Below are 57,239 nucleotides of genomic sequence, written 5' to 3'. Positions count from 1 at the left end.
ACGAACGTGACGTCCGCGCGCTCAGGGGCGCGGTACTCGTGGTGGGTGAAGACGAAGCTGGGCGTGCCGGCGTACGGCCACCTGCCCGGCTCATGCTCCATCAGCCAGGCGTACGTCTCCCCGCCCATGACGATGCAGCCAACACCTGCCATGAAGCCGTTGTAGCTGTCCGCTCCACCTTCGAAGCCGTCGAACTGCAGCAGCCAGTCCAGGTTGTCGGTGGTCGTGGCGATGAAGCCGTCCAGGGATGCGGCCACAAAGTACTGGATACGCGGCATGGCCCCAGCCTAACCAGGAGCAATGGGCTGGCCAACAGCCGGGCGGCGCCGGCCGGGTGCCCTACTTGGAGAAGTAGGGGATGATCAGGTAGAGCCCGGCCAGGACCGCCAGGCCGCAGAGGCCGAAGCAGAGGTAGGCGAAGGAACGCTTGACGCCGGGCGAGGTCTGCTGTGCGTCCGCGGCGATGGCGGTCAGCCGGACGCCGAGCGAGTAAAGGGTCACCACTGTTGCGGCGGCCACCAGCGTTGCAACCGCAACGTTCAGCAGTTCCAACCACTTCATCGCCGATTCTCCTTGGTGTTGTTGGCCCTGGCGTCAGCCCTGGCTTGCGCTTCTGCCCTGGCTTTGGCTTTTGCTTCGGCCCGGGCCTTCTTCTTTGCGAACCGGACAGCCTGGCCGGCTTCCTCGACCTCCACGGCGTTCTGGTGGCTCACGGACGACTTGCGTGAGTAGAAGAACATGAAGAGCACCGCGGCGCTTCCGGCGACGGCGGCGATGAGCACGCCCACGGCACCGGTCTTCACCAACAGGGCGGTGAGGGCTCCGACGACGCCTGCCGCCGGGAGGGTGAAGAGCCAGCCCAGCGCGATCTTGCCCACCAGGTTCCAACGGACGGTGGTGCCGCGGCGGCCCATTCCGGAGCCGATGACGGAGCCGGAGGCAACCTGGGTGGTGGAGAGGGCAAAGCCCAAATGTGAGGATGCAAGGATGGCGGATGCCGTGCTGGTCTCGGCTGCGAAGCCCTGGGCGGGCTTCACCTCGGTCAGGCCCGATCCCATGGTGCGGATGATGCGCCACCCGCCCGCGTAGGTTCCGACGGCAATGGCCAGTGCGCAGGCGGTGATCACCCAGAGCTGGGGACCGGAGCCCGGTGCCTGGCTTCCGGCGGCGATCAGGACCAGCGTGATGATGCCCATGGTTTTCTGGGCGTCGTTGGTTCCGTGGGCCAGGGCAACCAGGCTGGAGGTGAAGACCTGGCCGGTGCGGAAGCCCCCGCGCTTCTGGGTGAGCTTGGTGCCCGTTTCCGGATCGTGGCGTGCCGTGAGGGCATAGGCCAGACGGGTGCAGACATAGGCGGCAAGGCCGGCAATCACGGGGGCGAAGACGGCTGGAAGGATGACCTTCTGGACCAGGCTCTCGAAATTGACGGAGCTGAATCCTGCCCCGACCACTGCCGCGCCGATGAGGCCGCCGAAGAGGGCGTGGGAGGAGCTGGAAGGCAGGCCCTTCAACCACGTGATCATGTTCCACAGAACGGCGCCCATCAGCCCGGCGAAGATGATTTCGGGGGTGATCTGGACGCCGCCGGAGCCCTCGCGGATGATGCCGCCGGATACTGTCTTGGCCACCTCGGTGGAAAGGAAGGCGCCCACCAGGTTGAGGACGGCAGCCAGGGCCACCGCTGTCTTGGGCTTGATGGCACCCGTCGCGATGGGCGTTGCCATGGCGTTCGCGGTGTCGTGGAAGCCGTTCGTGAAGTCGAAAAATAGTGCCAGTGCGATCACCAGCGCCACCATGAAGGTGATATCCACCTGTTGCCCAATCTGCAGAGTCGACGGTCAGCAGTTTCTCTTACCAGGCTGCCTTGCACAGCATAGTTCACCGGCTGTTTGCGTGGAATGACTTGCGGCGAGGGCACAACCGGCGGGAAACCTTATCGATCGTACGCGTACCCTGCATGAGGTCAAAACACGGATTGGGCAAGGAAAGACCGGAGGATGCCGAGTTCGGCGGGCGTGATTCCGTGCCGCGGGTGCGGCGAGACGGTGAGGATGCGCCGGCCCAGGATGCGCGCCCACCGTTGCGCTTCGGCTTCGAAAACCAGCTGGTCGTCCACCCAGGCCACGGCATCGGGGCCGGTTTTTTCGACATCTTCCTGTATGGCACGGAGCTTCCACCAGCCTGTCCCGCCGGCAGCCCCGTCCGCAGCCAGGTACGGCCACGAGGTACCGGCCAGACCGAGGGCGGGACACAAGTACCGGGGTGCCAGCTCCTCCCAACTGGTCAGCCAGACGCAGCGCAGCCCTGGCGTCACGGCCAAGGCATTGAGTTCGGCCACAAGTTCCGCCGCGTAGGCGACAGGCAACAGGCCGGCGTCGGCATACTGCCAGGCCGACCCCCACCCTGTGACTCCTTGCGGGCCGAACGGGCAGACCACCCCGTCAACGTCCAGGTAAAGCGTCCGCTCCACGCTGCCGCCTGCGGGAGCTCAGCCCTGGTGGAACTGCGGCGGCCGCGGTCCCGGGTCCAGCTGGGGCGCGATCTTCTCCTCGATGGCCGCCATGGTGGCGTCCGGCAGGACGATGAGGCCGTCCAGCTCACGCCGCGCCCGTTTGTACGCAGCCTGTCGTTCAGCCGGGGTGGCCGCGTGGTTTTCCGCGATCATCAGCAGTTTCCGGGCCGTGGCCAGCCGTGCACGCTCCGGACCGGTGAACCTGCTGTCCCTGATGCGCCGGGCTTCCCGCTCGGCCACATCAAGGGCCACGGCGAAGCTGTTGACCGCCTGCCGGTAGGCGGCAAGGCCGGACTCGGACCTAAGCTCTTCGGCGGAGGCCGGACGCTGGCCGTCGGCTTGGCGCTTGGCGCGAAGGAAGGCAACGGTGAGCGGCTCCCGGACGTCGGTCATGAGGGGAAAGTCGATAAGCTTGCCCACATCGAGCTCGTATTCAAGCCACCGCCGGTTGGTGGCTTGATGGGTGTCCATCAGTGCCTGCACCTCGGCGACGGAGGCCCGTTCAGCCTCCAGCGCGTGGTTCCTGAGTGTGCCAGGCCCCACCCTACGCCGGTACCGGCCCTCGCCGGCCTGCCGCCAGCCCCGTGCCCAGCGTCCGGCGAACGCCATCAGCGGAAACACCATCCACCATTTGTCGGACAGGAACTCCATGAGGGACCTCACGCATTAATCCTCGCAGTCCGGAGGTCCGGCCTCAAGGGAGCCTTGTGTCAGGAGGTGGGGGTGGCCTGCGGTGTGTTCACGTTGACCAGCCAGGAAACGCCAAACCGGTCCGTGCACATGCCGAAAACGTCACCCCACGGCGCCTTTTCCATCGGAACAGTCACTTTTCCCCCGTCGCCGCTCAGCTTCTGGTAGCACCCGCGAAGCTCCACTTCGTCGTCGCCGCTGAGGGAGATGGAGATGGCCGAACCCGGCTGGTACTCCATGCTGTTCGGTGTGTCGGCTCCCATGAGCACCATGCCCTGCGTGGTGGTCAGCATGCCGTGCATGATCTTCTCCGCTTCGGCAGGGTCCTCGCTGGCCTGGAAGTCGGCAAAAGTGCTGAGCGTCAGTTGACCGCCGAAGACGGACTGGTAAAAGTTCAGTGCCTCGCGGGCATTGTCGCGGAAGCTGAGGTAAGGATTGAGGATCATTGGCATGGAAGGATCTCCTCTGACAGAAGCGGAACCGGGCAGACAACATCCTGCCGCATTGCACTGCGGCCCGGTAGGTCACGCTTCCCGTGTTGGCCCCGTTCCATGGGTGCGGTACGGACCGCTGGAACGTAGGCTCGGGTCATGGCCCGATTCTTTGACGTTCATCCCCATGACCCGCAGCCCCGCGCCATCGCGCAGGCAGTAAAAATCATCCGCGACGGCGGCCTGATCGCCTACCCCACGGACTCCTGCTACGCCCTGGGAGCGCAGATGGGCAACCGGGAGGCCCTGGACCGCATCAGGAGCATCCGGCACCTGGACGATAAGCACCACTTCACCCTGGTCTGCCGTGACTTCGCGCAGCTGGGACAGTTCGTGAACATCGGCAATGACGTCTTCCGCAGCATTAAAGCCGTCACGCCCGGAAGCTACACCTTCATCCTCCCTGCCACGAAGGAAGTGCCCAAGCGCCTGCTGCATCCCAAGAAGAAGACCGTGGGGGTGCGCATCCCGGACAACCGCGTGGTCCAGGCGCTGCTGGCCGAACTGGGAGAGCCGCTGCTGTCCAGCACGCTGCTGCTGCCGGACGAAGAGGAACCACTGACCGTGGGCTGGGAAATCAAGGAGCGGCTGGACCACCAGGTGGACGCCGTGATCGATGCCGGTGACTGCGGCGCCGAGCCCACCACTGTGGTCGATTTTTCCAGCGGGGTTGCCGAGATCGTCCGGCGGGGCATGGGCGACCCGTCCCGCTTCGAGTAGCCGTCGCGGGGCACTTTGGCGGGTGCCGCCGTCGTAATGTCCGACGGCGGGCGGCGGCTCCCTGCCCAAGGTGCCCCAGGACGGGGGGTTCAGTCCTGCTTCTTCGCCCGGCTCGGCTGGACCCTCGGCGGTTCGCCAGGCATCTTTGGATAGTCCGGTGGGAAGGGCATCTCCCCCAGCCCGTCCTTGCAGTCGCGGTCCCACCATTCGAGCAGGACGTCGATGGTTCCGGGGGTGGCGCCGAAGTCAGCCCAGGGGTCGCCTACGGTCTTCAAGCGGTCGGGCACCGTGACGATGGTGAAGTTCTTCGGATCCGCCTGCTCCAGCTCGTCCCACGTAATGGGGCATGACACCGGGGCGTGCGGAAGGGCACGCGGGCTGTAGGCACCGGCGATGGTGCGGTCGCGGTTGGCCTGGTTGAAGTCCAGGAACACACGCCGGCCGCGTTCTTCCTTCCACCACGCCGTGGTCACCTGGTCTGGAATCCGGCGCTCCACCTCCCTTGCCGCCGCGATCACCGCGTGCCGGACGTCCAGGAACTCGCGGGTGGCTTCGATGGGGGCGTAGACATGCAGTCCCCGGTTCCCGGACGTCTTGATGAACGCCTCCAGTCCCGCCTCGGCCAGGACGTCCTTGAGCACCAGGGCCGCGGGGACGGCGTCGTCGAAGTCCGTGCCGGGTTGCGGGTCCAGGTCGATCCGCAGCTGGTCGGGGTTGTCCGTGTTTTCGGCCCGGGACGGCCAGGGGTGGAAGACGACGGTGTTCATTTGTACTGCCCAGACGGCGGCAGCAGGTTCGTCGAGCACCAGCTGGGGATGGGACCGTGCACTGGGGTACACCACCTTGACGGACCTGACGAAGTCCGGCGTGCCTTTCGGCGGGTTCTTGGAGAAGAACATCTCGCCTTCGATGTTGTCCGGGTACCGCTGCAGTGAGACGGGCCGGTCGCCGTTGGCGGCGATGAAGGCCTCCCCCACGTCGCAGATGTACTGTGCGAGGTCGAGCTTGGTCAGCCCCAGGTCAGGCCACAGGACGCGGCTGGGACTGGAAATGCGCATCTCACGCCCGCCGTTGGGACCCGGGACGATAATGGTGGTCTGTTCACTCGCCATGGGGACAACGTACACCCCGTCACCGGCGCGGACCGGCACATCCGGCTGCCCTCCGGCATGATGGAGCCATGCCCGCATCCGATCAGCAGCTCACCCTCGCCGCCGGTGACGCCACCTTTTCCGCCGTCTATGCGCGCCCCGGGGCCCCCACCGCCACCGTGGTGGTGGCGCACGGCGCCGGCGCCGGCATGGAGCATCCCTTCCTCCGCGGGTTTTGTGATGCCCTGAATGGCCTGGGCCTGGCCACGCTGCGCTTCAATTTCCCGTACATGGAGGCAGGGCGCAAGTTCCCCGACCGTCCCCCGGCTGCCATCGCCGTGTGGCGCGCAGCGATGGGCGCCGCCCAAGCACAGGCCGACGCCAACGGCGACCGCGGGCCGGTCTGGGCTGCAGGCAAGTCGTTCGGCGGACGGATGGCCTCCATGGCCGTCGCCGACGGCATGGCCGCTGCGGGCCTGGTGTACCTCGGCTACCCGTTGCATGCTCCCGGCAAGCCCGAAAAGCTCCGCGACGAACACCTCTACGGACTGACCACGCCCATGCTGTTCCTGCAGGGCACCCGCGACCCCTTTGCCACGCCCCGCATCCTGGCTGACGTTGTATCCCGCATAGGCCCCAACGCCGTACTGCAGTGGGTGGAGGGCGGCGACCATTCCTTCGCGGTGGCGGGAAAGAAACGGGCGCCCGACGAGGTGGGCGCGTCGCTCGCCGCACCCGTGGCCGGCTTCATCGCGGCCCGCGAAGGACAGGCGGCCTGACGGTTGAAGGGCAGCCCCTTACACGATGGGGGCCATAGGCGTAGCGTCTGATGTGTGGGGTTGCGGCGGCGCCTCCCTCTGTCCTGACCCGTCGGCCCCGGCAACATCTATCGATGGAGGACCGGCGATGGCTGGTTGGAATGCTGACACTGCTGCCGGACCGGTCGGAGCCGGAAACATCACCCTCGTGGAAGGGTCCTGTTTCTGCATCTCGCTCCCCAACGGGGACATTCACCCCGAGCATCCGCACGGCGTCTTCCATGAAGATACGCGCATCCTTTCCCGCTGGGACCTGACGGTGAACGGCAAGCCGCTGGAGCCGCTGGCGGCCGACGTGAAGGAGCCCTACCGCGCCTTGTTCATCGGCCGGGTACCCCGCTCGGACGGATATGCGGACAGTCCACTGGTTGTGGAACGCCTGCGCGAGGTCGCGGCCGGGGTCTCGGAACGGATCACCATCCGGAATTATTCGTCCGAGCCCGCCGAATGCACCGTCTCGGTCAGGGCCGAATCCGACTTCGCCGACCTGTTCGAAGTGAAAGATGCGCGCAAACAAAGGACGTGGGAGGAATCCCGCAGCCATGAGGGTGACTCCCTGACCATCAGCGCGGTATGGCACGACGTCCTCAAACGGGTCTTCGTGCACGGAGAGGGCGCCGTCTCCACCCCCGACGTCCTGACCTACGAGGCAGTGGTGCCGCCGCACGGGCACTGGAGCAGGCAGCTCAGCGTGGTCCCGGTCAGCGGCGATGAACCGGTCCCGGCGTCGTCGCACCGGCATCCCACGGCACCTGACATGTCCCCCAGCGACCGCCGGCGGAGGGAATGGGTGGACAAGATCCCCAAGCTCCACATGGGTAACCGGTCCATCGAAAGGACGCTGCGGCGAAGTTACGACGATCTCGGCGCACTCCGGATCCAGGACCCCGCCCATCCTGAGCGGATCGTGGTGGCGGCAGGCGCGCCCTGGTTCATGACGCTGTTCGGCCGTGACTCGCTCTGGGCGTCCGAAATGGCGCTGCCCGTGGACCCTTCCCTGGCGTTGGGCACACTGCAGACTTTGGCCGACCGGCAAGGCAAAGTAGTGGATCCCATGAGCGAGGAAGAACCGGGTAAGATCCTGCACGAAGTGCGGCTGGGGGTCTCCAGCGGCCTCGCCCTGGGCGGAAAGTCGGTTTATTACGGAAGCGTCGATGCCACTCCGCAATTCGTCATGGCCCTTGGCTCGGTAAGCCGCTGGGGTTTCGCCAGGGACACCATTGCCGCCCTTCTCCCCCATGCAGACCGGGCCCTCGACTGGGTCCGGGAGTTCGGGGACAAGGACAGCGACGGGTTTGTCGAATATTCCCGCCTTAACGACCAAGGCCTGATCAACCAGGGCTGGAAGGACTCCTGGGACGGCATCAACTTCGCCGACGGCAGGGTGGCCAACCCTCCCATCGCGCTCTGTGAGGTCCAGGCCTTGGTCTACAGCGCGCTGCTGTCCCGGGCATGGATGGCTTATGACGCTGGAGACGCGCCGCTGGCGGCGAAGCTCACCAGCGAGGCCGCGCGGTTGAAGAAGAAGTTCAATGAGGAATTTTGGCTGCCAGAGCGCGGCTACTTCGCTGTTGCCCTGGACCGCGACAAAAGACAGGTGGATGCCTGCGCTTCCAATATGGGTCAATGCCTGTGGCACGGCATCGTTGATGACGACAAGGTGCCCGCAGTGGTGGAGCGGCTGATGTCGCCCGAAATGTTCAGCGGCTGGGGTGTCCGGACCCTGGGTACCGACATGGGTGCCTACAACCCGGCGAGCTACCATAATGGTTCCGTGTGGCCCCACGATAACGCCATCATCGCGGCAGGGTTGCTCCGCTACGGATTCGTGGAAGAGGCACAACGAATTTCCACCGCCCTGCTGGAGGCTGCCGATTTTTCCAACGGCCGGCTACCTGAGCTTTTTTGCGGCTTCAGCCGGGAACAGGTCAGTGAGCCCGTGCCCTATCCCACGGCCTGTTCTCCGCAGGCCTGGGCGGCGGCCACACCTATCATGCTGATCACCAGCCTGATGCGTTACGACGCGCACGTGTCCCGCGGCGGTTTTTGGATGGACCCCGTACTGCCCGAGTCTTATGGGGACCTGCACCTGACCAACGCACCGATTGCCGGAAGCCGGATGAGGATCGATGTTGTTGGCTCGGAGGCCTCTGTGCAGGGGCTTCCCGAGGGCATCACATTCCATCGCGAACATCGGCCATGGCTGACCGAGCTCATGGCGGAAACGGGACTGCTGGGGTAACACCAGGACTACCGGCCGCTACGCTGCCTCGTCGTGCCACCAACCTTCCCAGGCGGCCGAGGTGAGGCGGCCGGCCGGGAAAGCCTCCGGGGAATCGTCTTCCCGGGCGCGCCTGTCCTCGTCACGGCGGCCGTCCAGCAGCAGGTTCAGGGTATTTACGGGAAACATGTTCAGTCCTTCCTGAGGTGCGGGGTGGACAACACCGTCCACGTGGGAAGGAGCCTATCCAGCACATGTTTCATCAGGGGCACGTGAGGTTTCGGCCGTGTATCGGTTTACTCACGTGCCGGCCCAACACCTGACAGGACCGCCGGAATACGGCTATTTGCGTTGCTTGGTGCGTGCTGTTGCCGGAGCCGACCAAGGGTCCTCCGGCCAGGGGTGCCTGGGGTACCGGCCCCGCATTTCCGCCCGTACCTGGCCGTACGGGCCGGACCAGAACGAGGTCAGGTCATCCGTCACGGCGAGTGGACGCCGGGCCGGGGAAAGCAGGTGGAACAGGACCGGGACCCGGCCATCCACCAGCCTCGGGGACTCGGCCAGCCCGAAGCACTCCTGCAGTTTCACCGCCGCCACGGGCGCGGCACCGTCGTCATCCAGGTCCGGGTAGTCGATCCGGACGCTTGAACCGCTGGGCACCTTAAGCATTTCAGGGACGAGCTCGTCCAGCCGGGCCGCTTCGGGCCAGGGCAGCAGCCGGCGCATGGGCCGGGCCAGGTCAATCGAGCTGGCCGGTTTGCCGCCGGCGAGCTCTTCCAGCTCAGGTTCCAGCCACTCTTCCAGCCGGGACAGCAGCGCGCTGTCAGAAACCTCGGGCCAGGGCGCACCCAGCTCGCGGTGGAGGAAGGCAAGGCGCCGCCGGAAGGAGGCCGCCGCCGTCGACCATGACAGTATGGACAGCCCTTCGGACCGCAGCGCGTGCGCCACCGCTTTCCTTCCTTGTTCGGCAGTGGGGCGCACGGGCGACGTGGACAGCACTATGGCACCCAGCCGCCTGGTCCGCCGGGCGCTTACCCGGCCCCCGCTGAAGCCTGCCTCCACGGTGTCGGAGAGCAGATGCGAGGCCGCCCTTTCGGCGGTCGCTGCCGACAGCGGCGCGGCGACGCGGATCACCGCCCCGGTGCCTGCCGCGTCCCGGCCTTCCGTGCGGGACACCTCGGCGACGGCCAGCCATTCATGGCCCGTCAGCGTGCTGCCCGCCGGGAGGCCTGCCCTGGTGCCGGATGTCAGCAGGTATTGTCCGGCTTCCCCGCTGCCGGGCACGAGCCGGGCCACGCGGTCGGGAAAGGCGAGGGCGACGACGGCCCCGACAGCTTCGTCATTATTCGCGGCACTGGAGGCCGGATCCGGGGCGCCGGCCTTTTGCCGCCGCGCCAGGGAGGCCAGCCGCTTTGACTCCTCCGCCCAGCGCCTTCCCGCCGGGCCAGCGTCCGCCCTGAGCTGTGACAGCAGGCGGGGCAGGTCTGCTCCCGGCGCGCGGTGGTCGCCGGAAAGGGCAGCCACCACACCGGCGGCCAGTTGATCACCCGTGGCGGCACCGCCGCCGAGTAATGCCCGGGCCAGGCGCGGGTCAGCGGGTATTCCGGCAAGGACCCTTCCCTCCGCCGTCACCTGGCCGCCGTCGGACACGGCACCCAGTTCCCGCAGCACCTCCATTGCGTCATCCATGGCAGGCGGCGGAGGAGCGTCCGGCAGGGCAAGGCCGTTGCCGCGCGGTGCGCCCCAGCAGGCGAGAATGAGGGCGGCGCCGGTCAGGTCCGCCACGTTGATCTCGGGCGTCACATGGGCCGGGGCCGCGCCGTAAGCCTGCTGTGAATAGCAGCGCACCACCTTACCCGGGCCCTGGCGGGCGGCGCGGCCGGCTCTTTGGCCGGCGGAGGCCCGGGAGCAGGAGACGGTGACCAGCCCGCCCATCCCCCTGCCTGAGTCCCGCCGCGGCTCCCGCGACAGGCCCGAATCGATGACCAGCCGGACCCCGGGCACGGTCAGGGAGGATTCGGCAAGATCCGTGGAGACGATGATCCGCGGCCGGTCCCCGGGCCGGCGGCCAGACACGGCCCTGTCCTGCTCCGCTGCGCCCACCTGGCCGTGGAGCTCCAGCACGTCAACCTGTCTGCCCACCCGGCCCCGCAGCGCTGCGGCGACGTGGGAGACTTCCCGGGCACCCGGCAGGAAGACAAGCGCGTCCACGGGGCTGCCTGTATCCGCGTCAAGGGCGTAGGCGTTGGCAGCCGCGGCGGCGACATGGTCCAGGAACGAACGGCTCACTCCCCCGATATCCAGGCGGGCTGCGGGAGCCGGGAGCCATTCCACCTCCAGCGGGTGGTTCGCAGAGGGACAGTCGACGACGGGGGCCGGCGCGCCGCCGTCGGGATCGCCCAGCAAGGCGGCGAACCTGGGGGCGTCCAGGGTTGCGGACATGGCGACGACGGCCAGATCACCGCGCAGCGCGCGGACCTCCGCCAGCATGCCGACCAGGAGGTCCGTTTCCAGCCCGCGTTCGTGCACCTCATCGAGGACGACGGCGGCGGTCCCGTCGAGCCCCGGGTCGGCCAGCAGGCGGCGCAACAGGATGCCCGGGGTGACGAACTCGACGAGGGTTTCCGGGCCTGCGCGGCGCTCCCCGCGAACGGTGTAGCCCACACGGCCGTCCCCAGGGCCGGCGTCGAGGGCTGAAAGACGGCGGGCGGCCGCCCGTGCGGCAACGCGCCGGGGTTGGGTGACGACGACGCGGCCGTAGGCGCCATACATGTTTGCCAGCAGCGGCGGGACGAGGGTGGTCTTGCCTGTTCCCGGCGGTGCCTGCACAACGGCGGCTCCCGGGGACGCTCCATTACCAAGCGCCTCCTGCAGGGCGGGAAGGGAACCTTCGAAGGCAAGCCCCGCACCGATGGCCACGAGGTCGAAGGCAGCGAAGGCAGCGAAGGCGGGCTCGCCGCCAGGAGGGATCATCAGTCCATTCTGCCCTGACGGGGAGGCTGCCCTCCGATCCCATCAGGGCTTGCCTGGGCCCTTGCCCTTGCCCTTGGCTTCCTTGGCCGTGTCCTGGCCCTGCGGACCCGGTGCCTGCACATCGGGAGCAGGTGGCGGAACGGCGCCTGGAACCACGGGTTCCACAGGCGCGGGAGCAGGGTTATTTTGGGTGGCGGTGTCGGCCAGTGCCGTGGGCGGAGTGCCGGCCTGGACTTCCGCGGCCGCAGGCGCCGCCGGAGCCGCGGCAGCAACCTGCCTGGTGAGGTCTGCCCTGACGGCGGAAAGCGCAGTCTCGATGCCGCGGTAACGCGCGGCGGAGAGCCGGCCGGCGGCTGCAGCGTCACCCAGGTCTCTTTCGAGTGCCTGCAGGGCTGCCAGCGCCCCGTCCATCCTGTTCTCCGCCGCCGCCTGGCTGATACTCAGCACGCGGATCTGGAAACCCCGGAGGACGTTGCCGTCGGTGTCCGTGGACCGGATACCGGACGCACCGGCCACCGCCCCGGCGGCAACAAGGACGCAGAACAGCAGCATCAGGGCGCGGGTACCTCGGCGCCGGGATACGGGAACTCTTCCGGCTGCGGGGGCCGTCACCACAGCCAGCTGCGCCGGTTCCGCCTCAAGCAGCATGCCTGCCCCGCAATGCGACGGCCTGCGCGGATCGAACGGGCAGCACAGTTACGGCTGCAGATTCACCCGCAACGGGCTGCACGAGGAGGCGCCGTACCCGGGAAGCCGGCCTAGCCAGAACCAACCGGAGGGCGACGCGCAGAGCGGTGGCGATCAATAAGCCGATGCCAACCCCAAGAAGTACATGCCCCGCCAAGTAGTGCCGCGCGGCTCCGGGGCCACCCTCTGCGGCCACTGCCGCGCCACCAACCGTCAGCATCAGTGACAGGGCCGTACCGAAAATTGCGCTCATGGCTCCTGCTCCCATCCCATTTAATCAGTAAGCTTACTACCAATGCTCAGTAAGCTTACTACCGGATGGGCCGGAAGCAAGGGCCAGTGCGTCCGGGAGCCGGGCGCCGCGCTCCCGGCGTGGACCTCAGACGGCGGCTTCAAGCAGGAGTTCCGCCGGGGTCAGCGCGGCATAGCGGCCCCTGAAGAACACAAGGGGTTGGCCGTCGTGCCGAGCGTCGAGATGCCGCACTGCGGCCACGACGATAGTGTGGTCGCCCCCGTCGTACTCGGCATGCAGTTCGCAGTCGAGCCAGGCGAGCGCGTCGTCCAGCACGGGGTTTCCCAGCGGCGACGACGTGTGGCTGACGCCGGCGAATTTGTCTGACCCGGACCGGGCGAACTGCCCCGCAAGGTGCCGGTGTTCGGACGGAAGAATGTTGACGGTGAACGAGCCGGCTTTGCGCAGCGCCGGCCAGGTGGTGGAGCTGCGTGCCGGGCTGAAAGTCACCAGCGCCGGGTCCAGGGACAGGGATGCGAAGGACTGGCACGTAAAACCGGCCGGCCCGTCCGGCGTGGAGCTGGTGATCACGGTCAGGCCGCTGGCGAAGGTTCCGAAAATATCCCGGAGCCGACGGTGTGCAAGATCTGATGTGACTGTCATGGAATGGCCTCTCGTGTGGATCGTCACCCCACCAAACCATCAGGAAAAAGGCCGGTTCAAGCCGTCCGAAACCCGCGGACGCGCACCGCAACGGACCGTCACGGCCGTACATCCGGGGTCATCGGCTCCGGTCCCCGGCGCGCTGCGCGTGACGTTGCGTGACGCAGCACCGTGGCTTGTCGGCCCCTCCCGGTCCTCTTGCCCCCGCTGCGGCGGCGTGCCTCTACCCCTTGTGGTCCAGGGCAGCAAGCAGCCGGCGCACCGATCCGCCCAGGTTCCAGTCGTTGGCCAGCGTTTCCAGCTCCGCGCGCCGGCCACCGGTGACGGGCTGCAGCAGGGCGCCTGCCTCGTCAAGGGTAGGCAGCTCCAGGGTGCGCACAAGGCGGACGACGGCGGGGGCTGCTGCCAGGTACCCGGCAGCGGCTGACAGTTTGGCCCGGACGGGTGCCGAGACACCGGGGCCGGACTGGTCCGCGGCGGCCAGCAGGTTTTCAAGGGTCCCGAACTTCAGCAGCAGGGACGCCGCCGTCTTCTCGCCGATCCCGGCCACGCCGGGCAGTCCGTCGGAGGCGTCCCCCCGCAGGGTGGCGTAGTCGGCGTATTGCTGCGGAAGGACCTTGTACTTGGCCACCACGGTCTCTTCCGTCATGACCTCCAGGTTCTTCATGCCCCGGGCCGTGTAGATCACCCGGACGGCGCGTTCGTCATCACACACCTGGAAGAGGTCGCGGTCGCCTGTGACTACGTCCACGGGGAACCGGGCCTGGCTCGCATAGGTGCCCACGACGTCGTCGGCCTCGTGTTCGGCTGCGCCCACTATGGCGATGCCGGCCAGGTCCAGCACCCGGCGGATCATGGGCAGCTGCGCTTCGAGGCCTTCGGGCACCATTTCGACGTCGGTTCCGCCCGCAACCGCCTCGGCCACCCTATGGGCTTTGTACGTGGGGACGAGGTCCACCCGCCATTGCGGCCGCCAGTCATCGTCCCAGCAAGCCACGAGGTGCGTGGGGTTGTAATCCAGGCTCAGCCGGGCGATCATGTCCAGCAGCCCGCGGACGGCGTTGACCGGCGTTCCGTCGGGGCGCCGGATGGTGTCCGGGAGTCCGTAGAAGGCGCGGAAGTACAGGGACGCGGTGTCGAGCAGCATCAGGCGCTGGGGCATACCTTGATCCTGACACGGATCCGGCCGCCGCGGCACAAGCCGGTTCGTCCTAGAAGGACCGGACCGTGAAGCCGAGGTCCAGCAGGCCCCGGCCGGCCTGTTCCAGGATAGGGTCGATGCCCAGGGTGGGGTGGCCCAGAAGGACGCTGACGTCCCGCTGGATGCGTTGCAGCGGATTGGCCAGCCGGTGGACGCTGCCGCCGGAGCCGGCAACCGCCAGGCGGACCGCTTCCTGCGCCGACTCCGCGCTGAGAGCGAGCGAGAGGCGAAGCGAGGCGCGCTGCTGGTCAGGCAGTCCGGCCACCGGGTCTTCGTCCGGGGACACGATGGCCAGCGCGGCCTGCCAGTGCAGCTGGGCGGTGGTCACCGCGCCTGACGCCCGCGCGTAGCGGGCCTGGGCCAGGGCCGACTCGCCTTGCCGGGTCTGCACGCCGTTCCTGTCCCTCGGCGCCAGCAACTGGGTGCGGAACAATTCAAGTGCGTATTCCGCCGAACCCAGCGCGACGGCCGGGGCAACGAGGTTCAGCAGGGTGGCCATGGGCGAGTGGATCAGCGGGTCGTTGTGGAACAGGCTTCCGGGGTTGCCGGGCCCACTGAGCTCGGCCCAGTCAAGGACGCGGTACCCGGGCACGAAGAGTCCGTCCGCCCGGAGGTCGTTGCTGCCCGTCCCCCTCAAGCCATCGGTATGCCAGGCATCCAGGAGTTCCAGGTCCGCCACGGGAACGAGCGCCTGCAACCGGACCCCTCGATGCTGCACGGCCAGCAGCGCCCAGCGGGAATGCATGACACCCGACGCGAAACTCCAGTGGCCGGAAATGGAGTAGCCGCCGTCAACCTTCGTCGCCGAGCCCACCGGCGCACTTGTGGCGGCCGCCAGCGGCATGCCTCCCGCGCCAAACACCTCGTCCTGGACGTCGCGGGGCCAGCGCGCCAGCATCCAGGCGTGTTCGGCCAGATGGCCGGCGGTCCAGGCGGTGGATGCGCACCCCCTGGCAAGGGCCCTGACGGCTTCGCCGTACGTCCGGGCACCCAGCGCATATCCGCCCACGGCCGCTGGCGGCAGGATCCGGAACACTCCTGCATCCTGCAGTTCCTGCACTGTCAGTTCCGGCAGGCGGCGCAGCCGCTCGGTTTCCTCCGCCCTGGCCCGCAAGCCAGGGATCATGGTTTCCACGCGGGCAAGCAGGCCATGGTGGCCCGGATTGCTTCCGGCAGCGGACTGCACAGGGTGCCCGACGGCGGCCTGGCCGAGGTCCAGCGTATGTCCGGTACGGTCCCGCTTGGCGGCGAGGTACCGGGCGTTGGCGGCTGAAAGGTGGACGCCGGTGGGGATCTGTTGTTCGATGCCGATTCCCAGCGCCGCCAACTGTCCGGCCTTATCCGGATTGTTGGTCAGCAACCGGATGCTGCCCGCACCGAGGGCGTGGAGCATCTGCGCTGCCGCCGTGTAGTCGCGGTCATCGTCCCGGTGTCCCAGCGCCACGTTTGCGTCGTACGTGTCCAGGCCCTGGTCCTGCAGCGCGTAGGCATCCAGCTTTGGATAGAGACCGATTCCCCGGCCTTCCTGGCGGAGGTAAAGAAGGAAGCCTCCGGCTGACGCGATCCGTTCCACGGCTTCCCGCAACTGTGGGCCGCAGTCGCAGCGTCCGCTGCCGAAGACATCGCCTGTCATGCACTCACTGTGCAGCCGGACAAGCGGCGCCGTGGTTCCTTCCAGCAGCGCCTGTTCCCACCCGCCCAGGGCCAGCAGCAGGTGTTCCCGCCCATCGGACAGTCCATGGAAGGTCATCACATCAGCGGAAGTGGCATACCCGTCCGGGAAGAGCAGGGGGATATTCACCCGGGTGCGGATTGTTGCCGCGGGCAAACCGGCCGGAAGCGGCACTGAATGGATAACGGCGGTCACGTGTCCTCGCTTGCAGATTTACTTGAAGATTAAAGCAACCCTAGCCCTTATTAGTTAAAGCTTCAAGTATTACCCGGACGCTGGACCCTTGCTGCAATCACGTGCGGGATGTACTTCGGCAGCTGGGGGCCGCGGGTCAGAGCCAGTCGCCGTCGGCGTAGGCGCTGCGAACGTGGGCACGGAGGTACTCCCCGACCACGGCGGCGCCCAGGTCGCCTGCCTCGGGTGCCACCACCCGGCCGTCCACGCGATGCGCCATCCGCTGGATGAAGCGCTCCAGGCCGGGGTCATTGCCAAGCCGGAAGAAGGTGGTCTGCGCCCCCATGCGGCCAAGGCGGTCCAATTCGCCGACGGTGGCGCGTATGGTTTCCGCATCCGGCGGCCAGTTGAACCAGGAGTCCCCGTCCGGGAGCAGATGCGCTGTGGGTTCGCCATCAGTGACAACCAGCAGGACCGGCTGCATTGACGGGTGGCGGCGGAAGAAGCGGCCGGCCAGCAGCAGACCGTGGTGCAGGTTTGTCCCCTGTTCGCGCAACGCAGGCAGCGAAGTAAGTTCGCCGATGTCCATGGACTGTGCATAACGGCCAAAAGTGATGAGTTCCAGGCGGTCGCCGCGGAAACGGGTGGACACCAGGTGGTGCAGCGCGAGGGCGGTGCGCTTCATGGGCACCCAGCGCCCCTCCGCAGCCATGGAGAAGGACACATCCACCAGCAGCGCCACCGCGGCCTGCGTCCGGGCCTCCGTTTCGGCGACTTCGATGTCCTCCACGGCGAGGCGCAGTCCTCGGGCCGGGTCGCCGCCGTCGGCCATCGTGCGCTGGATGGCGTTGGTCATGGTGCGGGTGACATCCCAGGGCTCCGCGTCCCCGAACTCCCACTGGCGGCTGGAGCCCGTCAGTTCACCGGCAGCGCCTGCCATCCTGGTGTCCCTGCTGCCCTGCCGCCCGGACAATTGCCGGGCGGCGTCACGGAGCAGCGACTTCCCCAGCCGCCGCATGGCCTGCGGGGAAAGCCTGAGATCGCCGTCGGCGCCGCGCCGCAGGTAGCCGCCGTCCTGCATGGCCCGCTCGATCTCAGCCAGGGTGCGCGCGCTCACGGCGGCCTTCTCGCCGAGCTGGCGGGCCAGCGCATCCAGGTCCAGGTCGTCGAGCCGGGAGCCGTTGTTGTTCTGCGAGAGCTGGTCGGACAGTTCGTCGAGTTCGGCAATGTCCTGGAGCACGCCGGTCCCGTCGCCGAGTCCCAGGCCTTCCTGCCCTTCGAAGCGTTCCGAACCCGTCCAGTCCTCTCCCGGCCGCAGGGCCTGGAGGGCCGCATCAAGTTCGCTGAGCTGGGCCATCAGTTCGGGTGAGCCGAATGCCTGGGCGGACAGCTGCATCAGCTCATTGCGCTGTTCGGGGGACATGGACTGCAGGAGCCGCTGGGCTGCGGCGGCACGCTGGGCCAGGGCGTCCACCAGTTCCTCCACGGACTGCGGGTTCTCGGGGAAGAACTGGCCGTGTTTGGCCATGAAATCCTGGAAGTCGGCATCGCTGTCCTCGCCGCGCCGGTGCTTGCCCAGCAGTTCATTGAGGTCCCGGAGCATGGCGCTGACGGCTTCCCGGTCCTCGTCGGTGGCGCTTTCCAGCGCCTGCTTCATGCCGGCGAACCGCTGTTCGAGGACCTCCCGCCCCAGCAGGTCCTTGATCCTGTCGTACGCTTCACGGGCGGTGCTTGACTGCCAGTCGTAGGAGGCCAGTTCGTTAACAGCCGCTGCCGTGGAGGGCGGCAGGTTCTGCAGCTGCATCTCCCGGAAGGCCCGGTCGGTGTTGTCCATCATGGCGTCGCGGGCCAGCTGCTTCCGCTCCTCCAGCACGGCCGTGTCCAGGAGTTTCTTCACCTCATCCAGGGTGCCGTCCAGCCGGTGGCGGCTGAGCAGGTCGCGCCGACGCTGCTGCACGCGCCGGGCAAGGTCATCCAGCCCGTCACGGTTTCGGCCACCGCGCCGCAGGAATTCCTGGAGGGCGTGCCGCGGCGAGTAGCCTGCCATCACATCTTCCGCGACGGCGTCCAGGGCCTCCCCGAGGTCTACCGGCGGGGCCAGTGGGTCCGGACCGCCGGTGTAGCGGCCATATCTGGCGGACCGTTTGTGGATGGCCATGCTGCGTCCTGTCCCTAGCCGTAGATGGTTTCCTCGTCGTCTGATTCCTTGGAGATCCTTCGGCCGAGGTACAGGCCTTCCAGTGCGAGTTCGACGGCGGCGGCCCGCTGTCCGTCGTTTGCCGCACCCAGGCGCCGCCCGATTTCGTCGTAGAGGCCAGAGCCGTTCAGCGACGGAAGGTTGCCGAGGAACTCCTTTGCGGTGACCTGCTCGCCGGTGGTGACGGTGCGGTGCCCGTCAAGTGCTGCCACCAGCGGACCCATATCCAGGCCCTGGAAGTGGGCTCTTACAGACTCGGCGGTGGCAGTTCTGAGGAGGTGGTCCAGGATGCCCTGTTCACGCCCTTCCTCGCCGGATTCGAACTCGATCTTGCCTGTCAGTACTTCCACGGCAGGTTCCAGGTCGATGATCCGGGCCACGGCGTGGTCCTCGCCCCTGAGGCTTGCCCGCCGCAATGCAGCCGCAGCCACCGTTTCCGCGCCCGCAATGGCGAAGCGGGCGGAAACGCCGGACGTCTGGTTGATGGCCGGGGACTGCCGCAGGGCCCGGGTATAGCGGGCCAGGATCTCCAGGATGAAGGGTGGGACGTCCGCCACCAGTTGGCCCTCCTGACGGATCACCGAGACCTCGTCCTCGAGTTCGATCGGGTAGTGCGTCCGGATCTCCGCCCCGAACCGGTCCTTCAGCGGCGTGATGATCCGCCCCCTGTTGGTGTAGTCCTCCGGGTTGGCGGAGGCAACCACCAGCACGTCCAGCGGCAGCCGCAGCACGTAGCCGCGGATCTGGATATCGCGCTCCTCCATGACGTTGAGCATGGCCACCTGGATCCGTTCGGCCAGGTCCGGGAGTTCGTTGATGGCGATGATGCCGCGGTTGGAACGTGGAATGAGGCCGTAGTGGATGGTTTCAGGATCGCCGAGCCGGCGTCCCTCGGCCACGCGCATCGGGTCAACGTCGCCAACAAGGTCGGCTACCGACGTGTCCGGCGTGGCCAGCTTCTCTACGTAGCGTTCGGACCGGTGCCGCCAAGCGACCCGCAGCCGGTCGCCCTCGGTCAGGGCGCGGGCCCGGGACTGCTCGGTGATGGGATCGAATGGGTGCTCATTCAGTTCCGAATCCTCGATCACCGGAGACCACTCATCCAGCAGTCCGGCCAGGGTACGGAGCAGCCGGGTCTTGCCCTGGCCCCGCTCCCCCAGCAGGACAATGTCATGGCCGGCAATCAGGGCCCGTTCGAGCTGGGGTATGACGGTCCTGCTGAACCCGAACAGACCGGGCCAGGGGTCCCGCCCGGAAGCCAGGGCGGCGAGGAGATTGTCGCGGATCTCATGGCGAAGGTCCTTCTGGACATAGCCTGCCGCACGCAGTTCACCAACGGTGTAGATATCGGGGCGATCAGTCACTCCTCTACGGTAGCCCCCGGCCTGCGGCTAATCGAGAGATTCCTCCAGATTCCTGCGCGGCTACCGCTTGCCGCTCCCCGCGCCTCGCAAGCTCGGCACGGGGTCCCCTGCGCGGCTACCGCTTGCCGCTCCCCGCGCCTCGCAAGCTCGGCACGGGGTCCCCTCGCGGCTACGCTTAGACCTGATGACACAGAGCACATTGATCCTCCTGGTGCGCCATGGCGAAACGCCCACCACCGGTACAGTCCTGCCCGGCCGCGCCCCGGGCCTGCATCTCTCCGAACGTGGACGCGCCCAGGCGGAGGCGGTTGCGGACCGGCTGTCCGGGCTGCCGGTGGAGGCGATCTATTCATCGCCCCTGGAACGGGCGCGGGAAACATCCGAACCAACGGCAGCCCGCACCGGCACAGCGGTGGCCGAAGAAGCCGGCCTCCTGGAATGCGACTTCGGCGACTGGACCGGGGCCGCGCTCGCTGGCCTCACAGGCCTGCCGGAATGGCAGACCGTCCAGCACAACCCGTCAGTCTTCCGGTTCCCCAACGGCGAGGGCTTCTCCGGCATGCAGGCACGGATCGTCGGCACCCTGGAGACCCTCCGGGCCGCCCACCCGGGCGGGGTAGTGGTCTGCTTCTCCCACGCCGACCCCATCAAGGCGGCCGTGGCCCACGCGCTGGGCACCCCCCTGGACCTATTCCAGCGGATCATGATCAGTCCGGCGTCGGTCTCCGCCATCTCCTACGCAGACGGGAAGGCGCCTGCCGTGCTCACGGTGAATTCGACGTCGGAACCGCTGAGCGGGCTGAGGCCCGCGTGAAGCGGGACAGATGGCTTCGGAGCGCACGGTGCCGGCTCGGGAGCTGACGCTCCTTAACGAGGGCCGCGTGGAGTTGCTGGGCCGGATCATGAGCGGCAGCAACGCCACGTTCCTGGTGGAGCTTTCCTGTGTCGACGACTCCGCCTGGGCGGTGTACAAGCCTGAGGCCGGGGAGCGGCCCCTGGCGGATTTCGACGCCGGCCTGTACCGCCGGGAGCGCGCGGCCTACCTCCTCAGCGAGGCACTGGGATGGGGTCTGGTACCGGCCACGGTGGTGCGCACGGATGCGCCCCTTGGGGTGGGATCGCTGCAGTGGTTCATCGAGGGCGAGCACGAGGAGCATTACTTCACCCTCTACGCCGACGCGCCCGAAACACACGCGGAGCTGGCGCGGATTGCCCTGTTCGACTACGTGGCGAACAATACGGACAGGAAAAGCGGGCACGTGCTGCGCGGTGCCGACGGCCGCATCTGGGGCATCGACCACGGCCTCTGTTTCTCCGCGGCGTTCAAACTGCGCACGGTAATCTGGGACTTCGCCGGCGAACCCATACCGGAGGCCCTGCTTGAAGACATCGCGCCCCTCGCCGCGGACATTCCCGCCGGGCTGGCGGAGCTGCTGGACCACGCCGAGGCCGTTGCCCTGCAGCGCCGGGTCCAACGCCTGCTGCAGGAACGAGTGCTTCCCGTCGACAGGACCGGCATGCGCTACCCATGGCCACTGGTCTAGGAAGCTGATCCTGGGCCCATGCCGGGTGGACCCTGTGGTGGACTGCCGCTACTGGGCCTCCGGGTGTCCCAGCGCAACGGCCGCGGCGGGGGCCGTTTGCTCAAGGTGCGCACCGATGTGTTCCAGGAGGTAATGCTGACCGGCGACAGTTGGATGGTCACCGTCCGGGCCGATGAGGTCCTCGAAATCGCCGCTGATCCAACCCTCCGCTATGGGGTCCACAAACTCGGCTCCGGCCTGCCGGGCAGCAGCTTTGAGCTCGTCGCTGATGTCAACCAGCCCCGGGTCCGGAGTTGCGGTGTAGGACGGCGGCCCCACCACAATGAGTTTCGCCTCCGGGGCCAGGGCTTCGGCGCGGTCCATGGCTGCCAGGGCCGCGTCGCCCAAGTCGGACGGCGCATAGCCCAGGTCGTTTTCGGAACCGAAGAACACCACGATGCCCGTGTCTGCGGTGACGTAGTCGTCAACCTGGGTGCCGAAGGTCCCGTTGTAGTCACCCACGCTGAGGTAGCCGCTTCCGTCCTCGGCTGCGTTGATGATTTCCAGTCCCGCCACGTCCGGGTCCGTACGCATCAGTGCGGGCCACGCCTGCTGGGGCGACGTGCCGTGTCCGGTGCTCAGCGAGTCCCCCACCACCACAACGCGGACCGGCGGCGCGGCCGTGGCCGGAGGCTCCGTCCGGGCTGCGCTTCCGGACGTGACCACCAGGAGGAGACCGGCCGCGGCCGCCGCTATGGCCCGGCCGGGGTGGCCCTGCAGCAAGCTGCTGTCGTGCATTGGTGCCGCCCTCCTGCCTGGAATCGTCGGGAGCCGCCGGGGCTGTCCGCCGTCGATCTGTCCTGTCTCCGTGTCCCATCGTAGGCAATGGTGGGAATACTGTAGGGCGAACGTGACCAGAATCAATAGGATGCACAGCAACTGCACAGCAACATTAGGGGGGTTAGGTACCCCTCTGGACACGGTCCGGGGTAGGGACCGCTCCGGGCTAGGCTTGACCCGTGCAGCAGCAACCCACTCAATGGAACCCGGCAACCGGCCTCTCCGAGCAGGCGTCAGGCATCTACTTCGCTGAAGGGCCGGCCTCGAACTGGCTGGTGGTCCGCGACTCAACAGGATTCATCCTGGTGGACAGCGGATATCCCCAGGACCGCTGCCATGTGCTTGCGTCGCTGCGTTTCCTTGGCCTGGACCCGGCGGACGCCCGAGCCATGCTGGTCACGCACGGCCACGTGGACCATACCGGTTCCGCTGCCTTCTTCTCCGAGTCTTTTGGAACCCCGGTCCTGTGCTCGCCCACGGAACTGGCCCACGTGCAGGGCAAGGAGAAACACCAGGTCACCCTGGGGCAGGTCCTCAGGCGGGCATGGCGGCCCCGCGTCTTCCGCTGGATGGTGCACGCCCTCAGGGCGGGCGCGCTGGCGGCAAAGCCTGCATTGGGCGCAATGGCGTGGGACGCGGAGACGCTCCAGGCGCTGCCCGGCAGTCCTGTTGCCATTCCCCTGCCGGGTCATACGCCGGGCAATGCCGCCATCCTCTTCCCTGGCGCGGGTGCCATCGCCGTGGGCGACGCGTTCGTCAGCGGCCACCCCATCAGCCGGATTTCCGGGCCGCAGATGCTTCACGCGATGTACCACGCGGATGCAGCAGAGGCTCTTGCCAGCCTGCGGGAGCTGGCCGGCGTGGACGCCGCGGTTGTCCTTCCCGGCCACGGCCCTGCGCTGCACGTCCCCCTGGCAGAGGCCCTCGCAGCGGTGGGTACCCGCGAAGGCTAGAACTTTCCGTACCGGGCCCGGGCCATGGAGTAGACGCCGAAACAAATGAGGCCGGCGGCAATGGCGGCCAGGAGGAACACGCCATAGGGCTGGGATCCCAGGGTCTTCAGGCCGCCGTCCAGGCCCGAGGACTTGGACGGGTCGGCAGTTGCGGCCGCCACGATGATCAGGATGCCGACGACGGCGAGCACCACGCCCTTGGCCGCGTAGCCGACGGTTCCGATCCACTCAACCGCTGTCCGGGCATTCCCTGGATCCTGCAAATCCTCCATGAACTTCCGGGAGACGCCGCGGTAGGCGTAGAAGACGCCGGCCGCGACGATTGCCAGTCCCACAACGACCAAAAGCACCACCCCGGCGGGGGAACCCATCAACTTTGCCGTGAAATCGCTGGCCGACTGGCTGGAGTTCTTGCTGCCGCCGGCGGCAAAAACGGCGAACGTGAAGGCCAGGAACCCAAAGACCACGGCCTTCCCGACCGCCGTGGCGGCCTCCTTCAGTTTCTTCTTGGAATCGCTCTCCGTGCGGGCACCGAAGAAGGCCTCACTGAGCATCCACAACGCCAGCGCAGTGCACGCCACGGCTCCAACCCACAACAGGATCCCGCCGCCCGGTTTGGACGCCAGGCTGCCGATCGCCCCGGACTGGTCGGCTTCACCGCCCTGTCCCCGGTCCAACTGCAGGGCAATGGCGCCGATCAGGATGTGGACCAGGCCGATGAAGACGAATCCGGCCCGCGCCAGCATGCGGACCGCCGGGCTGCGGCTGGCCGACGCGGCCTCGGATACTGCCCTGTTAGCTCCCTGTGACGCGTTGCCCATGGCCGGCCCTTCCGAATATGTAGTTGATCCTCTGTACCCCGGTCAGCTTCCCCTGCCTGCCAGCGTCGCGGAATGCTTCAGTGTAGATCCGTCCGCGCCGTCCGGACAGTTTCCGCCAAGTTCCTGCATGGCACGGATGGCCAGTACAGTCGAAGCGGTGCATGCCAAACAAAACGCCGACCCTCTGACCGCGCTGATTTTGCCCGTCCCGGACGGCGGCCATGCCGAAGACGGCTTCGTCCGGGTACGCGGAGCCCGCGAAAACAACCTGCGGAACGTGGATGTGGACGTGCCCCGTGATGCGATCGTGGCGTTCACCGGGGTCTCCGGCTCAGGCAAGTCCTCCCTGGCATTCGGCACAATCTACGCCGAGGCGCAGCGCCGGTTCTTCGAATCTGTGGCGCCCTACGCGCGCCGGCTCATCCAACAGGGCCACAATCCCAAGGTAGAGCAGATCACCGGGCTGCCACCCGCCGTCGCACTTCAACAGCGCAGGGGTACCGCAACCTCCCGGTCCACCGTTGGGACCATCACCACCCTGTCCAACTCGCTGCGCATGCTCTTCTCCCGCGCCGGCAGCTACCCTGCCGGCGCCGCACCGCTGGACTCCGACGCTTTCTCCCCCAACACCGCGGCCGGCGCCTGCCCGGAATGCCACGGACTGGGGACTGCGCACACGGTCAGTGAAGCATCGCTGGTTCCGGACGCTTCCCTCACCATCCGTGAAGGCGCCATTGCCGCATGGCCCGGTGCCTGGCAGGGCAAGAACCTGCGCGACATCCTGGCACACCTGGGCTACGACGTAGACCTCCCCTGGCAGGAGTTGCCGCGCGACCAGCGGGACTGGATCCTGTTCACCGAGGAACAGCCGGTGGTGGAAGTGACGCCCCAGCGCGACCGCGTGGCCAAACCCTACAAGGGCCGGTTCTGGAGCGCCCGGAGCTACGTCATGCACACGCTGCTGGACTCCAAGAGCCCCGCAATGCGGGAGAAAGTGCTTCGCTTCATGGAGACCGGCCCGTGCCCCCGTTGCGGGGGAACAGGCCTGCGGCCCGAAGCCCTTGCGGTGACGTTCGCCGGGCACACTATTTCGGGGCTCAACGCAGTGCCGATGGCCGAACTGGCGGAGATCATCCGTCCCACCGCCGTCCTGGCCAGTGCGGCAACGGCATCGCGGAAGCAGGCCTCCGAGGCCAATGAAGTGGCTGTGGCCATCACCCGGGACCTGCTGCAGCGCATCAACGTGCTGCTGGAACTCGGCCTGGGCTACCTGGCGCTGGGACGGGCCACGCCTTCGCTTTCGCCGGGCGAAATGCAGCGGCTCCGGATCGCCACCCAACTCCGGTCAGGCCTGTTTGGCGTCATCTACGTGCTGGACGAACCGTCAGCCGGGCTGCACCCGGCCGACGCCGAACCCCTCCTCACCGTGCTGGACCAGCTCAAATCGTCGGGGAACTCGGTATTCGTGGTGGAACACAACATGGACGTGGTGCGGCGCGCGGACTGGCTGGTGGATGTGGGTCCCCGGGCCGGAGAAGACGGCGGAGAGGTGCTTTACAGCGGCCCCGTGCCGGGCCTGGCGTCAGTGGCCGGCTCCATGACGCGGCCGTTCCTGTTCCCGAAGCCGGAAGAAGCAGGCACAGCCGACGACGCCGGCGGCGCCCGGCGCGAAGCCAGCGGGTGGCTGGAACTGCGCGGCATCAGCCGCCACAACCTGCGGAACCTGGACGCGGCCTTTCCGCTCGGCGTCCTGACAGCGGTCACGGGTGTCTCCGGCTCTGGGAAGTCAACCCTGGTCAGCCAGGTCCTGGCCGACGTGGCCGGAGCCGCAGTGCGCAGCGGTCCGGAAACCCTTCCGGGCCCCGAAGAACCCGACCCCGACCCCGCGGAAGACAGCGGGCCGGTGACCGTAGAGCACGTGTCCGGGCTGGCACGGATCGACCGCGTGGTGAAGGTCGACCAGAAACCAATCGGCCGCACCCCGCGCTCCAACCTGGCCACCTATACGGGGCTGTTCGACGCCGTCCGCAAGGAATTCGCTGCCACCCAAGAGGCCAAACGCCGCGGGTTCGGACCAGGACGCTTCTCCTTCAACGTCGCCGGGGGACGGTGCGAAACCTGCCAGGGCGAGGGCTTCGTGGCGGTGGAACTGCTCTTCCTCCCCGGCAGCTACGGGCCGTGCCCCGAATGCCAGGGCTCACGCTACAACCCCGAGACCCTGGAAGTCACCTACCTGGGCAGGAACATCGCGGAGGTCCTCGGCATGACGGTCAATGCGGCCGCCGGGTTCCTGGCCGGCGTGCCCGCAGCGGCACGCTCCCTGCAGACCCTGCAGGACGTGGGCCTGGGCTACCTCCGCCTGGGGCAGCCCGCCACCGAACTCTCCGGCGGCGAGGCACAGCGGATCAAGCTGGCCACCGAACTTCAACGGGCCCGGCGCGGACAAACGCTGTACCTGCTGGATGAACCCACCACGGGGCTGCACCCGGCGGACGTCCTGCTCCTGATGGCGCAGCTGACCCGCCTGGTTGACGCCGGCAACACGGTGGTCGTCGTGGAACACGCCATGGACGTGGTGGCCGCCGCCGACTGGGTCATGGACCTTGGACCCGCCGGTGGCGACGCGGGCGGCCGGATCGTTGCCGCCGGTACCCCTGCCGCCGTCGCGCGTTCCGGCGACAGCCGCACCGCACCCTACCTGGCGGCCGCGCTCCAGGAGCGCCGGGTAGGAACGGAGCGGTAAAAGTCACAGCCCTTGCCCTTCTCCATGCCGGCGGGTATCACTGAGGAATGCGTTCACGGCGGCCCGTGGTCCCTTCCGAAGTGCTTAGCGGCCGCGTGGCCGTGGTGACAGGTTCCAGCCGCGGGCTCGGCTTCGCCATGGCCCGCGAGCTGGGCCTGCACGGCGCGGCGGTTGTGCTGGCGTCCCGGTCGGACGACGCCGTTGCTGCCGCCGTCGAACGCCTGCGGGCGGAAGGAATCACGGCGTCGGGCCGCCGCTGCGACACCGCAGCGCTCAGCGACGTGGAGGCGCTCCGCGACGAAGCCCTCAGCCAGGGAACATTGGACATCTGGATCAACAACGCCGGAGTGTCAGGTGTGTACGGGCCCACCGCGTCCACGCCCGTGGCTGACTTCGAGCACGTGGTGCACACCAACATCCTGGGGACCTTCCACGGGGCGCGGGTAGCTTTGCCGGTATTCCTCAGCCAAGGCCACGGCGACCTGGTCAACCTGTACGGCCAGGGCGACACCGGGCCCGTGGCGCAGCAGAACGCCTATGCATCGAGTAAGCGCTGGGTCCGCCAGTTCACCGAGACGCTGCGGCTGGAAACGAAGGGCACCGGGGTCAGGGTGCACGGCATGAATCCAGGGCTGGTGGAGACGGGCCTCCTGCGGCAGGTGGCCTGCCAGCCGGGCTACCAGCAGCGCCTCGGCGCCCTCCCGGTGGTGGTCGGCCTGTGGGGGCAGTCCGCCCACGATGCTGCCCGGCCGGTCCTGGATGTGGTGACCTCGGATACCCCGGAGTTCAGGTTCCTGACAAAGCGGAGGCTGGTGACCCGCGGGCTGCGCAGCTTGCTGGCCGGGCGCCTGCGCAGGGCCAACCGGATGGGGTTGGAGATCACCGTGGTGGAGCCCGGGCAGGCGTAGGCCGGCCGGCAGGCGGACATCGACGGGCCAAGCGGTCTGGTGCGCCCTCTAGGACCGACGCCTAGGGCCTGCCGCGGTGACGGGCCAGGAAACGCTCCACCCGGCCCCGGAACTCTACCGGATCTGTTGCCGGACCCGCGGGGGCCTGGCGGCCGGCTTCCGTGAGCGGACGCAAACCCTGGTTCACGGCGGCCTTGGACGCCCGGAGGGAGGCCGCCGAGCCCTCTCCCCAGGCGGCCAGGATCGCGGCGAGCGCCGCGTCCGCGTGATCATCAGGGGCCACCGTAGTGACCAACCCGATTTCGAGGGCCTGGTGGGCTGTCAGCATGCGGCCGCCAAAGAGGAGATCCTTGCTGCGGGAGGGGCCTATCCGAAGGGCCAGGCGGTTGGCGAAGGAGGCCGGCACCAGCAGTCCCAGGCGTCCGACGGGCATGCCGATGCGTGCTGAAGGAGTAAGCAACTGCAGGTCGCAGGCGAGGGCAAGCTGGCAGCCGCCGCCCGCTGCCACCCCCTCAACCACGGCAACGGTGGGGACGGGCAGGTCCTCGAGTGCCTGCAGCCCTTCTTCGATCACCCCAAATGTGCGGCTGATGTCCGCATCCGGGGACGTCTCCCATTCCCGGACGTCGGAGCCGGAGCAGAAGACGCCTCCCCTGCCGCGGACAACCACTGCACGGAGGGACGGTGCAGCCGCCAGCCGTTGGACCGCCTGCCCCAGCTCCATCCAGTCGTTCCGTCCAAGGGCGTTCAGCCGTTCGCCGCTGCCAAAAGAGAGGGTCGCGACCGGTCCCGCTTCTTCAACGCTTACGGTAGTCATCCGAATCCAGCGTCCCTTCCTGCCCTCCCTGCGGCCTGAAGGAGCCGGGCCATTGGGACGCCCGGATCCGGGGCAGGTCCTGGATGGGCCCGAGGGTGGCCCATTCATCCCCGCCAAGCCGTGAGAGCGGGTCGAGCAGGGCCGCATCCGGGTGGCTGCCCTTGAGCACGCGCGAAGACACGGAACCATGCACCACCAGGCCCAGCACCAGGACGCAGTCGCCTACCCGGATGGTCTGGTGCAGGGTGCATTCAAGGACCGCAGGTGATTCCTTGACCCGTGGCGGCCTGACCACGGTACTGGGCTCACGGCTGAGGCCGGCGGCATCGAACTCATCCACGTCCGCACTGAAGTTGGTACCGGTGGCATTGACCTCCTGGATCAGGGATGCAGGGGCGAGGTTGACCACGAACTCTCCGGTGGCCTCAATGTTCCGCAGCGAATCCTTCTCGCCGACGGACGTGAATTGGACCACCGGCGGATCCACGGAGGCGACGGTGAAGAACGAGTGCGGCGCAAGGTTGTCCACCCCGGCGGCGGACGTGCTCGACACCCAGGCGATGGGCCGCGGGACCACCACAGAGGTCAGGAATTTGTAGAAGTCCCGCGGGCCCAGCCGCCCTGGATCGAAGTCCGTCCGCATCCGGTCCTACATGCTCCGCGGCGCAGCGGTGGCCGCCTTGTCCTGGGCCATCGCACCCTTGCCCCTTGGCAGGAAGATCAGGGCAAGCATTGCGATGATGCAGCACAGGATGATGTAGAGCGAGATGGACGTCGAGTTTCCGTAGCTGGCCAGCAACGCCGCTGCGATGAGGGGTGCCGGACCGCCGGCGATCACGCTGGCCAACTGATAGCCCAGTCCTGCGCCGGTGTACCGGATGTCGGTGTCGAAGCTCTCGGCAATCAGGGCCGCCTGGGGGCCGTACTGGATGTCGTGGAGGATCAGGCTGACCACTACTGCTACGCCCACCCAGAGGGCGTCCCGGGTATTCAGCAGACCGAAGTAGGGGAACGCGAACAGCGCGGTCAGCACGATGCCGGTTCCGTATACGCGCCGCCGGCCAAATCGGTCGGACAGGCGCCCGAACAGGGGTACCGTGACCAGCCCGATGGCCGCTGCGATCAGCGTGTCGTCAAGGATGGAATTGCTGTCCAGCTTCAGTTGCTTGGTGGCGTAGGTGATGACGAATGTGATGAACAGGTAGAACGGTGCCTGCTCGGACGTGCGGACCAGGGCGGACAGGAGGATCTCCTTGGGCTGGCGCCGGATCACTTCCATGATGGGGGTTTTGACCACCCTGTTGGACTTGCGGACTGCGTCGAACTCGGGGCTTTCGATGACCCGCAGCCGAACGAACAGGCCAACGCCGATCAGGATGATGCTGAGGATGAAGGGGATCCGCCAGCCGTAGGCAACAAAGCCGTCAGCACCGGTTGCGGCCGTGGTGATGCGCACCACGCCGGTGGACAGGACCAGGCCCAGCGGCACCCCGATCTGCGGCCAGGAAGCGGACAGGCCCCGACGGTTCTGGTCACCCCACTCCATGCTCAGGAGGACAGATCCGCCCCACTCGCCGCCGACGCCGATGCCCTGGATGATGCGCAGCAGCACCAGCAGGACGGGCGCGGCAACGCCAATGCTCTGGTACGTGGGGAGGCAGCCGATCAGCACGGTTCCGAACGCCATGAGGAAGAGCGTGGCCATCAGTGTTGTCTTTCGGCCGATCCGGTCGCCGAAGTGGCCGAAGATGGCCGCACCGATAGGCCGGGCGACGAAGCCAACGAACTGCGTTCCGAAGGCTGCCAGCACGCCCGCGAAGGCCACCTGCCCGGGGAAGAACAACTGGGGGAAAACCAGGGCTGCGGCAGTTCCGTAAAGGAAGAAGTCATACCACTCGATGGTTGTCCCGACCACACTCGCGACGGTGGCGCGCCTTACGGCCTGCTCCCGGGTCACTCCTTGAAGACTCATCATCACTCCATTGGTCTGATGTAGCAGAACGCCCGGCTCCGCTTTGAAACGGATAGGAAAAGCGCTGTCAAGCCGGGCGTTGGACCCGCATTGCGGTTCTCCAACCCATCGTGCGGGTCCTGGTTGCCTGTGTCAACGGTTTCTCCAGCGCGGCGCGACCCTTGATGTGCCGGATATGATTACCACTCGCACCCACCAATATTCACTGGAGACTAGGGACAAGGGCGTTGGCGGCAGAAAGAACCAGCGGATCCGCACCACCTCTCTTGGTGCTGCGCAAGGTCACGGAAATACTGAACTGTTTTTCCGTGGAATCACCGGAGCCCACGCTCCAGCAAATCGCCCGGCAAACCGGGCTGCCGCAGAGTACCTGCCAGCGGCTGGTCCAGAACATGGTCCGGGAAGGGTTCCTCGACCGGGACGGTGACCGCTACCGCATCGGACTGCGGCTGGTCCAATGGGCCGCCCCGGGCACTTTCGGCCTGGACGTTGTCCGCTTGGTCCATCCGATCCTGCAGGAACTGCGCGACCGGACGGGAGAGACCGCATGTCTCTATATGCGGGACGGGGCCTTCCGCACGGTCGTCGCCGTGGCAGAAACGCGCCACGTGGTGATGCGCCCGTTCCTCGTGGGACAGGTCATGCCCATCCACGCCGGCGCACCGGGGAAGATTTTCCTTGCCTTCGATCCGGAAGCCCGCCAGGCGATCAGGGATGCGGAACTGACGCGCTACACGCCCACCACACCCGATACATGGGACAAGCTGGATGCCCAGGTCAGCAGTGCCCGGGCAGACGGCTATTTCGCAGCCTTTGGCGAGCGGAACTCGGATGTGGGCTCCATCAGCGCGCCGGTCTTCAACCATTTGGGGCGCCTGGCGGCTGTCCTGGGCGTGGGCTTCCCCACCCAGCGCGTGGGCCCGGACGACGTCGGGCGGCTGGGCCCGGAGGTTGCGGACGCGGCGAAGGCGGCCAGCGCGGCGCTTGGGTACATGGAGAAGATCTTCCCTTCGTGACGGTGGCGCACGGCGCCGAAGCCGCGCCGGGTCGTGGAGCCTTGGTGCCGGCGTCGTACTCCTTGTCCCGTGCCGGTGCCCGAATCCGCCCCTGCTCTGGACTCTTGGGCTGCGCGGAACCAGACTGTCTACAACAGCCTGCCTGGCGCGTCGGAATTGAATGAACTTTATTGGCCGGGTCAAGGGACGGCTGCTTTTATTGGGGCTTTACCGTGATGCCGGTTTCACGGCATTGAAAGGACCTGGTCATGCCGGACTTTGCACCATTTTTCCCGCTTCTAGCCATTATCCTGGGCGTGGTTGTTGCCGTCGGATTTATCTGGGTGGCAACAAAGCTGATGTGGAAGGTAGCTGAACCCAATGAGGCCCTGATCATCTCGGGCCTGACCCGGGGAACCCTTGAAACCCGGGAAGGGATGGATTTCAAGATCGTCACCGGGAAAGGCGCCCTGGTCCTTCCCGGACTCCAGACGGTACGGCCCCTGTCACTGACCCTGAATGAAACCGAACTTAAAGTTTCCTGCGTTACATCGCAGGGCATCCAGGTAATTGTGGAGGGTGTCGTCATTTACAAGATCGGTGATGCTCCGCCTTTTATTGCCAATGCAGCGCGCCGTTTCCTGGGACAGCAGCCAAAAATGGAGAGCCAGGTCTATAACGTTTTCGAAGGCCACCTGCGGTCCATTATCGGCAGCATGACGATGGAGGAGATCATCCGCGAGCGGGACAAGCTGGCGTCCCAGGTCCGGAGTGCGAGCGGGGTGGAAATGGAGAAGCTGGGCCTGGTGGTTGACTCGCTGCAGATCAAGGACCTGCAGGACCCCACGGACTACATCCAGAACATCGCCAAGCCCCACATCGCCCAGGTGAAAATGGAAGCCCGCATCGCCGAGGCCACCCGCAACCGGGAAGCGGCGGAAAAGGAAGCGGAAGCCGCGGCCCTGATCGCGGACGCACAGAGCGTGTCGGCGATCAGGCAGTCCGTGGCGCAGGCCAACGCCGAACGCGCCAGGGCCAACGCAGCCCAGGCCGGACCGTTGGCCGAGGCCACCGCAAGGCAGCAGGTGGTGGTGCAGGAAACAGAGGTTGCCAAACTGGAAGCGGACCGCGAAGAGCAGAAGCTGCAGACCAGTATCCGGAAGCCTGCGGACGCCAAGGCCTACGCCAGGCGAACGGAAGCGGAAGGCCAGAAGGCAGCGGACATCAGCGCCGCGGAGGCGCTGGCTCGCCGCACGGAGCTTGAGGCACAGGCCAACGCGCGGCGCACTGAACTGCAGGCGCAGGCAAATGCCACAGCCGCGGCAGCCACTGCTGGAGCAACCAAGGTCACCGGTGAGGCCGAGGCCGCCGCCACGCGGGCCAAGGGCGAGGCAGGGGCGTCCGCCATCAAGGCCAAGGCCCTGGCGGAGGCTGAGGGCATCAAGGCCCGGGCGGAGGCGCTGGCCACCAACCAGGACGCCGTCATTTCCCAGCAACTCGCCGAGAACATGCCGGCCATCATCGCGGCGGCCGCGGAGCCGTTCGCCCACGTGGGCAACATGACCGTCCTGAACGGCGGCGAGGGCGTCAACAGGATGCTGGGTGGAATCCTTGCCCAGGCGGGTGACTACCTGCCGGCCCTCCGGTCAGCGCTGCGGAAGGGCGACGACGGGAAACGTCCCGCCAAGGCCCCGGACGCCTAAGAACCGGACGCCTAAGAACCGGACGCCTACGAACTGCCGACACGCAGGAGCATTGGATGCGCAGGAACGTTGACCGGAGCCTGACCGGAAAGATCGGCCGGGTGACCGGGCTTGTTGGCCCGGGCACCATCGGCGAGGTCATGCTTCCCTACCTTGGGGGCATCATGGCCTTCCATGCACATCCGTACGACAAGACCAGCGTGTTCCCGGTGGGTGCCGAGGTGCTGGTCATCTACTTCGACCCGCCGCAGACGGTGTTCGTGGATGAACTGCCGGACGTCCTGAAGCACGGCGGGTAGGGCGCCGGCTCCCCGGCCACCATGAGGGCGGAGCCTACCGCCCGCCCTCCATTTTGCGGCTGCGCTGTTCCCGGGCCATCGGCCCATAGGGATAGACCCCGGTCTCCGGCTCGCTGGCACTGGTGAGCCGGCTGATGTCGTCCGCGCTCAGGGCGAGTTCGGCGGCCGCGAGGTTGTCGGCCAATTGCTCGGTGGTCCGGGCGCCGAGGATCACGGAAGTTACCGCGGGCCGGTCCGCGAGCCAGGCCAGGGCGACCTGTGACTGGCTGACACCGTGGGACGACGCGATGTCCTCAACGGCATCGATCACGGCCCACGTGCGCGGGTTGTCGTTGCGGGCCTGCCACGCCTCCATGCCGCGCTTGGGGTTCTCCCCCAGCCGCGTGGCGCCGGAAGGGTGTTGGTCCCGCTTGTACTTGCCGGACAACCAGCCGCCGCCAAGGGGGGACCACGGAAGCAGTCCTATTCCGGCATCAAGGGCCGCCGGGACAATCTCGAATTCGATGTCCCGAACCAGCAGGCTGTACTGCGGCTGCAGGCTGACAGGCGGGTTCCAGCCCTGGCTGCGGGCCACCTGGACGGCTTTGGTGAGCTGCCAGCCCAGGAAGTTGGAGAAGCCGTAGTAGGCGATTTTGCCGCTTCGTACCGCGTCCTCCAGGAAGCGGAGGGTCTCCTCCAAAGGGGTGATCGGATCCCACGCGTGCATCTGGTACAGATCGATCTGTTCCACGCCAAGGCGGCGGAGGGAATCATCCAAGGCGCGGCCCAGGTGCCGGCGGGACGTTCCGACGTCGTTCGGTGCCGTACCCATGGGAAAGCGCCCCTTGGTGGCGATGACGGCTTTGTCCTTGTGCTCCGAGCGCTGGGCCAGCCACCGGCCAATGATCTCTTCGGAAACCCCGGCGCTGTAGACGTCGGCCGTGTCTATGAAGTTGCCACCCGCTTCGAAGTAGCCGTCCAGGATGGCGTGGGACGTTTCCTCGGTGGCCTCTGCACCAAAGGTCATCGTCCCCAGGGCGAAGCTGGTGACGATGGTGCCGCTGTGGCCAAGGGTTCGGTACTGCATGGTTGTCCTCGCGATCAGTTGTGGTTGGGCGGAAAGTTGCGGCCGGCTGCGTCCGTGGTGGTGGTGCGGATCCGGTACAGGCTGGTGGTTGCCGTGATGTAGAGGTCCCGTCCGTCGGGGCCGCCGAAGCACAGGTTGGCCACCGTTTCCGGCACTTCCATGGTGTGCAGGAGTTCAAAGGACGGCGAATAGATTCGGACCGACGAGCCGGCGGAGGTCCAGATCCTGCCGTCAACGTCCACCCTCAGACCGTCCGCCGGACGGTCGTCCTCCAGTTCGAGGGTGCCGGTACGTGGGCCGCAGCGGCCGTCGGACACCGCGTAGGCTGCGATCCGCAGCGGCACCCCGTAACGGGGGCCGGCGGTGTCAGCAACGTAAAGGACGGACTCATCGGGTGAGAAGGCCAGCCCGTTGGGGTGCACCAAATCGGTGACCACCGCCGTGAGGGTTCCTGACGCCGGCTCGAAGCGGAAAACATAGGAGCCCCCGTATTCCTGCTCCCCCTCATGGCCTTCCTTTGTCCCGGGAAGAATGCCGTAGGGCGGGTCCGTGAACCAGACACCGGAGTCTCGGGCAACCACCACATCGTTGGGTGAGTTCAACTGCCGGCCGTTGAAGGAGTCAACCAGGCTGGTGATGGATCCCCCGCTGTCGCGTTCCACCCGCCGCCGGCCATGGCTGCACTGCACCACGCTGCCATCGGCGTCCAATGTGCGGCCGTTCGTGTATTCGACACCGGCGGCATATTCGCGGGTCCTCCCGGACACCGGGTCGAACTCAAGGATGCGGTCGTTCGGGATGTCACTCCACCGCAGGGTTTGCGATGACGGCACCCACACAGGCCCCTCGGCCCATACCGAGCCGGTGAAAAGGCACTCCAGCGCGCCAATGGTAAGTTCGACAGCCAATGGAGCTCCTTTGCAGTCAGGTGCCTGCCGCCACGGTGAAGCAGCGAGGTTGCGGCAGCCCTATCAGGGAGCCACGAATCCTATAGGAACGAACTTACCTTAGCCCTGGCCCTGGGTCTGCGGGACGCGCAGGCTGCCGTACCTTTCCATCCGGTGCCAGCGAAGGTGCACTCCAGCCACCGCGGTGACGACCGCCTGGATAACCACCAGGTACATGAGCTGCCGGTAGACGAACTGCTGCAGGGGAAGTGTCCAGAGCGGTCCGAGCCGTTCCTTGTCGAGCCGGAAGGCATAAGCGGCCATGAGCAACTGAACCGCCAGGAACAGCAGCCACAACGCGCCGATCCGCAGCGGGTCGAGGAAGATCAGGCCGTACAGGGCAAAGACGTCGACGATGGGCGCGAACAGGGGAAGCAGCACCTGCAGGACGAGAAGGTAACCGAGCCCGCGGCGGCCCAGCTTGCCCGCCGCCCCGCCCTGCACAACGGCACCCCGGTGCTTCCACATTGCCTGCAAAGTGCCGTAGCACCACCGGTACCGCTGGCGCCACAGTGCGCCCAGGGTGGCGGGTGCCTCCGTCCAGGCCCTGGCGTCCTCCTGGTACACGACGCGCCAGCCGTCCCGGCACAGTGCCATGGTCAGGTCGGTGTCCTCGGCGAGCGTGTCATCGCTGACGCCCCCGACGTTGCGGAGGGCGTGGAGCCGGAAGGCACCGATTGCCCCGGGGACGGTGGGCATGCATTCGGCAACGTCGAACAGCCTGCGGTCCAGGTTGAAGCCCACCACGTACTCGATGTGCTGCCAGGCGCCCAGGATGCCTCCGCGGTTGGCCACCTTGGTGTTGCCGGAAATGGCTCCAACGCGGGGATCCGCGAAGGGCTGGATGAGGGCACGGACCGTATCGGGTTCGAAGACGGTGTCGCCGTCCACCATGACCACGAGGTCGTGGCTGGCCGCCTGGATCCCGGCGTTCAGGGCCGACGGTTTGCCGCCATTCTCCTTGCGGATGACGGTCACGCCGGGCAGGCCGAGGGCCTCTACGATGTCGGCTGTGCCGTCCGTTGAGCCGTCATCCACCACGATGATTTCCACTGGATGGGTGGAGGCAAGGATGGACCGGACCGCGGCCTCAATGCCGGCGGACTCGTTATAGGCGGGGACAATCACGGTCGCCGGTTCGGTGACCGCCGGTTCCACCATCACGTCCACCCGGCGCCGGCCACGCCCTGGGCCGGGAAGGCGGCGGGCGGCACGGCTGTGGCGCGCTGCGAAGAACATCACCAGGACGGCACGCAGGAATGTCACGATGCCGGCGGCAACGAGCCCCAGGGAAATGGCCCAGACCACGAAGTCGCTGAGGCGGATCCCCCATACCAGCGCAGAGCCGCGCAACTGTTCAATCGCTGAGGCCGGGCGCATGCTGGCCACGCCCACGGCGTCCCCGACTGTTGTCACCCGGTACCCTTGTTCGGCGAAGCGCGACAGGGCGGAGTCGAGCGCGGCGACGGTCTGCTCCCTGTCGCCGCCGCCGTCGTGCATGAGGACCACCTGGCCCTGCGGCCCCGGCGGAGTCAGGTTGGCTTCGATGGCTTTCGTTCCCGGGGTTTGCCAGTCCTCGCTGTCCAGGCTGCTCAGCACGGTGAGGTAGCCCTCGTCCGCCAGTCCGTGCATGGCGGACCACATACCGTTCGTAATGGCCCCGTTGCCCGCGGTGTAGGGCGGTCGCAGCAGGGAAGCCGCCTGGCCCGTCACCCCGACGATGGCATCCTGTCCGCCTTGCACTTCCAGTTCGCGGCGCCAATCGGGTGCTGTGCCAAGGTCGGTGTGAGTCAACGTGTGGACGCCCAGTTCGTGGCCTTCCGCCACGATGCGGCGCACGAGATCCGGGTTGTCCACCGCCGCGGAACCCACGACGAAGAAGGTGGCATGGACGTGGTGCTCCCGAAGTACGTCCAGGATGCGGGGCGTCCATACCGGGTCCGGACCGTCGTCGAACGTCAGGGCGATGGTCCGGTCCGGCGGACTGACGGTGGTCACGGCGCCGCCACGCGAGTCCACCACGGGCCCGCCGTGCGAAAGCGTTGTGGGGACGGCGCCGGCGGCCGTGTCAGCAGGCAGGGAATCTCCGGGTACTCCGCCGAGGTGGTGGATGTATCCCTGCACGGCAAGGGCAAGACCCAAGGCCATCAGGGTGGCGAGAAGGACAAACCAATGCGCCCTGACATTGGCGGGAACGTTGCTTTTGGCGGGTCGGGAACCCTTATTCCGGCCGGTCATATTAAGGGTGTGCAGGAGAGGTAGGCCGTGTGGTCTGGCCCGGGGCTGAACCGCTCGCGCCGGGGGCGGTGGCGCTGGTGCCCGGGGCTGTTCCGCTGGAGCCGGGGGCAGTTGCACTGGAGCCGGCGCCGGTTCCGGACGGTGCAGCGGGGGCGGGCGCCGCGGTCGGAGCCGGGGCCGGAGCAGCGGCAGGGGCCGCCGGAACGGCGGGTGCAGCGGGTACGACGGCGGTACCGGCCACCGGAGGTAGGGCAGTAACAGCGGAGACGGGCTCGGGGACGGCCGCCGGGGACTGCTCAACAATTGGAACGGCGGGCCCGGTCAAGCCGGCCCGTGGATCCACGGACGGGGGGCTTGATGGCGTTTCGCGGGGCCCGGCGGCGGCTGGCAGGGGAAGGAATGGTGCCGAGGCTCCGGAACCGCCGATGAATGCGGCCAGTACGAGGATGACATATGCCGCCACCAACCCGACGACCCCCAGGCCGATCATCTTGACCCGCCGGAGCCGCCGGCCTGACGCGTCGACAAACACGGGTCCACGGGGAGAGATGGCGGGCGACTGATCGGATGTCTCTTCAGGGGCTTTCATCGAGCATCAACCTTAGAGGACCCGAAATGGCTAGCACAAAACTTCGCGGGTTCTCCCGCCCGCGCCGGCCCACCGGAAGCGCACCCAACAGAGGTATGGATTTGGGGCGGCGGAACTGATGACCCCGGAGCAGGCATTGGCTAGGATCGAGGTTCTACGGTCAGTCAGTCAAGGGCTTGGCGCCTTTTGTGCCCGCAGTGGGCGCCAGGTGTGCAGAGAGGCCACCATGGATGTCACCCAGTCCGCCCAGTACCCGCTCAACCCCTTTCCGCACTATGAACAGATGCGGGCGGCGGCCCCGGTCTTCCAGGATGACCAATCCGGTAGCTGGCACGTGTTCCGCTATGACGATGTCCAGCGGGTGTTGTCCGAGCACGCAACCTTTTCGTCGCGCATGGGCGGCGAAAACCCCTCCGGTACCGGGCAATTGTTCGCGGCGAGCCTGATCACCACCGATCCGCCAAGGCACCGGCAGTTGCGTTCGCTGGTTACGCAGGCTTTCACCCCCAAGTCCGTTGACGCGCTGGCACCGCGCATCGCCGCGCTCACCGGCGAACTCCTGGATGCGATGACCACGGGCGGCGGCAGCGCAGACTTGATCCGGGAGTTGGCCTACCCGTTGCCTGTCATTGTCATCTCGGAGCTGATGGGCATCCCCGCCGAGGACCGGGAGCGGTTCAAGCACTGGTCAGATGTGGTGGTCAGCCAGACCCGGACGGCTCCGGCAAGCGAAAGACAGGACTCCACCACCTCGGAAATGGTGGAATACTTTCTGGCCCTGATCGACCAGCGCAGGAGCCGGCCCGGCAACGACCTGATCAGCAGCCTGCTGGCCGCGGAGATCGAAGGCCAAAAACTGACTGTGCCCGAACTGCTCGGCTTCTGCAGCCTGTTGCTGGTGGCCGGCAACGAGACCACCACCAACCTGATCGGCAACGCCGTCCTGTGCCTGGCGGAGTCGCCCGGCACCCACGCGCGGCTCCTTGACGAGCCCGCCTTACTTCCCCAGACCCTGGAAGAAGTGCTTCGCTTCCGGTCACCGGTCCAGTCCATGTACCGGGTGGCGGCGGCAGAGACCGTTCTCGGCGGCCAGAGAATCCCCCCGGGCGCGCCCATTGTGGCCTGGATCGGGTCAGCCAACCGCGATGAGCAGCAATTCGAGCGCGCGGCAGAATTCGACGTCGACCGCAACCCGAACCGGCACCTTGCATTCGGCCACGGAATCCACTTCTGCCTGGGCGCGCCACTGGCACGGCTTGAGGCCAGGATTGCCCTGGAGTCCCTGCTGACCCGCTTTCCCGGGCTTTCGGTGACCCCGGACGCCCAGCTGGAAAGGATGGAAAGCAGCATTGTCTACGGGCTGAAGTCACTGCCCGTCAACTGGCTGCCGGAGTGACGCACGCGGAGCGGGTACTGCCTAACCAAGCCGTCCCCACCGGACCGTGGACCTAGCGGGCTGTCCCCGCCTTTGCGGCGAAGGTGGTCGCCTGGGCACGCACCTGGCGGATATACGCGTCGGACTGGTTATAGGAGTAGACGGCGTCAGTCCACCCTTGTGCTGTGGTGAGGTCGCGGCCGTGGCCGCAGAGGTAGTCCGCCGCACTGAGCGCGGCATCGTCGATGTTGAAGGGGTCCGCTATTCCGTCGCCGTTTCCGTCCCTTCCCGCAAGCCGCCACGTGGAGGGAATGAACTGCATTGGTCCCACCGCGTGGTCCCAGCGCGGGTCACCGTCGAGTGCGCCGCCGTCGGTATCCGGAATGGCCGCAAAACCTGCGCCGTTGAGGCTGGGACCCACGATCGCACCGCTGGCCTGCCCCGCGGGACTCAGGGTGCCACCGCCATGGCTTCCGTGGCCCGATTCAACGAAGCCCACGGCGGCCACCGTGTTCCAGCCGATTCCGCAGCCGGGATTGGAAATATTCGCCGTGGCTGCCGCAGCCACGTAAGCCTGCAGCGCACGGAGAGGGATGTCCGTCTGCGCCGCAGCATCGGCAAGCCACTGCGCATCCGGGCTGGACGTCACATTCACGGCGGTGGTGATGCCTGGCGCCCCCGCAGCGAGCTTGACCGCTGCCCGCGGCGGCGCGGCCATGACCGGGCTGGCTTCGGCCCCGGGCTGCCGCACAAGCCAGAACGAGAAAGCCGCACTGACGCAGGCCACGAAGAGGCTGAAGGCCACAAAGCGTTTTACACGGAGCACCGACTAATCAAACCACCCAGTCCGGACCGACTGCGTCACCGTGTGGGATCGATCATCGTCATGCCTGCCACATTGGCCGTATCGAAACGGGGCAGCATCCCCGCGGCCTCATCCAGCCCGATCACCCGCTCGATGAGCTTTTGTGGTTCAAGCGCCCCGGATTCGATCAGGGCAAGCATTCCGGGGTAGTCTGCCGCAGCCATGCCGTGGCTTCCGAGGACCGCGAGTTCCCAGGCGATGACGCGGGCCATCGGAACCCGGGGGTGGCCGTCAACGGGCGGGAGGAGTCCGATCTGGACGTGCCTGCCGTGGCGGCGAAGACTGAGGAGTGCGTCCGCGCACGTCTGCTCGCTGCCGACGGCGTCAATGGAGACATGGCTTCCGCCCGTGATGGCGTGCACGCGTGCCGGGACGTCTGACCCGTCCGCGGCCAGGACATGGTCGGCACCCAGCGACGCCGCCACCTCGAGGGCGGCCGGGTTCCGGTCTACCGCCACGACGTTCCCGCCGAGCGCCTTTGCGATCATGACGGCGCTGAGGCCAACACCGCCGGCTCCCACAATGGTGACCCACTCACCGCTGGCCAGCCCGGCGCGGCCGGTGAGCGCACGGTACGCCGTGGCAAAACGGCACCCCAGGCTTGCCGCCGCCTCGAAGCTGACGCCGTCAGGGATGGCCACCAGGTTCGTATCCGCCGCGTGGACCACTACCTGCTCCGCAAAGGAGCCCCAGTGGGTGAATCCCGGCTGCTGCTGGTCCGGGCAAACCTGGGCGGCGCCCGCACGGCACCACCCGCAGGCTCCGCACCCTTCGACAAAGGGCGCCGTCACCCTGTCGCCAACCGCCCACTTGGTCACGCCCGAACCGACGGCGGCAACGACGCCCGCGAACTCGTGGCCCGGAACATGCGGCAGCACGATGTCGTCGTGGCCTGCCCAGGCATGCCAGTCACTGCGGCACAGGCCGGTAGCTGCAACAGTGATGGCTGCGCCGCCGGCAGGGAGCTCCGGAGCGGCGACCTCCTGAACGGACAGTGGGCCGGCTATCCGGTCCATGATCATCGCGCGCACAACGTCCTCCCGTATCGCTTTCTTTCCATGCCAACTCTAGAGAACGTTGATGGCAATGACGATGCCGATGATGATGGCCGCTGCGAGCCCCAGAATCATGTAAAGACCGGCCTTCATTGGGCTCGTCTGGACGGGCGCGCCCGTTCCCGGAAGGATCGCCTGCCAGGCCTTGATGATTTCGAGCCCCTCGTAGTACGAGAACATCATCAAAGCACTCCCGGCGACGCCTGCCGCCCCACCCAATCCCCCCGCAGGGCTCATGGCCGCACCCGCCGAGCCGGCGCGGTTGAGGGCTGTGCGGTCCTTGTAGTCGTCGGAGGCCGCCTTCATCTCCGCCTTCTGCTCCGGCGACGGGTCCGGCGACATGGAGGCCCCAACGCCCAGCAGGTCATACTTGCGGCCCTGGACTGTGACCACCATCGTTCCCATGCTGGTGAACCGGAATGACGCCTGCTGCACAGGCAAAGAGAGCACGCTCACTCCGGCAGCATCCACCATGCGGAACGTCCCGGAGGAATCCATACTGACTATCACGGGCACCGTCCTGGCTCCGTTGATCATGCTTTTGCGCCAGTACAGCAGGGACTTCATGGGGGTGGCAGGATCGGGTACTGGAATCGTCATGCCCACAGCTTAGGAGGAAATCCAGGCAGCTGGACGTAACGGACATGGGGAGTTCTCCCCGCCTGTCCGGTTTCCGGCACCCCTGGGGCTATGCCTCCCCCGTGGCTATCATCAGGCATGGGCAGAAGGAACTACCTCATTGAGGGCGGCTCAGGCACCGGCAAGACCTCAGTCTGCTACGAATTGCGGCGGCGCGGCTATCACGCCATCAACGGCGACCGCGAACTCGCCTACCAGGGTGACCCGCTGACGGGTGAACCAGTATCAGATGTCACCGGCGTGTGTGCGCACCATCATCACCTGTGGCGGGTGAACGACGTCAGGGCGCTGGCAGCAGACCGGCAGGAGGCACTGACGTTCTTCTGCGGAGGGTCGAGGAACCTCGCCGCGTTCATTGACCTGTTCGATGGCGTCTTCGTCCTCGAAGTGGACCAGGAGACCCTGGGGCGCCGCCTTAACGCGCGTCCGCAGGACGAATGGGGCGGGCGTGAGGCCGAACGGAAGCTGATTGAACACCTGCATGAAACGCGGGAGGAGATCCCGGCAGGTGGCATCGCCGTCGACGCCACCGCACCGCTCCCCCAGGTGGTCGACGACATCCTGCGCCGGGTCCAGCAGGCAGACCCGCAGTGACAGCCCCTGGCCGTACTGTCAGCGCACCACTTTACGGTGGCCGGCGTCCAACCGCTGCGTCCACCCCCGCGAATCGAGGTGCTCCAGCAGGGGAACCGCGGTCCGGCGCGTTGTCTCCAATGCCTGGCGTGCCTGGCTGGTGGTGAAGGGTTGTTCCAGGCCGGCGAGGGTGCGCATCGCAAGGGCCGGAGCCGTGGGCAGCAGCACCACGCCGTCACGCAGCCGCAGCAGGCGGCCCGTGCGTTCGGCGGCAGCAAGCTCCCGGATGCCTAAGCCCAGCCGGGCCAGTTCCTCGGATTCCGGCGCCTGAAACGCATGGGCGGTGAGCCGGCGCTCCAGCTCCGTGATTGCCGCCTCGATGGGGCCAAGGTTGCCCTCGCTGCCCGGAAGCCTGATGTGGCCCGCCGACTGTTCCAGGGCGGCCCCGCGGATGACGTGCGCAAGCAGCCTCTCATCGGGCAGTCGAAGAAGGTCGCGCGCTGCGCCCATGGAAAGGCCTGGGGCCAAGGGGTCGCGCTCCTGCAGAGCCTGGACGGCGTTGCGGAGCTGGTGCTGCCAGGCCTCAAGGACCGGAGCGTGCACCCACCAGTCATCGATGACCTTGACGCCCGGGTGCGTCCCGGCGTCGTTGCCCGACAGCAGCCCGAGCCGGCGCAGATGTTCCACCTGCACGGCCTTACGGGATGCCACCTCCCCCAGCACGTCTCCGGACGGGTCCATGCCCGCCAGCCGCTGGGCCCAGTGGGCGCCGTCACCGCGCCGCCGCAATTCCGGCGGATCGGCGTCGAGGATGCGTGCTCCGCCCAGCACCGAGCGGCTGCCGGGGTCCCGGAGTACCAGCCGGTCTCCCAGGACGAGAGGCAGGTGCCGGTCGAGGACGAGCCGGGCGTGGTCGGCGCCGAACGGACGCAGCCGGGCCGGCACTGATGCGGTGCCAACATGGACCATGAGCTGCTCCGGCACATCCGTATAGGCCACGCCGGTGGTCCGTTGGATGCCCACGACGCCGGTGGCTGGCCACGCGTCGGGGGTGAGAAGCGCGTCCCCGCGGCGAACGTCCGCAGCGGAAAGATCCCGCAGGTTCAGGGCAACACGGCTGACCGGCGCCACGGAAGGGTACGCGGTGTCGCGGCTTTGCAGGCCGCGGACGACGACGGACCTGGTTCCAAAGTGCCCCAGCAGGCTCAGCCGGTCGCCTTGGGCGATCGTTCCCGCTGCCAGCGTTCCGGTCACCACAGTGCCGGAACCTGTGATTGTGAACGAGCGGTCCACCCACAACCGGACCCGCCCTTCGGTGGTGGGATGGGGCACGTTGGCCAGGACGCCGTCGAGCGCTGAACGAAGGTCAGGCAGGCCGGTGCCGTCGATGGCGGACACGGCAACGGAGGGCGCATCCCGCAGGCCAGTTCCTGCCAGCTCAACGCGGGTCCGTGCCAGTACCTCTGCCACGCGCTGGCTGGACGCCCGGTCGGCCCGGCTGAGGACCACTACGCCGTGTTCGATGCCAAGAGCCGCCACGGCGTCCCGGTGGTCGCTCGACTGGGCCTGCCAGCCTTCGTCGGCTGCTACGACGAAACAGACCACGGGCGCGGGCCCGAGTCCGGCCAGCATGTTGCCCAGGAACCGTTCGTGGCCGGGGACGTCAACGAACGCAACATCCTGTCCGGACGGCAGCGTTGTCCAGGCGTATCCCAGGTCGATGGTCAGTCCGCGGCGCCGTTCTTCTTCCCAACGATCCGGCTCCATGCCGGTGAGGGCACGGACAAGGGTGCTCTTGCCGGAGTCCACATGCCCGGCGGTGGCAACGACGTGCACGCTCAGCCCACCCTGCCTGCGTTCGCGACGTCGAGGGTTGCCAGCGCGTGCCGTACCGCCTCGAGGACCCGGTCATCATCCGCGGCGGGAACGCAGCGCAGATCGATCAGGCAGGAGCCGTCGTGGACGCGCGGCAGCACAGCGGGATCGCCGGTACGCAGGAGCCGGGCCAGCCGTTCGGGGAGCCGGAGCGCCCAACCGGGCAGCGGAAAACCGGGGGCTCCCCCGCCGCCTACCCTGCCGTCATGCGGCACCACCGGTACTCCCAGTTCACGGGCCAGCCGCTCGGTGCGGCGCCGCAATTGCCCGGCGTCGGCGTGCAGCGCCTGCATGACGGGCGGCGTACCGCCCGCGACGGTCGCCTCAAGGGCTGCGAGGGCGAGTTTGTCGGCCCGCACGGCCCGGGCGAGCGGGTGTCGGGCCAGCCGGGTGATGACTTCCTTGCGGCCCAGCAGCAGGCCTGCCTGGGGTCCGCCCAGCAGTTTGTCGCCGCTGGCGATGACGACGTCGGCCCCGGCAGCCAGGGCGGAGGAAACATCGGGTTCATCAGGGAGGTGCGGGTCGGGTGCCAGCAGCCCGCTGCCAAGGTCGGCCACAAGGGATACCCCGTTTGCCTGTGCCAGCGGGCCAAGGTCGTGCAGCGGAACAGCGGACGTGAAACCGTCAACCCGGAAGTTGCTCGGATGGACCTTGAGGACGCAGCCTGTGTCGGGGCCGAGGGCTCCGGCGTAGTCGTGCAGGTGGGTGCGGTTGGTGGTGCCCACTTCCCGAAGCCTTGCCCCGGTCGATTCCATCAGGTCGGTGAGCCTGAAGCCGGCACCGATTTCGACGAGTTCGCCCCTGCTCACCACCACCTCCCGGCCGGCGGCCAGGGCTGTGGTGGCCAGCACCAGCGCAGCTGCACCGTTGTTGACCACCAGCGCGTCCTCGGCGGCGGGACAGGCGGCGAGCAGCGCCGCGCGGGTCCCTGCGCCCCGGCGGGAGCGGCTTCCGTCAGCCAGGTCGAGCTCCACGTCAACGTAGCCGCTGGCTGCGATAAGAGCTTCGACCGCAGCCGCCGAAAGGGGTGCCCGCCCCAGGTTGGTGTGGACGATGACGCCGGTTGCGTTCAGCACCGGACGCAGGGTGGTTGCCGTGCGGCGGGCGATGGCGGCCAGCAGGACCGGCTCAACCTGGTCCGGAGGGAGGTCGCCGCGCCGGGCCTGCTCCTGGATGTCCCGGACGAGTTCGCGGATCACACGCTCGTTCAGCCGGGTACGGGCCTCGCGGACGGCAGGCAGTGCCAGCAGGTCGTTGGTGCGGGGAATCAGGCGCCGGGGATCGACGTGGTCCACAGCCCTCCTCATATCGCGGCATCCATAGCCGAAAGTTGGCGGTGGCGGACGGGAATCGAACCCGCCAGGCCGAGATGCTCAGCCTCACCGGTTTTGAAGACCGGGGGGCCCACCAGGACCCGGACGCCACCGCGCCTCAATATAGCAGGGTTGGCTTGAGGGGTACGCTAGGCGGGTGAATGAGGCACAGACGTCCATCCAGCAACTCGAAGAGGCCGCCGTCGGCACGCTCCGGCTCACAGGCTACGCACATGGCGGGGGTTGTGCCTGCAAAATTCCGCCCGGAGAGCTGGAAGACGCGGTCCGCGGGCTGATCGGCCAGCCCGGTGCGGAGGTGTTGGTTGGCCTGGACAGCGGCGACGATGCCGCGGCCGTCCTGGTGCGCGATGACCTTGCGGTTTTGACCACTGCCGATTTCTTCACCCCTGTTGTCGACGACGCCTTTGACTGGGGCCGGATCGCTGCCGCCAATGCGCTCTCGGACATTTACGCCATGGGCGGCAGGCCGGTGACGGCCATCAACCTGGTCGGCTGGCCCCGTGATGTCCTGCCGATGGAACTGATGACGGAGGTCCTCCGGGGCGGGCTGAGTGTGGCGTCGGAGGCCGGTTGCCCCGTTCTTGGCGGCCATTCCATCGACGATCCGGAGCCAAAGTACGGCATGGCCGTCACCGGCGTGGCCCATCCCGACCGGCTGCTGCGCAATGACGCGGCCCAGCCCGGGTTGCCCATCACGCTCACCAAGCCGATCGGCGTCGGGCTTCTCAACAACCGGCACAAGACGACCGGTGGGGTCTTCGCCGAGGCGATAGAGACGATGGCGGCCCTCAACCGCGACGCCTCTGAGGCGGCGGTGGCCGCCGGCGTCCGTGCCGCGACGGACGTCACCGGCTTCGGCCTGCTGGGCCACCTCTACAAGATGGTCCGGGCCTCGGAAGTGGGCGCAGTGATAGACCTGAAGGCCGTACCGGTCATTGACGGAGCCCGCGAGGCGCTGCGCGACGGCTTTGTCTCCGGCGGGACCCGACGCAATCTCGACTGGGTGCGTCCGCACCTGGAGGCGGCGCCGGGCATCACCGGGGACGACCTGCTGCTGCTGGCCGATGCCCAGACTTCCGGCGGCCTGCTGGTGGTCGGCGAGCTGCCCGGGCACCCCGTCATCGGTCACACCACTGCCGGGCAGGGCATTCAGATCCGCTAAAACCCGGCGGCTGCTCAGCTGCCGGTGGTGATTGCGTCGCCGGTAACACCGGCCGCGCGGCGGGCCGCGAGGCGGTTTTTCTGCGGCTCGATCGTGTACCGCGGGTCCTTGGCAGAAGCCAGTCCTGCTTCGAACACGCCGAACCGGGTCAGTGCCGACGCAGTCAGCAAAGCCAGGCCTGAAGCAGCAGCTGCGACGCGGTTGCGGCCGCCCAGCAAGGTTCCCAGGCCGCCGGCAAGTGCCAGCCGCTCGCTCCACTTCAGCATGGCGCCTGCCTTGCCCTGGTGCAGGGGCTCGGCTGCGACCGGGTCCATCCGGCGCTCCATCACCTTCATGGCGACCACGTCGCCTATGACGCCGAGTACGGCGAGTTTCTGGGCGGGTCCAGTCTCGCGCACCGGTGTGGTGACCATGGCGAGTCCTGCCGAAGCGAGGCACGCGGAACTCACGAAGACAAAGGGCAGTTCCTCGTGGGCGGCGTTCCATGTGGGTGTGGCGGTGTCGCCGAGCAGTACCGCCGTGTAAGCCGCCAGCGGGCCCGCGAACACGGCAGCTTCAACGCCCGCGGGACCTTCGACAGCCTGCAGCACCTTGCGCAAGGGCCCCAGCGGCAGCCGGTTTCCGCTCAACCGGTCAATTTCCGCCACTGCCGAGACGCCCGCCCCGGCACTGAAGGCGCTGAGGACCCAGGAGCCCACACTCATCGGCGAGGTCACCTTGAAGGTCCGCAGCATATGCAGGAAACGCTCCGGCCTGCCCAGGTCCTTTACCAGGGCAACGGCCCCGGCACTTACTGCCGCCAAGGCGCCCAGCCGGGCATTCCGGCGGAGTACCGGCCGGCCGGTCAGCTGCCCGCCGAGGCCCAGCAGCGCCGAACCGGCCGCCACCCCGCCCAGGAACAGGTAAATGGCAACGTCATCGCCCCACGGTGCCGGCTTGACCACGGGACGGCCGTAATACGAGGTGAACTCCGGCTCCGGAACCATGGGCATTTCACGCGAACCATCGCCGTTGTCACGGCGGCGGCGCATCCCGGGTTTGCCGCCCTGCCGGCGGCGCCGGGCAGGCTCGGCCGGCCGGAAGTTGTCGAACTCGGAAAGGGTCACGCCCGTCCTCCCAGGAAAACCAGTGCTGCGGCCGCAGCCATGCCCGCTACTGCCATGCCTGCCCGCTTGTACATTTGCGGCAGGTCGGCAGTTGGGACACGTGGGTCCGGCGGAAGCCCGTACACCTCGGGCTCATCCAGCAGCAGGAAGACCGATCCGGTCCCGCCGACGCCGTCGTGCTCGTTCGCACCGTAAAGCCTCGCCTCTGTCATGCCCTGCGCGTGCAGCGCGGCCACCCGTTCCCGGGCCGTGTCCACCATGTCGTCGTGGTCGCCAAATTTGATGGACGTCGTCGGGCATGCCTTGGCGCAGGCGGGCGTCTCGTCGGCCACCAGCCGGTCGTAGCACAGGGTGCACTTCTGGGCGATGCCCTCGTTCGGAACGGAGGGGTGCTTGGCGTGCTGTTCCTCCCTGCTGGTGGCCACCTTGACGGTGCCGTTGCTTCGGCGCTCGATGACGCCGAAGGGGCATCCGGCGACGCAGGTTCCGCAGCCGTTGCAGACATCGTCCTGGACCACGACAGTGCCGAACTCGGTGCGGAAGAGCGCCCCGGTGGGGCAAACGTCAAGGCACCCGGCGTGGGTGCAGTGCTTGCAGACGTCCGAGGACATCAGCCACCGGAAGTCGGCCGTGTCCGGGGGCGTCGTATCCGCCCCTGCCAGGTCTGTCGCAGCGGACCCGGCCGGGGCGGGAGGGCCAATGCGGGGCATGCCCAGGCTGACCAGGGCCCGCCCGGACTCGCGTGCCTCGGCAATTCGTTCCTGGCCCTGCTCAATGAACGCGACATGCCGCCAGGTACTGGCGCCCAGTGATCCCGTGTTGTCGTAGGAAGAACCGAGCAGTTCGAGGTTTCCGTCCTGCGGGTTGTGGTTCCATTCCTTGCAGGCAACCTCGCAGGCCTTGCAGCCTATGCAGATAGACGTGTCAGTAAAGAACCCCTTGCGCGGATGATTGTGCTCCCAGTGGGCATCTGCGGTGGGGTCGGTCGGTCCGGACAGCTGGCCCATCTAGTTCTCCAACGTCTGGTCGGCGCCCGGCATGCTGCCCGTGGGCAGTGGCAATCCGGGCGGGGCGGTCTGTGCTTCAGGTGAGGCTGTGGCGGTGACGGTCATCAGCGCGGACCACCGTCCGCCCGGCCATCCCGGCCCTGGGAGGGTTTGATGCCTTCCGCCGCCGGATCAGTGACCGCTTGGTTACCGGTCTCTGTGGTGACTCCTGCCCGGACCTGGTACTCACTGACCAGGTCGAGAAGTTCCCGCCCGCGCGGCCTGCGGCCCGGCCGAATGTCACACGAGGCCACTTTGGACTCCTGGATCTGGACGTTGGGGTCCAGCGTCACACCCAGCAAATCGTTGGCCGCGTCGCCGCTGACCACGGCATTGCTGCCGACGCCCCAGTGGTAGGGCAGCCCGATCTGGTGCACGGTGTGCCCACCAACAGCCAGGGGCCGCATCCGGTCAGTGACCAGCACCTTCGCTTCGATGGCGGACCGGGCCGAGATGATCGTTGCCCACCCATAGGGCTCCAATCCCCGCTCAGCAGCCAGTTCCGGCGAGACCTCGCAGAACATCTCCGGTTGCAGCTCCGAAAGGTAGGGCAGCCAACGGCTCATCCCCCCTGCGGTGTGGTGCTCCGTGAGCCGATACGTGGTGAAGACGTACGGGTAGACGTCGACGCCATTGGTGCCGGCGCTTGGCGCACTGAGGTTATCCGACCGGGGGAACATCAGGCGTGCCGGGCTCTGCTGCTGCGGATACAGCGCGTTCGCCACGGGTGATTCCTGGGCCTCGTAATGCGTGGGAAGGGGCCCATCCACGAGGCCCTTAGGCGCAAACAACCAGCCCTTGCCGTCGGCCTGCATGATGAACGGATCATCCCCGCTGAGCGCGGCGGGGCCACCCACCGAGGGATCGGGTTTGCTGCCGGGGGCGAGAGTCGGCGGGAAGTCGGGGACGTCGTCGCCGACCCACTTACCCTGCTCCTCGTCCCACCAGATGTATTTCTTGCGTTCGCTCCACGGCTTGCCGGCCGGGTCAGCGGACGCGCGGTTGTACAGGATCCGTCGGTTGGCCGGCCACGCCCAGCCCCACTCGGTCGCCGCGGGGCCCTGCTCCTGGCCCGGCTTCCGGTCGGCGGCGTGGTTGATCCCCTCGGCGTAGACACCGGTGTAGATCCAGCAACCCGCCGTCGTGGAACCGTCGGCACGGAGTTCGGTATAGGCGGAAAGGGGCTTGCCGGCATCCGGGCCGGTCAGGTGCCGGCCGTTGATCTCGGCAAGAACCGCCTCCGGGTCCGGATCGCCGTGCTCGTCCGTGGGGTAGTCCCACGTCAGGTCCAACAGCGGCCGGTCCCGTTCGTCGTCCGAGCCTGCCAACTTCTCCTGAATCCGCTTACCCAGTTCGTAGAAGAACTGCAGTTCGCTCTGGCACTCCCCGGGCGGGGCCACCGCCTGGTGGCGCCACTGCAGCAGCCGCTGGGTCTGGGTAAAGGACCCGGCCTTCTCCACGTGGGTTGCCGCCGGCAGGAAAAAGACTTCGGTCTCGATATCCTCGGTGCGGAGCTCGCCGGATTCAATCTCCGGGCCGTCCTTCCACCAGGTTGCCGACTCGATCATGTTCAGGTCGCGGACCACCAGCCACTTCAGGTGGGACATGCCGAGGCGCTGCATCCGACCATGGGCCGAGCCCACCGCCGGGTTTTGGCCGAGCAGGAAGTAGCCTTCCACCTCGTCCCGCAGCATGCTCATTACGGTTTCGTAGGTCCCATGCGCACCGGTCAGCCGGGGCAGGTAGTCGTACGCCCAGTCGTTGTCCGCGGTCGCCGCGTCACCCCACCATGCCTTGAGGAGGCTGATGGTGTACGCGTCGGCGTTGGCCCAGAACCCCTTTTGGTTCTTCGAGGCGTTCGCCGCCAGGTACTCCTCCAGAGTGTCGTGGCGGCCGGCGCTTGGCATGGGCAGGTACCCGGGCAACAGGTTGAACAGCGTCGGAATGTCGGTGGAGCCCTGGATGCTGGCATGGCCGCGCAGGGCCATGATCCCGCCGCCGGGGCGACCCACGTTCCCCAGCAGTAACTGGAGGATGGCCGCGGCCCGGATGAACTGAGCCCCGAGGGAGTGCTGGGTCCATCCCACGGCGTAGGCGAAGCAGGTGGTCCGGTCGCGGCCGGAGTTCTCCGTAATGGCCTTCGCCAAGTAGGCAAAGTCCGCTTCGCTGATGCCGCACATGTCGCGCACCATCTCCGGGGTGTAGCGGGCGTAGTGCCGCTTCACGATCTGGAAGACGGTCCGGGGGTTCTGGAGTGAGTCGTCCCGCAGCACCTCGGCGTGTTCGAGGGGCGGGCCGCCGCTGCCGAAGGCGTCGCCGGCGGCCCGAGCCCCGGCGTCGGCGCCGTGTTCCGGGCCGGCCGGTTCGCCAATGGCGCCGTCCTCGGCTTCGTCATAGGCCCAGGACGAGTTGTCGTAGGCGCCCTTTTCCGGGTCGAACCCGGAGAACAGCCCGCCAAGGTCCTCGGCGTCGCGGTAGTCCTCGTGGACCAGCGTGGCAGCGTTGGTGTACGCGGTGACGTACTCCTTGAACCACAGGTCATTCGTGAGGACATAGTTGATGAGTGCGCCAAGGAGCACCACGTCAGAGCCGGCACGGATGGGAATGTGCTTATCTGAGACGGCTGAGGTCCGCGTGAACCGCGGGTCCACGTGGATGACCTTCGCTCCGCGGGCTTTAGCCTCCGCCACCCACTGGTATCCCACGGGATGGCACTCGGCCATGTTGGACCCCTGGATGACGATGCAGTCGGCGTTGGCCATGTCCTGCAGTGATTGCGTTGCACCACCGCGTCCAAACGAGGCTCCCAAACTGGGAACCGTGGCGGAGTGTCATATGCGGGCCTGGTTCTCGGTCTGCACCGCCCCTGCGGCTGTAAAGAGCTTCTTGATCAGGTAGTTTTCTTCGTTATCCAGGGTGGCGCCGCCAAGCGAGGCGATGCCCATGGTGCGGCGAAGAAGCCGGCCCTGGTCGTCTTCCTGCTGCCAGGTCCTGCGGCGCGACTCGATGAACCGGTCCGCCACCATCTCGACGGCGGTGGCCAAGTCCAGGTGCTCCCACTCCTTGGAGCGCGGCGCACGGTAAAGCACTTTGGTCTGCCGGCCGGGTGAATTGACCAGCTGCTCGCTGGCAGAGCCCTTGGGGCACAGCCGGCCGCGCGAGATGGGTGAGTCCGGATCGCCCTCGATCTGGACCACTTTTTCGTCCTTGACGTAGACACGCTGCCCGCAACCGACTGCGCAGTACGGACACACGCTCTGGACGACGCGGTCAGCAGTAGCTGTGCGCGGGACGATGGCCTTGGTCTTGGCCGAGGTGACTGCGGGCCCACGGCCCAGCAGATCCCCCGTACTCAGCTGACGGACGACCGGCCATTGAAGAAAACTTCGCGGTGCCATTTCTGGAGCATATCCCGAAGCTTGCCCAAAGCAACAGGTCAACCCTGGGCGTGTCCTTCCCTTCCCGGGTACAACATGGACCGGCGAGTACCAGGCCAGCCAACTGCGCAGTGTGTGCTGCGGCAACCTTGGCACCCGCTGCGGTCACACCGCCTGGGCAGTATGTGCTGGCGCGGTCTTTGGAGGGAGGTCGTTGGCCTCTGGCCGGCGTGACTGCAGAATGCGAGAGTTGGAGCCGTGTCCGATGACGTCTCCGGTTCCCCGCCCGCGGAGGAAGCTGTCGGCAGCCGACGAAGGGTCAGCGACATGTTCCGTGCCCTGCACGAGCGGAACTTCGCGTTGTTCTGGACTGGCCAGCTTGTGTCCGGAACCGGGACATGGATGCAGACAGTCGCGATGGCTTGGCTGGTGCTGACCATCAGCAAGTCGGCCGCGGTTCTGGGCTTGGTTACCACGCTTCAGTTCCTGCCGATGTTGCTGTTTGTGCTTCCGGCGGGGGTGGTCGCAGACCGGATATCGAAATGGAAGATCCTTCTGGCTGCCCAGACATTGGCGGCGCTCCAGGCGTTTGTGCTCGGTTCCCTGCTCCTGGGAGGAACACCGGAGATCTGGCAATTGGCCGTTCTTGCTGCCGCGCTGGGTCTTTCCAATGCATTCAATAATCCGGCCCAGCAGGCGTTCATTGCCGAAATGGTGGGTGGATCCCTGACGGCAGATGCAGTGGCCGTGAACAGTGTCCAGTTCAACGCAACACGGATGATCGGTTCCGGATTGGGTGGAGTGGCCGTCGCCCAACTGCCGGCTTACGCGGTTTTCTTCATCAATGGCGCAAGCTTCGGGGCATCCCTGCTGGCCCTTGTCCTCATGCGCCGGTCGGATCTGCGCAAGGTCCACGGGGAGAACGCCAAGGGGCTGGGGGCATTGCGGGAGGGCTTGGGGTTCGCGTTCCGGACGCCGCCAGTGTTCTTCATCCTCGGAAGCCTGGCCATCGTTGGGACTCTGGGTTTCAACTGGCCCGTGGCTGGACCGTTGATCGCAGACCGGCTGCTTGGCATCGGTCCTGATGGATTTGGGGCCCTCATGTCGGCCCTGGGTGTTGGGTCATTGGCTGCCGGGTTAGGTCTGGTTGTTTTTGGCGGTGGGACGGAACACAGGATCATCGTTTCAGGGGCGTTGCTGGCGGTCTTCCTTACCGGGCTGGGAATTTCGCCGTCCTATCCACTGAGTCTTGCGCTGATGTTCCTCGCCGGACTGAGCGGCACAACATTTACCACCACAGTCAACGCGCGCCTGCAGAGCCTGGTGCCGGACCGGCTCCGCGGACGCATCATGAGTCTTTTCGTCCTTCTGCTGATCGGCAGCACCCCAGTGGGTGCCTCGCTTCTTGGTCTGGGCGCCGAAACGCTGGGCGCCACTGCCACGCTTGTCCTGTTCGGAGTTAGTTCCGGACTCGGGCTTGGCGTTATGGTGTTGGTCCACCGACTGCGCACGGTGGGCAGGGACGAACGGTGAGCAGGTGCAGGTCCTTCCTCATCGCACGCTTCACGCCGATACGGCTAACTAGTCAACAGCAAAGCGAGGCGAAGGTTGCAGCAGGATCACAGCTTTGACGACGGCGGTGCGGTGAACCAACACGCCGCAGATCCGGGCGATTCGCCCAGGGCCCCGACGATCGACGACCTGCTGTTTGAGAGCCGGTTGGGACTTGAGCGTGTTCACCCCTCGGACCTTGGCGCGGAGATGGCAGCCGGCGCCGTTGTCGTCGACACGCGCCCCGTCGAACAGTGCGACCGCGACGGTGACCTCCCGGGAGCCGTGGTCATTGACCGCAACGTTCTCGAATGGCGGCTCGATCCGGCCAGTGCGCACCGGCTTCCGATGGCTGACGACTACGCCCGGCGGATCGTGGTGGTGTGCAATGAGGGCTACAGCTCCAGCCTTGCTGCCCACACCCTCCAACGGCTGGGCCTTACCCGCGCGACCGACCTCATCGGCGGCTTCCAAGCCTGGGCGGCGCTGCAGGGCCGTTCCTAGGATTCCCGTTCCGCAGACCTACCGCCAGGAGCCAGCTCCTCCCGGCTGCGTAAGTACCAACGGCCTGGAGCTGCCCGTACCCGTCCACTTCGTTGAGCGCGGGGAACGCCGTGTTCTTTAGTGGCCGGTTCCGGGCAACCCCACCCATCCTGCTGTCATGGAGGTGACCCGGCCGCCGTCGAGGTCGTTGAGCTTTCTGGCGACAAAGTCGCGGGCCCATTTGGATGTTTGGATCCGGAAGGCTGGAGACGTTGCCTGCAACGTCTCCAGCACGACGTTGGCGACGTCCTCCGGCACCTGTGCATTGGCACTGGCGAACTGCCGCCGGGTTTGATGATGTAGACACGAACTCCGGCGCTCTTGGCTACCGGCTGGAGGCTTTCCAGGAAACCCTCGACGGCCATCTTGGCCGCGCAATACGCCTCGTTGAACGGCTGCCCCACAGCTCCCCAACGCAACTGATGGTGATAACCCGGCCGCCGCTCCCCCTGAGAAGTGGCATAAACGGCCGTGTCGTGGCGACGACCCCGAAGTAGTTAACTTCGATCGCGTCACGGAAGTCCTTCATCTCCAGACCCTCAAGGGATCCCACAGTTGCACTGCCGGCGTTGTTGATCAGCGCATCCAGCCTGCCGTAGGTGTTGCGGCAGTAATTGGATTCCCGCTCAATGGTGGCCGCATCAGTGAGTCCAAGAGGCGAATGTCCAACTCCACCCCAGCATCTGCCGCCTCCGCGCGAAGCGCGTCAACCCCTTCCGGCTTACGGATCGTTGCAATGGTCCTGTGCCAGACAAGAACAAGGTGATGATGAAGGGGCCGGTAAAGTGAAGCTGGAACCCCGACGAAGGAGCCATGAACCTTGAATATCAAGACCGCCGTGCCGATTGCTCTCACGGGGTTGACCCTCTGCCTGGCCGCCTGCTCCACCGAGGCTCCGAAGGAGAGTTCCAGCACGGGCCCATCTACCCCGGGACAACAGAGCCCCACTGCCACCTCGGGGTGGGCATTTGTGCCTGCCAACGGGGCAGCCGGCATCAAAGCCGCGGGGCTTGACGTCCTTTCTGCAGAAGGCAGCGCGGAGCACATCCACGCCCACCTGGATGTGATCTCCGATGGTCACACAGTACCCGTGCCCGCCGACATCGGCTTCAGCTTCGGTTCCAACGGACAGCCCAACGGGATCTCGGCATTGCACACCCATGACCCCTCCGGGATTATCCACATCGAAGCACCTACCGCTGGTGCTACCTACACTCTCGGTCAGGTTCTTACCGAGTGGGGTGTCCTGGACGGGAAAGACAGCACGCCGGGAAGCGCCCACTCCAGCACCAACGACTGGCAGGTCTACGTCAACGGGACCCAGCGGCCGGGTGACCCTAAAGACACGCCACTTCGATCCCACGACGAAATCCTGCTGGTTCACGGAGCCGCGCCTGCAACAGTTCCCAGTTCCTACAGCTTCCCCAGTGGCTACTGACCCCGCAGCCGCCCCTAGTTCCCAGGAACCGTACAACCCCACCCACAGCAGGTGGACCGCCCTTTAGCCACTTATTCACATGTCCAGGCGGGGACTCCACCCGCATTCCAGTCCTCGCCTGTGCCGGGGCCGGAGCTAGTGAACGGCGAGCCCCAGAACCGTCGCTGCCGGCAATAAGACCAAGAGTGGCCGGGTGAGTCTGCCGTACCGGGTGTACCTCCCGCGCGTAATGCCGAGGGCAAGCAGGTAAATGAGGTTGAGGACCAGAGTCAGCCCTAAGAGAAGAATCAGTAGGTACGTCAGGAGCAAGCCGGTCCAAAACAGCGCTTCCCCTTCCTGGCCGGAGGAGATTATCGGGAGCAGAAAGCGGATCGAAAGAACAGCGAGCAGTGATAGGCCATCAGCGCCCAGGACAGTACTGCGGAGTACCGCCATGCCGTTGGAGACCGGCCGTTCAGTCACGTATTCACTCCTCGGGCTCACAGCGGGCATCGCCCGTCTGAGAGCGAGCATAGTGCCCGCTTCCCGGCAACTGGTGCGGTCTCCACGGCCAATCGCGCCGGGCCTGACAGCCAGGAGCCCGGAATGCAACGGATGATGAAGTGTTCGGGTCGGAGGGACGGCTGGTGACCATTCAAGCCCCGCTTCGCCCGGAGTTCGCTGTTGCGGGTTACATCAGGAGATGTAGGCGCCGTTGGGACCAACGTGGATAACGCCACCCTGGTAATTTTGGGCGACGCTTCCGTCGTTTCCGGTGGCGTACTCATCACTTGTCGGGTAGCCGAGCCGACCCGATTCAAATCCTGTCGAGGCCCAGATGGATCGGATTGCCCCAAGAGAGAAGTGCGCTCCAGTAGCCGGTGACCAGATGATGGCCCCGCCCTGGTAGTTCTGGTAGATGCCGCCGTCGCGCAGGCCGGCTACTTCGTCGGTGGTCGGGTATCCCAGGCGCCCGCCCTCGAATCCTGTTGCCGCCCACTCGCCCCGGATTGACCCGACAGAAATGTGCGCTCCAGTAGCCGGCGACCAGATGATGGCCCCACCCTGATAGTTCTGATAAACGCCGCCGTCACGCAGACCAGCGACTTCGTCGGTGGTCGGGTATCCCAGGCGCCCGCCCTCGAATCCTGTTGCCGCCCACTCGCCCCGGATTGACCCGACAGAAATGTGCGCTCCAGTA

General features: G+C 67.0%; 51 protein-coding genes, 1 tRNA gene and 2 pseudogenes (1 of these 54 cut by a window edge). 17 read left to right on the top strand and 37 right to left on the bottom strand.

Annotation, left to right across the window (positions count from 1 at the left end; genetic code table 11):
• The 6 genes from AB0313_RS00400 to AB0313_RS00375 form a co-directional block, all read right to left on the bottom strand.
• Positions 1–278 carry the 5' portion of a dihydrofolate reductase family protein gene (locus AB0313_RS00400; RefSeq protein WP_366302901.1) on the bottom strand. It extends 298 nt beyond the left edge of the window, so 278 of the gene's 576 nt are visible here — the first part of the coding sequence; its start codon is at positions 276–278; its stop codon lies beyond the left edge, outside the window.
• Between the two features lie 61 nt (positions 279–339).
• Positions 340–561 (bottom strand): hypothetical protein, encoded by a 222-nt coding sequence (locus AB0313_RS00395; protein WP_141941171.1) that lies wholly within the window; start codon positions 559–561, stop codon positions 340–342.
• Positions 558–1,811, bottom strand: a complete 1,254-nt coding sequence (locus AB0313_RS00390; protein WP_366302898.1) for an inorganic phosphate transporter — start codon at positions 1,809–1,811, stop codon at positions 558–560. Before AB0313_RS00390 ends, AB0313_RS00395 begins: the two co-directional genes overlap by 4 nt.
• A gap of 152 nt (positions 1,812–1,963) precedes the next feature.
• A complete protein-coding gene (locus AB0313_RS00385) occupies positions 1,964–2,470 on the bottom strand; it encodes an HAD domain-containing protein (RefSeq protein WP_366302896.1) in 507 nt (168 codons plus the stop codon).
• A gap of 18 nt (positions 2,471–2,488) precedes the next feature.
• Complete coding sequence (locus tag AB0313_RS00380) at positions 2,489–3,175, bottom strand: hypothetical protein (protein WP_366302894.1); 687 nt, start codon at positions 3,173–3,175, stop codon at positions 2,489–2,491.
• 47 nt (positions 3,176–3,222) lie between these two features.
• Positions 3,223–3,654: a VOC family protein gene (locus AB0313_RS00375; RefSeq protein ID WP_366302892.1), complete on the bottom strand. Its 432-nt coding sequence runs from the start codon at positions 3,652–3,654 to the stop codon at positions 3,223–3,225.
• Positions 3,655–3,792: 138 nt separating this feature from the next.
• Between AB0313_RS00375 and AB0313_RS00370 the strand changes: the two genes are divergently transcribed.
• The gene (locus AB0313_RS00370) at positions 3,793–4,413 is read left to right on the top strand and encodes an L-threonylcarbamoyladenylate synthase (RefSeq protein WP_141941162.1); all 621 of its coding nucleotides are present in this window, start codon (positions 3,793–3,795) and stop codon (positions 4,411–4,413) included.
• Positions 4,414–4,502: 89 nt separating this feature from the next.
• Here AB0313_RS00370 and ligD read toward each other — a convergent pair whose 3' ends face one another.
• On the bottom strand, positions 4,503–5,525 hold the full coding sequence (gene ligD / locus AB0313_RS00365; RefSeq protein ID WP_366302890.1) for a non-homologous end-joining DNA ligase: 1,023 nt from the start codon (positions 5,523–5,525) through the stop codon (positions 4,503–4,505).
• Between the two features lie 68 nt (positions 5,526–5,593).
• Between ligD and AB0313_RS00360 the strand changes: the two genes are divergently transcribed.
• Both AB0313_RS00360 and AB0313_RS00355 read left to right on the top strand, forming a co-directional pair.
• Positions 5,594–6,283 (top strand): alpha/beta family hydrolase, encoded by a 690-nt coding sequence (locus AB0313_RS00360; protein WP_366302888.1) that lies wholly within the window; start codon positions 5,594–5,596, stop codon positions 6,281–6,283.
• Positions 6,284–6,410: 127 nt separating this feature from the next.
• Positions 6,411–8,564, top strand: coding sequence for a glycogen debranching N-terminal domain-containing protein (locus AB0313_RS00355; protein ID WP_366302886.1), 2,154 nt, complete (start codon positions 6,411–6,413; stop codon positions 8,562–8,564).
• Between the two features lie 18 nt (positions 8,565–8,582).
• Here the strand turns inward: AB0313_RS00355 and AB0313_RS00350 are convergent, their stop codons facing one another.
• From AB0313_RS00350 to AB0313_RS00315, 8 genes are all read right to left on the bottom strand, one after another.
• Complete coding sequence (locus tag AB0313_RS00350) at positions 8,583–8,732, bottom strand: hypothetical protein (RefSeq protein ID WP_366302884.1); 150 nt, start codon at positions 8,730–8,732, stop codon at positions 8,583–8,585.
• 153 nt (positions 8,733–8,885) lie between these two features.
• The gene (gene hrpB, locus AB0313_RS00345) at positions 8,886–11,516 is read right to left on the bottom strand and encodes an ATP-dependent helicase HrpB (protein ID WP_366302882.1); all 2,631 of its coding nucleotides are present in this window, start codon (positions 11,514–11,516) and stop codon (positions 8,886–8,888) included.
• 42 nt (positions 11,517–11,558) lie between these two features.
• Positions 11,559–12,164 (bottom strand): hypothetical protein, encoded by a 606-nt coding sequence (locus AB0313_RS00340; protein ID WP_366302880.1) that lies wholly within the window; start codon positions 12,162–12,164, stop codon positions 11,559–11,561.
• Between the two features lie 418 nt (positions 12,165–12,582).
• A complete protein-coding gene (locus tag AB0313_RS00335; RefSeq protein ID WP_141941152.1) occupies positions 12,583–13,098 on the bottom strand; it encodes a flavin reductase family protein in 516 nt (171 codons plus the stop codon).
• A gap of 223 nt (positions 13,099–13,321) precedes the next feature.
• Complete coding sequence (locus AB0313_RS00330) at positions 13,322–14,260, bottom strand: 5'-3' exonuclease (RefSeq protein WP_307305863.1); 939 nt, start codon at positions 14,258–14,260, stop codon at positions 13,322–13,324.
• Between the two features lie 49 nt (positions 14,261–14,309).
• Positions 14,310–16,166, bottom strand: coding sequence for a GTP cyclohydrolase II RibA (ribA, locus tag AB0313_RS00325; RefSeq protein ID WP_366302877.1), 1,857 nt, complete (start codon positions 16,164–16,166; stop codon positions 14,310–14,312).
• A gap of 136 nt (positions 16,167–16,302) precedes the next feature.
• Complete coding sequence (locus AB0313_RS00320; RefSeq protein WP_366302875.1) at positions 16,303–18,303, bottom strand: VWA domain-containing protein; 2,001 nt, start codon at positions 18,301–18,303, stop codon at positions 16,303–16,305.
• Positions 18,304–18,317: 14 nt separating this feature from the next.
• Entirely contained in the window at positions 18,318–19,706 is a 1,389-nt protein-coding gene (locus AB0313_RS00315; protein WP_366302873.1) for a sigma 54-interacting transcriptional regulator, read from the bottom strand.
• Between the two features lie 184 nt (positions 19,707–19,890).
• On the opposite strand from AB0313_RS00315, the gene AB0313_RS00310 reads away from it, so the two are divergent.
• Together AB0313_RS00310 and AB0313_RS00305 are read left to right on the top strand one after the other, a co-directional pair.
• Positions 19,891–20,520: an MSMEG_4193 family putative phosphomutase gene (locus AB0313_RS00310; RefSeq protein WP_366302871.1), complete on the top strand. Its 630-nt coding sequence runs from the start codon at positions 19,891–19,893 to the stop codon at positions 20,518–20,520.
• Positions 20,521–20,530: 10 nt separating this feature from the next.
• The gene (locus AB0313_RS00305; RefSeq protein ID WP_366302869.1) at positions 20,531–21,250 is read left to right on the top strand and encodes an SCO1664 family protein; all 720 of its coding nucleotides are present in this window, start codon (positions 20,531–20,533) and stop codon (positions 21,248–21,250) included.
• Positions 21,251–21,298: 48 nt separating this feature from the next.
• On the opposite strand, the gene AB0313_RS00300 is transcribed toward AB0313_RS00305, so the two are convergent.
• The gene (locus AB0313_RS00300) at positions 21,299–22,027 is read right to left on the bottom strand and encodes an SGNH/GDSL hydrolase family protein (protein ID WP_307305880.1); all 729 of its coding nucleotides are present in this window, start codon (positions 22,025–22,027) and stop codon (positions 21,299–21,301) included.
• 221 nt (positions 22,028–22,248) lie between these two features.
• On the opposite strand from AB0313_RS00300, the gene AB0313_RS00295 reads away from it, so the two are divergent.
• Positions 22,249–23,022: an MBL fold metallo-hydrolase gene (locus tag AB0313_RS00295; protein WP_366302867.1), complete on the top strand. Its 774-nt coding sequence runs from the start codon at positions 22,249–22,251 to the stop codon at positions 23,020–23,022.
• On the opposite strand, the gene AB0313_RS00290 is transcribed toward AB0313_RS00295, so the two are convergent.
• Positions 23,019–23,843 carry a DUF1206 domain-containing protein gene (locus tag AB0313_RS00290; protein ID WP_366302865.1) on the bottom strand — a complete coding sequence of 275 codons (825 nt, stop codon included), beginning with the start codon at positions 23,841–23,843 and terminating at the stop codon, positions 23,019–23,021. The two genes, AB0313_RS00295 and AB0313_RS00290, sit on opposite strands and share 4 nt — an antisense overlap.
• Positions 23,844–23,979: 136 nt before the next feature.
• Here AB0313_RS00290 and AB0313_RS00285 point away from each other — a divergent pair, with 136 nt between their 5' ends.
• On the top strand, positions 23,980–26,586 hold the full coding sequence (locus AB0313_RS00285; RefSeq protein ID WP_366302863.1) for an excinuclease ABC subunit UvrA: 2,607 nt from the start codon (positions 23,980–23,982) through the stop codon (positions 26,584–26,586).
• Positions 26,587–26,651: 65 nt separating this feature from the next.
• Positions 26,652–27,494, top strand: coding sequence for an SDR family NAD(P)-dependent oxidoreductase (locus tag AB0313_RS00280; protein ID WP_366302861.1), 843 nt, complete (start codon positions 26,652–26,654; stop codon positions 27,492–27,494).
• Between the two features lie 61 nt (positions 27,495–27,555).
• Here the strand turns inward: AB0313_RS00280 and AB0313_RS00275 are convergent, their stop codons facing one another.
• Genes AB0313_RS00275 through AB0313_RS00265 form a run of 3 tightly spaced genes read right to left on the bottom strand, consistent with a single transcriptional unit; the run spans position 27,556 to position 30,283 of the window.
• Positions 27,556–28,311 carry an enoyl-CoA hydratase/isomerase family protein gene (locus tag AB0313_RS00275; RefSeq protein WP_366302859.1) on the bottom strand — a complete coding sequence of 252 codons (756 nt, stop codon included), beginning with the start codon at positions 28,309–28,311 and terminating at the stop codon, positions 27,556–27,558.
• On the bottom strand, positions 28,292–28,954 hold the full coding sequence (locus AB0313_RS00270) for a flavin reductase family protein (RefSeq protein ID WP_141941129.1): 663 nt from the start codon (positions 28,952–28,954) through the stop codon (positions 28,292–28,294). Before AB0313_RS00270 ends, AB0313_RS00275 begins: the two co-directional genes overlap by 20 nt.
• 6 nt (positions 28,955–28,960) lie before the next feature.
• Positions 28,961–30,283, bottom strand: coding sequence for an MFS transporter (locus AB0313_RS00265; protein WP_141941127.1), 1,323 nt, complete (start codon positions 30,281–30,283; stop codon positions 28,961–28,963).
• Between the two features lie 269 nt (positions 30,284–30,552).
• Between AB0313_RS00265 and AB0313_RS00260 the strand changes: the two genes are divergently transcribed.
• From AB0313_RS00260 to AB0313_RS00250, 3 genes are all read left to right on the top strand, one after another.
• A complete protein-coding gene (locus tag AB0313_RS00260; RefSeq protein WP_331321815.1) occupies positions 30,553–31,299 on the top strand; it encodes an IclR family transcriptional regulator in 747 nt (248 codons plus the stop codon).
• 248 nt (positions 31,300–31,547) lie between these two features.
• Positions 31,548–32,981 (top strand): SPFH domain-containing protein, encoded by a 1,434-nt coding sequence (locus tag AB0313_RS00255; protein ID WP_366302856.1) that lies wholly within the window; start codon positions 31,548–31,550, stop codon positions 32,979–32,981.
• A 56-nt stretch (positions 32,982–33,037) separates the two neighbouring features.
• Entirely contained in the window at positions 33,038–33,280 is a 243-nt protein-coding gene (locus AB0313_RS00250; RefSeq protein ID WP_141941119.1) for a hypothetical protein, read from the top strand.
• A 34-nt stretch (positions 33,281–33,314) separates the two neighbouring features.
• On the opposite strand, the gene AB0313_RS00245 is transcribed toward AB0313_RS00250, so the two are convergent.
• The 4 genes from AB0313_RS00245 to AB0313_RS00230 all read right to left on the bottom strand — a co-directional run bounded on the left by AB0313_RS00245 (position 33,315) and on the right by AB0313_RS00230 (position 38,120).
• Positions 33,315–34,346, bottom strand: a complete 1,032-nt coding sequence (locus AB0313_RS00245; RefSeq protein ID WP_366302854.1) for an aldo/keto reductase — start codon at positions 34,344–34,346, stop codon at positions 33,315–33,317.
• Positions 34,347–34,360: 14 nt separating this feature from the next.
• Positions 34,361–35,254: an SMP-30/gluconolactonase/LRE family protein gene (locus tag AB0313_RS00240; RefSeq protein ID WP_366302852.1), complete on the bottom strand. Its 894-nt coding sequence runs from the start codon at positions 35,252–35,254 to the stop codon at positions 34,361–34,363.
• A 99-nt stretch (positions 35,255–35,353) separates the two neighbouring features.
• The gene (locus AB0313_RS00235; protein WP_366302850.1) at positions 35,354–37,531 is read right to left on the bottom strand and encodes a glycosyltransferase; all 2,178 of its coding nucleotides are present in this window, start codon (positions 37,529–37,531) and stop codon (positions 35,354–35,356) included.
• Position 37,532: 1 nt separating this feature from the next.
• Positions 37,533–38,120: a hypothetical protein gene (locus AB0313_RS00230; RefSeq protein WP_366302848.1), complete on the bottom strand. Its 588-nt coding sequence runs from the start codon at positions 38,118–38,120 to the stop codon at positions 37,533–37,535.
• 226 nt (positions 38,121–38,346) lie between these two features.
• Between AB0313_RS00230 and AB0313_RS00225 the strand changes: the two genes are divergently transcribed.
• Positions 38,347–39,516, top strand: a complete 1,170-nt coding sequence (locus tag AB0313_RS00225; protein ID WP_366302846.1) for a cytochrome P450 — start codon at positions 38,347–38,349, stop codon at positions 39,514–39,516.
• Between the two features lie 52 nt (positions 39,517–39,568).
• On the opposite strand, the gene AB0313_RS00220 is transcribed toward AB0313_RS00225, so the two are convergent.
• From AB0313_RS00220 to AB0313_RS00210, 3 genes are read right to left on the bottom strand one after another with little or no spacing between them, the layout of a single operon-like run.
• Positions 39,569–40,321 (bottom strand): lytic transglycosylase domain-containing protein, encoded by a 753-nt coding sequence (locus AB0313_RS00220; RefSeq protein WP_366302844.1) that lies wholly within the window; start codon positions 40,319–40,321, stop codon positions 39,569–39,571.
• A 35-nt stretch (positions 40,322–40,356) separates the two neighbouring features.
• Positions 40,357–41,391, bottom strand: a complete 1,035-nt coding sequence (locus AB0313_RS00215; protein WP_366302842.1) for a zinc-dependent alcohol dehydrogenase family protein — start codon at positions 41,389–41,391, stop codon at positions 40,357–40,359.
• A gap of 36 nt (positions 41,392–41,427) precedes the next feature.
• Positions 41,428–42,015 (bottom strand): hypothetical protein, encoded by a 588-nt coding sequence (locus tag AB0313_RS00210; RefSeq protein WP_366302840.1) that lies wholly within the window; start codon positions 42,013–42,015, stop codon positions 41,428–41,430.
• 117 nt (positions 42,016–42,132) lie between these two features.
• On the opposite strand from AB0313_RS00210, the gene AB0313_RS00205 reads away from it, so the two are divergent.
• The gene (locus AB0313_RS00205) at positions 42,133–42,648 is read left to right on the top strand and encodes a nucleoside kinase (protein ID WP_366302838.1); all 516 of its coding nucleotides are present in this window, start codon (positions 42,133–42,135) and stop codon (positions 42,646–42,648) included.
• A gap of 18 nt (positions 42,649–42,666) precedes the next feature.
• Here AB0313_RS00205 and selB read toward each other — a convergent pair whose 3' ends face one another.
• From selB to AB0313_RS00190, 3 genes are all read right to left on the bottom strand, one after another.
• A complete protein-coding gene (selB, locus tag AB0313_RS00200) occupies positions 42,667–44,463 on the bottom strand; it encodes a selenocysteine-specific translation elongation factor (protein WP_366302836.1) in 1,797 nt (598 codons plus the stop codon).
• Positions 44,464–44,465: 2 nt separating this feature from the next.
• Positions 44,466–45,797, bottom strand: coding sequence for an L-seryl-tRNA(Sec) selenium transferase (gene selA / locus AB0313_RS00195; protein WP_366302834.1), 1,332 nt, complete (start codon positions 45,795–45,797; stop codon positions 44,466–44,468).
• 36 nt (positions 45,798–45,833) lie between these two features.
• Positions 45,834–45,928: transfer RNA gene (locus tag AB0313_RS00190), tRNA-Sec, on the bottom strand.
• 44 nt (positions 45,929–45,972) lie between these two features.
• Here AB0313_RS00190 and selD point away from each other — a divergent pair.
• A complete protein-coding gene (gene selD / locus AB0313_RS00185; protein WP_366302832.1) occupies positions 45,973–46,998 on the top strand; it encodes a selenide, water dikinase SelD in 1,026 nt (341 codons plus the stop codon).
• 14 nt (positions 46,999–47,012) lie between these two features.
• Here the strand turns inward: selD and nrfD are convergent, their stop codons facing one another.
• The 3 genes from nrfD to fdh all read right to left on the bottom strand — a co-directional run bounded on the left by nrfD (position 47,013) and on the right by fdh (position 52,548).
• Entirely contained in the window at positions 47,013–48,104 is a 1,092-nt protein-coding gene (gene nrfD / locus AB0313_RS00180; protein ID WP_366302830.1) for an NrfD/PsrC family molybdoenzyme membrane anchor subunit, read from the bottom strand.
• The gene (locus AB0313_RS00175; protein WP_366302828.1) at positions 48,101–49,111 is read right to left on the bottom strand and encodes a 4Fe-4S dicluster domain-containing protein; all 1,011 of its coding nucleotides are present in this window, start codon (positions 49,109–49,111) and stop codon (positions 48,101–48,103) included. Before AB0313_RS00175 ends, nrfD begins: the two co-directional genes overlap by 4 nt.
• 104 nt (positions 49,112–49,215) lie before the next feature.
• On the bottom strand, positions 49,216–52,548 hold the full coding sequence (gene fdh / locus AB0313_RS00170; protein WP_366302826.1) for a formate dehydrogenase: 3,333 nt from the start codon (positions 52,546–52,548) through the stop codon (positions 49,216–49,218).
• A 237-nt stretch (positions 52,549–52,785) separates the two neighbouring features.
• On the opposite strand from fdh, the gene AB0313_RS00165 reads away from it, so the two are divergent.
• Positions 52,786–54,060 carry an MFS transporter gene (locus tag AB0313_RS00165; RefSeq protein ID WP_141941091.1) on the top strand — a complete coding sequence of 425 codons (1,275 nt, stop codon included), beginning with the start codon at positions 52,786–52,788 and terminating at the stop codon, positions 54,058–54,060.
• Positions 54,061–54,135: 75 nt separating this feature from the next.
• On the top strand, positions 54,136–54,582 hold the full coding sequence (locus tag AB0313_RS00160) for a rhodanese-like domain-containing protein (protein WP_366302824.1): 447 nt from the start codon (positions 54,136–54,138) through the stop codon (positions 54,580–54,582).
• 117 nt (positions 54,583–54,699) lie between these two features.
• Here the strand turns inward: AB0313_RS00160 and AB0313_RS00155 are convergent, their stop codons facing one another.
• Both AB0313_RS00155 and AB0313_RS00150 read right to left on the bottom strand, forming a co-directional pair.
• The gene (locus tag AB0313_RS00155) at positions 54,700–54,879 is read right to left on the bottom strand and encodes a hypothetical protein (RefSeq protein ID WP_366302822.1); all 180 of its coding nucleotides are present in this window, start codon (positions 54,877–54,879) and stop codon (positions 54,700–54,702) included.
• Between the two features lie 65 nt (positions 54,880–54,944).
• Positions 54,945–55,210: pseudogene (locus tag AB0313_RS00150) on the bottom strand (SDR family NAD(P)-dependent oxidoreductase); the annotation flags it as partial.
• A gap of 231 nt (positions 55,211–55,441) precedes the next feature.
• Here AB0313_RS00150 and AB0313_RS00145 point away from each other — a divergent pair.
• Positions 55,442–56,059: a hypothetical protein gene (locus tag AB0313_RS00145; RefSeq protein ID WP_366302820.1), complete on the top strand. Its 618-nt coding sequence runs from the start codon at positions 55,442–55,444 to the stop codon at positions 56,057–56,059.
• A gap of 135 nt (positions 56,060–56,194) precedes the next feature.
• Here AB0313_RS00145 and AB0313_RS00140 read toward each other — a convergent pair whose 3' ends face one another.
• Together AB0313_RS00140 and AB0313_RS00135 are read right to left on the bottom strand one after the other, a co-directional pair.
• The gene (locus AB0313_RS00140) at positions 56,195–56,521 is read right to left on the bottom strand and encodes a hypothetical protein (protein WP_141941085.1); all 327 of its coding nucleotides are present in this window, start codon (positions 56,519–56,521) and stop codon (positions 56,195–56,197) included.
• Between the two features lie 213 nt (positions 56,522–56,734).
• Positions 56,735–57,239: pseudogene (locus AB0313_RS00135) on the bottom strand (hypothetical protein); the annotation flags it as partial.

The organism is Pseudarthrobacter sp. NPDC080039 (assembly GCF_040702335.1).
Classification (GTDB): domain Bacteria; phylum Actinomycetota; class Actinomycetes; order Actinomycetales; family Micrococcaceae; genus Arthrobacter; species Arthrobacter enclensis_A.
Note: the sequence above shows the minus strand (reverse complement) of the source record. Positions and strands in the feature narration are given on the sequence as shown.

Excerpts from the sequence above, each read along its gene's own strand:
- AB0313_RS00395 (WP_141941171.1), bottom strand. The coding sequence starts at position 561 with ATGAAGTGGTTGGAACTGCTGAACGTTGCGGTTGCAACGCTGGTGGCC.
- AB0313_RS00375 (WP_366302892.1), bottom strand. The coding sequence starts at position 3,654 with ATGCCAATGATCCTCAATCCTTACCTCAGCTTCCGCGACAATGCCCGC.
- AB0313_RS00370 (WP_141941162.1), top strand. The coding sequence starts at position 3,793 with ATGGCCCGATTCTTTGACGTTCATCCCCATGACCCGCAGCCCCGCGCC.
- ligD (WP_366302890.1), bottom strand. The coding sequence starts at position 5,525 with ATGGCGAGTGAACAGACCACCATTATCGTCCCGGGTCCCAACGGCGGG.
- AB0313_RS00360 (WP_366302888.1), top strand. The coding sequence starts at position 5,594 with ATGCCCGCATCCGATCAGCAGCTCACCCTCGCCGCCGGTGACGCCACC.
- AB0313_RS00355 (WP_366302886.1), top strand. The coding sequence starts at position 6,411 with ATGGCTGGTTGGAATGCTGACACTGCTGCCGGACCGGTCGGAGCCGGA.
- AB0313_RS00350 (WP_366302884.1), bottom strand. The coding sequence starts at position 8,732 with ATGTTTCCCGTAAATACCCTGAACCTGCTGCTGGACGGCCGCCGTGAC.
- hrpB (WP_366302882.1), bottom strand. The coding sequence starts at position 11,516 with ATGATCCCTCCTGGCGGCGAGCCCGCCTTCGCTGCCTTCGCTGCCTTC.
- AB0313_RS00340 (WP_366302880.1), bottom strand. The coding sequence starts at position 12,164 with ATGCTGCTTGAGGCGGAACCGGCGCAGCTGGCTGTGGTGACGGCCCCC.
- AB0313_RS00335 (WP_141941152.1), bottom strand. The coding sequence starts at position 13,098 with ATGACAGTCACATCAGATCTTGCACACCGTCGGCTCCGGGATATTTTC.
- AB0313_RS00330 (WP_307305863.1), bottom strand. The coding sequence starts at position 14,260 with ATGCCCCAGCGCCTGATGCTGCTCGACACCGCGTCCCTGTACTTCCGC.
- AB0313_RS00320 (WP_366302875.1), bottom strand. The coding sequence starts at position 18,303 with ATGGCCATCCACAAACGGTCCGCCAGATATGGCCGCTACACCGGCGGT.
- AB0313_RS00310 (WP_366302871.1), top strand. The coding sequence starts at position 19,891 with ATGACACAGAGCACATTGATCCTCCTGGTGCGCCATGGCGAAACGCCC.
- AB0313_RS00305 (WP_366302869.1), top strand. The coding sequence starts at position 20,531 with ATGGCTTCGGAGCGCACGGTGCCGGCTCGGGAGCTGACGCTCCTTAAC.
- AB0313_RS00300 (WP_307305880.1), bottom strand. The coding sequence starts at position 22,027 with ATGCACGACAGCAGCTTGCTGCAGGGCCACCCCGGCCGGGCCATAGCG.
- AB0313_RS00290 (WP_366302865.1), bottom strand. The coding sequence starts at position 23,843 with ATGGGCAACGCGTCACAGGGAGCTAACAGGGCAGTATCCGAGGCCGCG.
- AB0313_RS00285 (WP_366302863.1), top strand. The coding sequence starts at position 23,980 with ATGGCCAGTACAGTCGAAGCGGTGCATGCCAAACAAAACGCCGACCCT.
- AB0313_RS00275 (WP_366302859.1), bottom strand. The coding sequence starts at position 28,311 with ATGACTACCGTAAGCGTTGAAGAAGCGGGACCGGTCGCGACCCTCTCT.
- AB0313_RS00270 (WP_141941129.1), bottom strand. The coding sequence starts at position 28,954 with ATGCGGACGGACTTCGATCCAGGGCGGCTGGGCCCGCGGGACTTCTAC.
- AB0313_RS00265 (WP_141941127.1), bottom strand. The coding sequence starts at position 30,283 with ATGAGTCTTCAAGGAGTGACCCGGGAGCAGGCCGTAAGGCGCGCCACC.
- AB0313_RS00255 (WP_366302856.1), top strand. The coding sequence starts at position 31,548 with ATGCCGGACTTTGCACCATTTTTCCCGCTTCTAGCCATTATCCTGGGC.
- AB0313_RS00250 (WP_141941119.1), top strand. The coding sequence starts at position 33,038 with ATGCGCAGGAACGTTGACCGGAGCCTGACCGGAAAGATCGGCCGGGTG.
- AB0313_RS00245 (WP_366302854.1), bottom strand. The coding sequence starts at position 34,346 with ATGCAGTACCGAACCCTTGGCCACAGCGGCACCATCGTCACCAGCTTC.
- AB0313_RS00235 (WP_366302850.1), bottom strand. The coding sequence starts at position 37,531 with ATGACCGGCCGGAATAAGGGTTCCCGACCCGCCAAAAGCAACGTTCCC.
- AB0313_RS00230 (WP_366302848.1), bottom strand. The coding sequence starts at position 38,120 with ATGAAAGCCCCTGAAGAGACATCCGATCAGTCGCCCGCCATCTCTCCC.
- AB0313_RS00225 (WP_366302846.1), top strand. The coding sequence starts at position 38,347 with ATGGATGTCACCCAGTCCGCCCAGTACCCGCTCAACCCCTTTCCGCAC.
- AB0313_RS00210 (WP_366302840.1), bottom strand. The coding sequence starts at position 42,015 with ATGACGATTCCAGTACCCGATCCTGCCACCCCCATGAAGTCCCTGCTG.
- AB0313_RS00205 (WP_366302838.1), top strand. The coding sequence starts at position 42,133 with ATGGGCAGAAGGAACTACCTCATTGAGGGCGGCTCAGGCACCGGCAAG.
- AB0313_RS00175 (WP_366302828.1), bottom strand. The coding sequence starts at position 49,111 with ATGGGCCAGCTGTCCGGACCGACCGACCCCACCGCAGATGCCCACTGG.